This is a genomic window from Micromonospora sp. M71_S20 (assembly GCF_003664255.1).
In the GTDB taxonomy this organism is placed as follows: domain Bacteria; phylum Actinomycetota; class Actinomycetes; order Mycobacteriales; family Micromonosporaceae; genus Micromonospora.
Genome location: NZ_RCCV01000004.1, coordinates 287,639 through 345,309, shown reverse-complemented (window position 1 = coordinate 345,309; position 57,671 = coordinate 287,639). Strand labels below are relative to the sequence as shown.

The 57,671-nt window shown below is 68.6% G+C and carries 44 protein-coding genes and 4 pseudogenes (2 of these 48 running past the window's edge); 24 read left to right on the top strand and 24 right to left on the bottom strand.

Annotation, left to right across the window (positions count from 1 at the left end; genetic code table 11):
- Nucleotides 1-523 carry the 5' portion of an enoyl-CoA-hydratase DpgB gene (dpgB, locus tag DER29_RS30720; protein WP_199729619.1) on the bottom strand. 221 nt of this gene lie to the left of the window's left edge, so only the first 523 of its 744 coding nucleotides appear in the window; the start codon lies at nucleotides 521-523; its stop codon lies off the left edge, out of view.
- Nucleotides 520-1,674 (bottom strand): 3,5-dihydroxyphenylacetyl-CoA synthase DpgA, encoded by a 1,155-nt coding sequence (gene dpgA / locus DER29_RS30715; RefSeq protein WP_199729618.1) that lies wholly within the window; start codon nucleotides 1,672-1,674, stop codon nucleotides 520-522. The genes dpgB and dpgA overlap by 4 nt, the downstream gene beginning before the upstream one ends.
- A gap of 426 nt (nucleotides 1,675-2,100) precedes the next feature.
- Here dpgA and DER29_RS30710 point away from each other — a divergent pair, with 426 nt between their 5' ends.
- The 3 genes from DER29_RS30710 (at nucleotide 2,101) to DER29_RS30700 (ending at nucleotide 6,147) form a co-directional block, all read left to right on the top strand.
- Nucleotides 2,101-3,681: a GMC family oxidoreductase gene (locus DER29_RS30710; RefSeq protein ID WP_121401116.1), complete on the top strand. Its 1,581-nt coding sequence runs from the start codon at nucleotides 2,101-2,103 to the stop codon at nucleotides 3,679-3,681.
- Nucleotides 3,682-3,778: 97 nt separating this feature from the next.
- A complete protein-coding gene (locus tag DER29_RS30705; protein WP_121401115.1) occupies nucleotides 3,779-5,155 on the top strand; it encodes an aspartate aminotransferase family protein in 1,377 nt (458 codons plus the stop codon).
- A 443-nt stretch (nucleotides 5,156-5,598) separates the two neighbouring features.
- On the top strand, nucleotides 5,599-6,147 hold the full coding sequence (locus DER29_RS30700; RefSeq protein ID WP_121401114.1) for a dihydrofolate reductase family protein: 549 nt from the start codon (nucleotides 5,599-5,601) through the stop codon (nucleotides 6,145-6,147).
- A 328-nt stretch (nucleotides 6,148-6,475) separates the two neighbouring features.
- Here the strand turns inward: DER29_RS30700 and DER29_RS30695 are convergent, their stop codons facing one another.
- The 4 genes from DER29_RS30695 to DER29_RS30680 all read right to left on the bottom strand — a co-directional run bounded on the left by DER29_RS30695 (nucleotide 6,476) and on the right by DER29_RS30680 (nucleotide 15,289).
- On the bottom strand, nucleotides 6,476-11,509 hold the full coding sequence (locus DER29_RS30695) for a non-ribosomal peptide synthetase (RefSeq protein ID WP_121401113.1): 5,034 nt from the start codon (nucleotides 11,507-11,509) through the stop codon (nucleotides 6,476-6,478).
- 17 nt (nucleotides 11,510-11,526) lie between these two features.
- Complete coding sequence (locus tag DER29_RS30690; RefSeq protein ID WP_121401112.1) at nucleotides 11,527-11,736, bottom strand: MbtH family protein; 210 nt, start codon at nucleotides 11,734-11,736, stop codon at nucleotides 11,527-11,529.
- A 208-nt stretch (nucleotides 11,737-11,944) separates the two neighbouring features.
- Entirely contained in the window at nucleotides 11,945-13,201 is a 1,257-nt protein-coding gene (locus DER29_RS30685) for a pyridoxal phosphate-dependent aminotransferase (protein WP_148710149.1), read from the bottom strand.
- A gap of 267 nt (nucleotides 13,202-13,468) precedes the next feature.
- The gene (locus DER29_RS30680) at nucleotides 13,469-15,289 is read right to left on the bottom strand and encodes a hypothetical protein (protein ID WP_148710148.1); all 1,821 of its coding nucleotides are present in this window, start codon (nucleotides 15,287-15,289) and stop codon (nucleotides 13,469-13,471) included.
- 311 nt (nucleotides 15,290-15,600) lie between these two features.
- Between DER29_RS30680 and DER29_RS30675 the strand changes: the two genes are divergently transcribed.
- Both DER29_RS30675 and DER29_RS30670 read left to right on the top strand, forming a co-directional pair.
- Nucleotides 15,601-16,851 (top strand): NAD(P)/FAD-dependent oxidoreductase, encoded by a 1,251-nt coding sequence (locus DER29_RS30675; protein WP_121401109.1) that lies wholly within the window; start codon nucleotides 15,601-15,603, stop codon nucleotides 16,849-16,851.
- A 64-nt stretch (nucleotides 16,852-16,915) separates the two neighbouring features.
- A complete protein-coding gene (locus DER29_RS30670) occupies nucleotides 16,916-17,713 on the top strand; it encodes an alpha/beta fold hydrolase (protein ID WP_121401108.1) in 798 nt (265 codons plus the stop codon).
- A 367-nt stretch (nucleotides 17,714-18,080) separates the two neighbouring features.
- On the opposite strand, the gene DER29_RS30665 is transcribed toward DER29_RS30670, so the two are convergent.
- Entirely contained in the window at nucleotides 18,081-18,944 is an 864-nt protein-coding gene (locus DER29_RS30665; RefSeq protein WP_121401107.1) for an AraC family transcriptional regulator, read from the bottom strand.
- A gap of 450 nt (nucleotides 18,945-19,394) precedes the next feature.
- Here DER29_RS30665 and DER29_RS30660 point away from each other — a divergent pair, with 450 nt between their 5' ends.
- Nucleotides 19,395-20,777, top strand: a complete 1,383-nt coding sequence (locus DER29_RS30660; protein ID WP_121401460.1) for an NAD(P)/FAD-dependent oxidoreductase — start codon at nucleotides 19,395-19,397, stop codon at nucleotides 20,775-20,777.
- Between the two features lie 17 nt (nucleotides 20,778-20,794).
- Entirely contained in the window at nucleotides 20,795-21,955 is a 1,161-nt protein-coding gene (locus DER29_RS30655; RefSeq protein ID WP_121401106.1) for an epoxide hydrolase family protein, read from the top strand.
- A gap of 309 nt (nucleotides 21,956-22,264) precedes the next feature.
- On the opposite strand, the gene DER29_RS30650 is transcribed toward DER29_RS30655, so the two are convergent.
- Nucleotides 22,265-23,608: an extracellular solute-binding protein gene (locus DER29_RS30650; RefSeq protein ID WP_121401105.1), complete on the bottom strand. Its 1,344-nt coding sequence runs from the start codon at nucleotides 23,606-23,608 to the stop codon at nucleotides 22,265-22,267.
- Between the two features lie 368 nt (nucleotides 23,609-23,976).
- On the opposite strand from DER29_RS30650, the gene DER29_RS30645 reads away from it, so the two are divergent.
- The 7 genes from DER29_RS30645 (at nucleotide 23,977) to DER29_RS30615 (ending at nucleotide 34,877) form a co-directional block, all read left to right on the top strand.
- Complete coding sequence (locus DER29_RS30645; RefSeq protein WP_121401104.1) at nucleotides 23,977-24,405, top strand: SgcJ/EcaC family oxidoreductase; 429 nt, start codon at nucleotides 23,977-23,979, stop codon at nucleotides 24,403-24,405.
- A 351-nt stretch (nucleotides 24,406-24,756) separates the two neighbouring features.
- Entirely contained in the window at nucleotides 24,757-25,812 is a 1,056-nt protein-coding gene (locus tag DER29_RS30640) for an enoyl-CoA hydratase/isomerase family protein (RefSeq protein ID WP_199729617.1), read from the top strand.
- Nucleotides 25,791-27,104 (top strand): PLP-dependent aminotransferase family protein, encoded by a 1,314-nt coding sequence (locus DER29_RS30635; RefSeq protein WP_233600270.1) that lies wholly within the window; start codon nucleotides 25,791-25,793, stop codon nucleotides 27,102-27,104. Before DER29_RS30640 ends, DER29_RS30635 begins: the two co-directional genes overlap by 22 nt.
- 173 nt (nucleotides 27,105-27,277) lie before the next feature.
- On the top strand, nucleotides 27,278-30,826 hold the full coding sequence (locus DER29_RS30630) for an amino acid adenylation domain-containing protein (protein ID WP_121401103.1): 3,549 nt from the start codon (nucleotides 27,278-27,280) through the stop codon (nucleotides 30,824-30,826).
- Nucleotides 30,827-30,977: 151 nt separating this feature from the next.
- Nucleotides 30,978-32,213, top strand: a complete 1,236-nt coding sequence (locus DER29_RS30625; RefSeq protein WP_121401102.1) for an acyl-CoA dehydrogenase family protein — start codon at nucleotides 30,978-30,980, stop codon at nucleotides 32,211-32,213.
- Between the two features lie 236 nt (nucleotides 32,214-32,449).
- Nucleotides 32,450-33,814 (top strand): condensation domain-containing protein, encoded by a 1,365-nt coding sequence (locus tag DER29_RS30620; protein WP_148710147.1) that lies wholly within the window; start codon nucleotides 32,450-32,452, stop codon nucleotides 33,812-33,814.
- A 31-nt stretch (nucleotides 33,815-33,845) separates the two neighbouring features.
- Nucleotides 33,846-34,877: an LLM class F420-dependent oxidoreductase gene (locus tag DER29_RS30615; RefSeq protein WP_233600269.1), complete on the top strand. Its 1,032-nt coding sequence runs from the start codon at nucleotides 33,846-33,848 to the stop codon at nucleotides 34,875-34,877.
- A 133-nt stretch (nucleotides 34,878-35,010) separates the two neighbouring features.
- Here DER29_RS30615 and DER29_RS30610 read toward each other — a convergent pair whose 3' ends face one another.
- The 9 genes and pseudogenes from DER29_RS30610 to DER29_RS30575 form a co-directional block, all read right to left on the bottom strand.
- A complete protein-coding gene (locus tag DER29_RS30610; protein WP_158619114.1) occupies nucleotides 35,011-35,307 on the bottom strand; it encodes a penicillin acylase family protein in 297 nt (98 codons plus the stop codon).
- A gap of 361 nt (nucleotides 35,308-35,668) precedes the next feature.
- Nucleotides 35,669-36,757: an LLM class F420-dependent oxidoreductase gene (locus DER29_RS30605; RefSeq protein WP_233600268.1), complete on the bottom strand. Its 1,089-nt coding sequence runs from the start codon at nucleotides 36,755-36,757 to the stop codon at nucleotides 35,669-35,671.
- A 327-nt stretch (nucleotides 36,758-37,084) separates the two neighbouring features.
- Nucleotides 37,085-38,314, bottom strand: a complete 1,230-nt coding sequence (locus tag DER29_RS30600; RefSeq protein WP_121401098.1) for an acyltransferase — start codon at nucleotides 38,312-38,314, stop codon at nucleotides 37,085-37,087.
- Between the two features lie 567 nt (nucleotides 38,315-38,881).
- Nucleotides 38,882-40,861: an acetate--CoA ligase gene (gene acs / locus DER29_RS30595; RefSeq protein WP_121401097.1), complete on the bottom strand. Its 1,980-nt coding sequence runs from the start codon at nucleotides 40,859-40,861 to the stop codon at nucleotides 38,882-38,884.
- A 140-nt stretch (nucleotides 40,862-41,001) separates the two neighbouring features.
- Nucleotides 41,002-41,820, bottom strand: coding sequence for a methyltransferase domain-containing protein (locus DER29_RS30590; protein WP_199729615.1), 819 nt, complete (start codon nucleotides 41,818-41,820; stop codon nucleotides 41,002-41,004).
- A 61-nt stretch (nucleotides 41,821-41,881) separates the two neighbouring features.
- Nucleotides 41,882-42,244, bottom strand: a complete 363-nt coding sequence (locus tag DER29_RS34955; protein ID WP_199729614.1) for a hypothetical protein — start codon at nucleotides 42,242-42,244, stop codon at nucleotides 41,882-41,884.
- Nucleotides 42,245-42,262: 18 nt separating this feature from the next.
- A pseudogene (locus tag DER29_RS36435) lies at nucleotides 42,263-42,340 on the bottom strand (BBE domain-containing protein); the annotation flags it as partial.
- A gap of 9 nt (nucleotides 42,341-42,349) precedes the next feature.
- Nucleotides 42,350-42,553 (bottom strand): hypothetical protein, encoded by a 204-nt coding sequence (locus DER29_RS34015; protein WP_148710146.1) that lies wholly within the window; start codon nucleotides 42,551-42,553, stop codon nucleotides 42,350-42,352.
- Nucleotides 42,554-43,134: 581 nt separating this feature from the next.
- Nucleotides 43,135-44,394: an MFS transporter gene (locus DER29_RS30575; RefSeq protein WP_121401096.1), complete on the bottom strand. Its 1,260-nt coding sequence runs from the start codon at nucleotides 44,392-44,394 to the stop codon at nucleotides 43,135-43,137.
- Between the two features lie 837 nt (nucleotides 44,395-45,231).
- On the opposite strand from DER29_RS30575, the pseudogene DER29_RS36430 reads away from it, so the two are divergent.
- Nucleotides 45,232-45,366, top strand: a pseudogene (locus DER29_RS36430) (DUF1877 family protein); the annotation flags it as partial.
- A 67-nt stretch (nucleotides 45,367-45,433) separates the two neighbouring features.
- Nucleotides 45,434-45,562 (top strand): DUF1877 family protein, encoded by a 129-nt coding sequence (locus DER29_RS36425; RefSeq protein WP_148710166.1) that lies wholly within the window; start codon nucleotides 45,434-45,436, stop codon nucleotides 45,560-45,562.
- Between the two features lie 43 nt (nucleotides 45,563-45,605).
- On the opposite strand, the gene DER29_RS34000 is transcribed toward DER29_RS36425, so the two are convergent.
- The gene (locus DER29_RS34000) at nucleotides 45,606-46,016 is read right to left on the bottom strand and encodes a hypothetical protein (RefSeq protein ID WP_148710145.1); all 411 of its coding nucleotides are present in this window, start codon (nucleotides 46,014-46,016) and stop codon (nucleotides 45,606-45,608) included.
- A 633-nt stretch (nucleotides 46,017-46,649) separates the two neighbouring features.
- Nucleotides 46,650-47,060: a DinB family protein gene (locus DER29_RS30565; RefSeq protein ID WP_121401094.1), complete on the bottom strand. Its 411-nt coding sequence runs from the start codon at nucleotides 47,058-47,060 to the stop codon at nucleotides 46,650-46,652.
- 403 nt (nucleotides 47,061-47,463) lie between these two features.
- On the opposite strand from DER29_RS30565, the gene DER29_RS30555 reads away from it, so the two are divergent.
- From DER29_RS30555 to DER29_RS34945, 5 genes are all read left to right on the top strand, one after another.
- Complete coding sequence (locus DER29_RS30555) at nucleotides 47,464-47,925, top strand: hypothetical protein (protein WP_121401093.1); 462 nt, start codon at nucleotides 47,464-47,466, stop codon at nucleotides 47,923-47,925.
- A 116-nt stretch (nucleotides 47,926-48,041) separates the two neighbouring features.
- Nucleotides 48,042-48,278: a hypothetical protein gene (locus DER29_RS30550; protein WP_121401092.1), complete on the top strand. Its 237-nt coding sequence runs from the start codon at nucleotides 48,042-48,044 to the stop codon at nucleotides 48,276-48,278.
- A 729-nt stretch (nucleotides 48,279-49,007) separates the two neighbouring features.
- The gene (locus DER29_RS30545; protein ID WP_121401091.1) at nucleotides 49,008-49,790 is read left to right on the top strand and encodes a transposase family protein; all 783 of its coding nucleotides are present in this window, start codon (nucleotides 49,008-49,010) and stop codon (nucleotides 49,788-49,790) included.
- Between the two features lie 71 nt (nucleotides 49,791-49,861).
- Complete coding sequence (locus DER29_RS36420; protein ID WP_199729613.1) at nucleotides 49,862-50,155, top strand: NUDIX domain-containing protein; 294 nt, start codon at nucleotides 49,862-49,864, stop codon at nucleotides 50,153-50,155.
- Entirely contained in the window at nucleotides 50,079-50,333 is a 255-nt protein-coding gene (locus tag DER29_RS34945; protein ID WP_199729612.1) for a hypothetical protein, read from the top strand. The genes DER29_RS36420 and DER29_RS34945 overlap by 77 nt, the downstream gene beginning before the upstream one ends.
- A gap of 306 nt (nucleotides 50,334-50,639) precedes the next feature.
- Here the strand turns inward: DER29_RS34945 and DER29_RS30535 are convergent, their stop codons facing one another.
- The 4 genes and pseudogenes from DER29_RS30535 to DER29_RS30520 all read right to left on the bottom strand — a co-directional run.
- A complete protein-coding gene (locus tag DER29_RS30535) occupies nucleotides 50,640-51,035 on the bottom strand; it encodes a hypothetical protein (RefSeq protein WP_121401090.1) in 396 nt (131 codons plus the stop codon).
- A gap of 30 nt (nucleotides 51,036-51,065) precedes the next feature.
- Nucleotides 51,066-53,075, bottom strand: coding sequence for a hypothetical protein (locus DER29_RS30530; protein WP_121401089.1), 2,010 nt, complete (start codon nucleotides 53,073-53,075; stop codon nucleotides 51,066-51,068).
- Nucleotides 53,076-53,420: 345 nt separating this feature from the next.
- Nucleotides 53,421-53,924, bottom strand: coding sequence for a hypothetical protein (locus DER29_RS30525; protein WP_121401088.1), 504 nt, complete (start codon nucleotides 53,922-53,924; stop codon nucleotides 53,421-53,423).
- 485 nt (nucleotides 53,925-54,409) lie between these two features.
- Nucleotides 54,410-54,994, bottom strand: a pseudogene (locus DER29_RS30520) (TetR/AcrR family transcriptional regulator C-terminal ligand-binding domain-containing protein); the annotation flags it as partial.
- Between the two features lie 90 nt (nucleotides 54,995-55,084).
- On the opposite strand from DER29_RS30520, the gene DER29_RS30515 reads away from it, so the two are divergent.
- The 3 genes and pseudogenes from DER29_RS30515 to DER29_RS30505 all read left to right on the top strand — a co-directional run.
- Complete coding sequence (locus DER29_RS30515; RefSeq protein ID WP_121401087.1) at nucleotides 55,085-56,284, top strand: FAD-dependent oxidoreductase; 1,200 nt, start codon at nucleotides 55,085-55,087, stop codon at nucleotides 56,282-56,284.
- A gap of 220 nt (nucleotides 56,285-56,504) precedes the next feature.
- Nucleotides 56,505-57,080, top strand: coding sequence for a DUF6461 domain-containing protein (locus tag DER29_RS30510; RefSeq protein ID WP_148710144.1), 576 nt, complete (start codon nucleotides 56,505-56,507; stop codon nucleotides 57,078-57,080).
- A gap of 224 nt (nucleotides 57,081-57,304) precedes the next feature.
- Nucleotides 57,305-57,523 (top strand): annotated as a pseudogene (locus DER29_RS30505) (IS3 family transposase); the annotation flags it as partial.
- Nucleotides 57,524-57,526: 3 nt separating this feature from the next.
- Here the strand turns inward: DER29_RS30505 and DER29_RS34365 are convergent.
- Nucleotides 57,527-57,671: the 3' portion of a TIGR02391 family protein gene (locus DER29_RS34365; RefSeq protein WP_158619113.1), read on the bottom strand. Its footprint extends 53 nt past the window's final position; only the last 145 of its 198 coding nucleotides appear in the window; the start codon falls outside the window, past its right edge — the gene reads right to left on this strand; it ends in the stop codon at nucleotides 57,527-57,529.

Here is a 57,671-nt window from a genome sequence, read left to right as displayed (position 1 = left end):
GGCCCAGGTCGACGCCTTCGGACGCCTCGATGGCGGCGCCGAAGAGAACCGCCCGGCGCATCCGCGTCCCGCCGGCCTGCTGGACGAGGCGGAAGACCGCCATTCCCGGCCAGGTCGCCTCGCCGTACACCGACAGCGACAGGCGGACGTCCGGCGTCGCGATGCGATAGTCCGTGGCGAGCAGGGCGTCCAGGGCCACGCCCCCGCAGTCCCCGGAGGCGATCGCGACGGTCGTGACACCGAGGCGCTCGAGTCGACGCAGGGAACGCTCCCACTTGGTCACCAACGCCACGTCGAGGCGGCTCGTCCAGCCCGCGTCCGGCACGCCGGACACATGGACGGGGAGGATGGTCGCGGCCTCGACCGACTCGACCGCTGCGCAGATCGCCTCCACCGCGGCGACGCATGCCGGCGTCAACGGCTTCGAGCCGTCGACGTGGAGTTCGAGGTCACCTCGTGCGCTGTCCACGGCGCCGACGGCATGGTGGTCGTTGCGGCCCGTGCGGACCGTCTCCGCTGTCACCACTGGATCAGCGCCGTCTCGATCGTGGAACCTGGACCCATGGTCATGAGCACTCCATAATCGCCTGGGGCGGTGACGTTCTCCTGCTGGAGACGTTCATAGGAAAAGAGGAACGAGCCGCTCGACAGGTTGCCGTAGTCACGCAGGACCCCGGTGGTGTGCCGGACGTCGTATCGGGTCAGCCCCAGGTTCACCATCACGGCGTCGACGACCTTCTTGCCGCCCGAGTGCACCAGCCAGTGCCTGATGTCACTACGCAGCAGGCCGGTCTTCGCCAGCAGGCGGTCGATGACGAGTTCCGCGTGGGCGCCGACGACATAGGGCACCTGTGGATCGAGGTAGAAGCTGAACCGGCTCTGTTCGCGGTCCCAGTCGTAACGCATGGCCTCCATCGCGTCAGGGATGAGGCAACTGGCGAACTTGAGGATGCGAGGCCGACCAGGTTCGCCCAGGGCGCCGGAACCCGGGCCGGCGACCACCGCGAGCGCGGCGGCGCCGTCACCGAAAAGGCTGTTCACCACCGCGGTCCGCATCGTCGAGTCCAGCGCGTACGCGGCCGAGCAGGCCTCCGTGCACACCATCACGGCCAGTTCGCCAGGATTGGCCATCGACCAGTTCGACACCGCGTTCAGTGCGTTGAGTCCCGCGTTGCAGCCCATTCCGACGACATCCGTGCGCGCGCAGTGACGATCGATCCCCAGCTCGCGAATGATCAGGGCGCTGATTCCCGGCGTGAGGAATCCGGTCGAGGTGACGCAGCACAGGTAGCGGATGTCGGACACCGCGGCGCCCGCGTCGTCCAGGCAGGCGCGCAGCGCGCGCACGCCCATGTCCACGGCCAGCGCCTTGTGTTTGTCGAGCAGATCGCCCTGCGCCTCCGGCAGCCGGGTGCCGTCCTCCCCCAGCGGCGGCAGCGCCAGATAGCGTCGCTGGATCGCGCTGTTGAGGAATATCGAGCATATTCGCGGATCGGAGATGTCGAACGCGTCCAGCACGTCCTGCTGCGAGAAGGACGTGGACGATACGGCCGAGCCCACGCCGGCCATCGACGAGGCGTACGGGCTGGATGGGAACCACGGAGAATCTGCTGCCTGCGTCCGTCCCCCCGTGATCCGGGTACTGGCGGCGTCGACCGTCATTGGCAAACCCATGATTGCTCTCCATCTCTGCCGACGGCCGGTAGCTGGACAGCCGTGCACCGTGACCGCATCCGAGCCACCCATGGCCTTACGGCCAAAGTTGCGTTCGCGCCCATAAGCCGACGATGGGGCCCGAGACGCGGCGGCTGCATCTCGGAGGTTGCCCGGGCCTCGCGTCGAGGCCATGACCGGGCTTTTCAACGGTTGTGAACTGATCCCTTTCCGGTGTCCGGCAGGGCAGCTTCGCGTCGCAGTCATCGTCGGCGCCTGCGCGGTGGCGGGCATCTTCCACTGTGCGGTGCTCCCGCCCTCGGCACCGTCGACACATGCGAGGCGTGCGGTTCAGGCAAGCGCGAAGATGCCGTGCCCTGAGCCGCCGTACAGGATCGGATTCGGCAATTCTGCGTGCGTGTCGGACCGAGAGCAGAGGACGAGCGAATGTACGACTACGTGATTGTCGGCGGCGGTTCGGCCGGCTGTGTACTCGCGGCGCGGCTCAGTGAGGATCCCGACGTCAAGGTCTGCCTGATCGAGGCCGGGCTGACGGACGCGTCACCGAACATCCACGTCCCGGCCGGCGCTGCCAAGCTCTTCCGTACGCGGCACGACTGGGATTACGACAGCCACCACGAGCCGTTCTGCGCGGACCGCAGGATCTATCTGCCCCGGGGACGTGTGCTGGGCGGCACGAGCTCGATCAACGGCATGATCTACACCCGGGGTCATCGCCAGGACTACGACTCCTGGGAGCAACCCGGCTGGAGTTACGACGAGCTTCACCCGTATTTCCTGCGCGCCGAGGACAACGAGCGCGGCGCCTCCGCGCACCACGGCGCCGGCGGGCCGTTGGCGGTCAGCGACAACCGATCCAGGAACCCGATGTCGGACGCGTTCATCGCGGCCGCGATCGAAGCGGGCTACTCGGCCAACGACGACTTCAACGGCCCGGAACAGGACGGCTTCGCGTACTACCAGGTGACGCAGCGTGACGGCATGCGGTGCAGCAGCGCCGTCGCCTACCTGCGTCCGGCGGTCGAACGGCCGAACCTCACGGTCGAGACCGGCGTCCAGGTCGTCCGGGTCGTCATGGAAGGTGCCCGGGCGACCGGGATCGTCGGATGGCGGGGGGACGACACCGTCACGATCAGGGCCGAGCGTGAGGTCGTCCTCACCGCCGGCGCGTACAACTCGCCGCAGCTGCTGATGCTCTCCGGTATCGGTCCGGCCGACCTGCTCACGGCGCTGGGCATCCCGGTCGTCGTCGACCAGCCGCTCGTCGGGCAGAACCTGCAGGACCACCCGCAGTTCTGGTTGGTCTACGGGCATAACCAGCCGGTGAGCCTGCTGGTCGCCGGCGAGGAGCGCTACCAGCGGCAGTTCGCGGAGCACCACTCGGGCCCGTTGTCGTCCAACGGGCCGGAGGCCGGCGGCTTCGTCCGTTCACGCCCCGGGCTACCGGCACCGGACCTGCAGTTCGTCTCGCTGCCGGTGATGTACGTCGACGGTGGTCTGGGCGCACCCAGCCAACACGCGCTCTCGTTCGGCGCGTACGTGCTGCAACCGCGCAGCCGTGGCAGCGTGACGCTCGCGAGTGACGACCCCACGGCCAAGCCGCGGATCACCCACAACTACTACGCCGACGAGGCCGACCTGCGGACCGCCGTCGACGGGGTACGGGTCGCGCTGGACATCGCCCGGCAGCGGGCGCTGACGCCGTACACCGAGCGGCCCGTCAGCGTGCCGGCCTCCGACTCCGAGGCCGACATCCGCGACTTCCTGCGGCGCAACACGCAGTCGTCCTATCACGCGGCCGGATCGTGCGCGATGGGCATGGTCACCGACGCGGAGCTGAGGGTGCTCGGCACCGAAGGCCTGCGGGTCGCCGACGCGTCAGTGATGCCGCGGCTCATCAGCGGCAACACCAACGCGCCGACGATCGCCATCGCCGAGAAGGCCGCCGACCTGGTCCGCGGCCTGGCGCCACTGTCACCCGACCTGTCCGCCGTCACGAGCCACTGACGAACGACGCACGCTCCACGCGGCGCGAGGTCGTCTGCCCGTTCGGTTCGGCGAGCGTCGCCGGAGTCGAAACCAACCCACGAAAGTGAGGTAGTTCGTGACAATCTCCTACGCCGACCCGACTTCCTCTAGGTCGCCAGCCGAGCTGGAGGACCTGGACCGACGGCATCTCATCCACCCGCTCCTGACGGGCGACCGCACCGACCGGTGTGTCATCGTCCGGGGGAAGGGCTCGACCGTCTGGGATGCTCGTGGCAACGAGCTGCTGGACATGACCGGTGCCGGCAACTGGCTGGCGCAGGTCGGCCACGGACGCACCGAGCTGGGCCAGGTGATGGCGGAGCAGGTCGGCCGCCTGGAGTACTTCACCAGCTTCGGGGAGTTCTCCAACGACCAGTCGATCCAGCTCGCCGAGCGCGTGGCCTCGCTCGCCCCGGAGAACCTCAACCGGGTGCTCTTCACCTCCGGTGGCTCCGAGGGCGTGGACATGGCGATCAAGGCGGCGCGGCTCTTCCACAGCCGGCGCGGCGAGCCGGACCGTACCTGGATCATCTCGCGGCAGATGGGATACCACGGCTCGACCTACGGCGGCGGGAGCGCCACCGGATTCGACTTCGTCCACCACGGCGTCGGGCCGACCCTGCCGCACGTGCGGAAGGTGTCACCGCCCTTCCCGTTCCACCCGGAGATGTACGGCGGGAAGCAGATCACCGATTTCCTGGTGGCCGAGCTGGAGCAGGTGGTCGAGGAGATCGGCCCCGGCCGCATCGCCGCCATGATCGGTGAGCCGGTGATGGGCGGCGGCGGCGTCGTCGAGCCGCCGCCGGACTACTGGCCCCGCGTCCGCGAGGTCCTGAGCCGGCACGGGATCCTGCTGATCGCCGACGAGGTGGTCACCGGTTACGGCCGGACGGGCACCTGGTTCGCCTCGCCCGGACGCGGCATGGCACCCGATGTCGTCGTCACCGCCAAGGGCATCACCAGCGGGTACGCACCGCTCGGCGCGGTCCTGATGAGCGACGAGGTCGGCGCGGCGATCGCCGGCGGCGAGGGTTTCCAGCACGGCTTCACCTACTTCGGTCATCCGGTGTCCTGCGCCGTGGCACTGGCCAACCTGGACCTCATCGAGAAGGAGAACCTGCTGGCCCGGTCGTCGACCATCGGCGGCTGGCTCCGCCGGGGCCTGGCGGCCGCGGCCGACCTGCCGGTCGTGGGTGAGGTCCGGGTGACGGGGGCGACGGTCGGCATCGAACTGGTGGCCGACCGGGCCACCCGCCAACCGATGCCGCCGCCGGTCGCGTTCGGCGTGGTGGCGGAGCTGCATCGGGCGCACGGAGTCATCGCCCGGCCGTACGGTCCGGTGCTCGTCATGGCTCCGCCGTTCGTGCTCGAGGAGGCCGAGGCCGCGCGGGCCAGCGCGGCCACCGTCGAGGTGCTGTCCCGGCTCGGCGAGGACGGTCAGCTGCGTTCCTGACGGTCGGGGCCGGCGCGCCGGCGTGTCGGAACGGGTCGCGTACGGATGGCGTAGGCCGCCGTGCGCGACCCGTTCGCGCGTGGACGGTCACGTACCCGACGCCCTCACCGCCCCGAGTGGGGCGAACACGTATCGGCGACACGCCCGGAACATCGCAAGATTCGGCTGGTCGCACGGCGGCAATACGGATCCCGCGCGTACGCCGGCACCGGATGAAACGAGTGTCCTTCGGGATATCGCGAGCGCCGAGATCGCTTCCTCGTCGCCCATTCGACCTGCGCCCGGGCGCGATCCACTGCGTAGCACCGCGTGCCAGTCAATTCGTCCGGGCCGATACACCACTTCCAGGCCATCCAAGCCCCGGCTTCCGTTCCGTGATCAACATCCGGCGACCGGCGCAATGACCTCCTTGGCTGTCCGAAGTCTGGTGGTACCCTAACGCGATGAGACCTCTTCGGTTTTCCCTCAACGTCACATTGGACGGGTGCTACGACCATCGTGAATCAGCCGGAGGCGAGGAAATTCATCGGCACTATGCCGAGAACCTCGCCCGGGCCGATGCCCTCCTCTTCGGTCGGGTGACCTACAAGATGATGGAGGAGGCGTGGCGGCCGGCGGCGGGGCCGGGAACGCGGCCCGAATCGACGGACCACTTCGCCCGGACGCTCGACTCGGCGAAGAAGTACGTCGTGTCGAACACGCTGGAGCATGTCGACTGGAACGCCGAGGTGCTGCGTGGCGACCTGGGCAAGGCCGTTGAGCAGCTCAAGCAGGAGCCAGGCAATGGCTTGTTCCTGTGCGGCGTGCAACTCGCGTTCGCGTTGGCGGAGCTGGATCTGATCGACGAGTACGAGTTTGTGGTCCACCCGAGACTGTCGGGGCACGGGCCGACTCTGTTTGCGGGGCTCCCGAAGTCGATCGACCTGAAGCTCGTCGACAAGAAGCAGTTCGAGTCGGGCGCGGTCGCGATGCGGTACGAGCCGAGGAGATAACAGAAACACCCGGGATCCCTATTCGAGAGATCTTCACCCGGACGCTATTGGTTGGACAATCCGACCGCACCAGCACGAGATCGCCATCGCGCTCTCCTCCTGGGGCGGTCGGATTGTCGTGACCGCCGTCGCGGCGCGGATTCCTCCGCCGCGGCCCGCATGGTCGACCACCACGGGCGCGAAAAGGTCTCCGGTGTGCGGTTCGGTCAGACGCAACCGCACACCGGAGACCTCTTCAGTTCTCGATCACCGTCGCGTCGGGACCGCGAAACGCCCGGCCCGGCTCACGACACACCGGCCCTGTTCCGGCCGGTGCTGTCGCCCGCCCTCACACGGCACTGGGGCTCGTGTCGCGCTGGTCCACGCCGGGCAGCGGCGCCTGGCTGGCGACACCGTTGACCGAAGGGTTGGCGAGGAAGGTCTTGAGGGTGATCTTGATGCCGTACTGGTCTTCCAGCCGAGCCAGCAGGACGGCGGCGAGCAGGGAGTGGCCGCCCAGGTCGAAGAAGTTGTCGTCGACTCCCACCCGGTCGACGCCCAGCGCCTGGGCGAACAGCTCACACAGCTTCGCCTCTCGTGGCGTGGCCGGCTCCTGGCCGCTGGACGCGGAACTGTAGTCCGGCGCCGGCAGCGCCCGCCGGTCCAGCTTCCCGTTCACCGTCAGCGGCAGCGCGTCCAGCACCATCACCGCCGTCGGCACCATGAACTCCGGCAGCGTCCTGGCCACTTCCTGCCGTGCCGCCGCCGGGTCCACCCGGCCGCCGGGTTCCGGCACCACGTACGCCACCAGCCGCCGGTCACCGGGCCGGTCCTCCCGCGCCACCACCGCGGCCTGGCCCACCCCCGGCTGCGCGACCAGCGCCGCCTCGATCTCGCCCGGCTCGACCCGGAACCCCCGGATCTTCACCTGATGGTCGGTGCGCCCCACGAACACCAGCAGGCCGTCGTCGGCCCACCGGACCAGGTCCCCCGTACGGTACATCCGTTCGCCCGTACCGAACGGGCACGCCACGAACCGCTCCGCCGTCAGCTCCGGCCGGTTCATGTAGCCCCGCGCCATTCCGGCGCCCGCGATGTAGAGCTCGCCCGTGACCCCCACCGGCACCGGCTGCAGCGCGCTGTCGAGCACGAACAGCCGCATGTTGGCCATCGGCCCGCCGATCGGCACCGGCCGCGTCGCCTCCTCGTCCGAGAAGTCGGTCATCATGTGCAACGTCGTGAACGTCGTCGTCTCGCTCGGCCCGTACCCGTTGACCATCAGCACGCCCGGGCACCGCTCGACCACCCGGCGCAGCGCGACGCCGGACACGGCGTCCCCGCCGACCACGACCATCCGCAGCCCGGCCAGCGCCGACGGCTGTTCCACCGACACCGCGTCGAACAACGCCGAGGTGAGCCACATGGCCGTCGGGGCCGTCGAGGCGATCACCTCCGCCAGGTCGGCGATGCTCATCTCCTCCGCCGGCGCCGCCACGCAGGTGCCTCCGCGCAGCAGCGCTATCCACAGCTCGTACGTCGCGATGTCGTACGAGTGCGGTGAGTGCACCAGCATCCGCTCGTGCACGCCGTCCGGCCACGCCGGGTCCAGCACCATGTCGACCACGTCCCGGTGCGCCACCGCGACTCCCTTGGGCACTCCGGTCGACCCGGACGTGTAGATCACGTACGCGAGTTGGTCCGGGTGCCGCACCGCGTCCGGGAGGTCCACCCGCGTCCCGGTGTCGACATCCGCGGCCGTGGCCAGTACGACCGGCGCCTCGGGGCTCGCCTGCTTGGCGATTCCCGTCAGGTCCTCGTCGCACAGCACCGCCACCGCATCCACGTCGTCGGCCACCAGTGCGATCCGTGACACCGGCCAGGCCACGTTGGCGGGCACGTACACCCCGCCGGCCTTGAGCACGGCGAGCAGCGCCACCCACAGCTGCGCCGACCGTTTCATCACGACGAGCACCGGCGACTCCGTCGTGACGCCCGCGGTCGTCAGCATCGCCGCCAGTCGGCTGGACCGCTCGTCCAACTCCCGGTACGTCAGCCTCGTCCGGGCGTCGACGACCGCGACCGCGTCCGGGGTGCGGGCCACCTGCGCCGCGAAGGCCTCGGTTATCGTCGTTCCGGGAGCGTGGTGGGCGGTGTCGTTCCACTGGCGCAGGATGAGGTCCCGCTCAGCCGGCGTGAGCAGTTCCAACTCGCTGATCCGCCGGTCCGGGTCGTCGGCAGCCTGGCTCAGCAGCCGGGTCAGCCGGCCGGCGAGGGCCTGCACGGTGGACGCGTCGAACAGGTCCAGGGCGTACTCGAACGCGCAGCGGATCCCGGTCGGCGAGCCGTCGGCGGCGTACTCCCCGCGGAAGAACATGGTCAGGTCGAACTTGGCCGTCTCGCCCACCACCGGCTCGGTCTGCGCCAGCAGACCCGGCACCTGCCAGTGCTTGCTGGTGTCGTCATCGGAGGTGAGCATCACCTGGAACAGCGGGTGCCGCGAGGCGGACCGGACCGGGTTGAGCTCCTCCACGAGGCGCTCGAACGGCACGTCCTGGTTGGCGAACGCGGTGAGGTCCAGCTCCCGCACCTGGCCCAGCAGCTCGCCGACGCTCGGGTTGCCCGACAGGTCCACCCGCAGCACCAGCGTGTTGCCGAAGAATCCCACCAGATCGTGGACGGCCTCGTCGGTGCGGCCCGCCACCATGGTGCCGATCGGGATGTCGGTGCCCGCCCCGCTGCGCGACAGCAGCACCGCGAGCCCGGCCTGCAGCACCATGAACAACGTCACCTGGTGCTCGCGCGCCAGCTCCTCCAGCCTGCGGTGCAGCTCGGCGTCCAGCTCCAGCTGGACCATGCCGCCGCGATGCGTGGGATGCGCGGGCCGCAGCCGGTCGGTCGGCAGGTCCAGCTGATCGGGCAGGCCCGCCAGCGCGGAGCGCCAGAACTCCAGCTGCCCCGCCAGCACGCCGCCGCCGTCCCGGTCCTCGCCGAGCAGCCGACGCTGCCACAGCGTGTAGTCGGCGTACTGCACCGGCAGGTCCGCCCACTCCGGGGCCCGCCCGGCCAGCCGTGCCCGGTACGCCTCGCTCAGATCCCGTACGAGCACTCCGGCCGACCAGCCATCGCTGGCGGTGTGGTGCATCACGACGAGCAGTACGTGCTCCGCGGGCCCCAGTCGGTACAGCCACGCCCGCACCGGCAGCTCGTTGGCCAGGTCGAAGACGTGCCGTACGGCCCCCTCCAGCAAGCCCGGCAGGCTCCTCTGATCGGCCTCGGCCACCGTCACCCGCGGTACCGCCACCGCCGCGTCCACCACCCGCTGGTACGGCTGCCCGCCAGCGACCTGGAAGACCGTGCGCAGCGCCTCGTGGCGACCCGTCACGTCCCGCAGCGCCGCGGTCAGCGCCTCCGCATTCAGCCCGCCACGCAGCCGCCACGCGAACGGCACGTTGAACATCGCGTTCGGGCCGTCGTACTCGTTCATGAACCACAGACGCTGCTGCGCGAACGACAACGGCAGTCGCTCCGGCCGGTCCTCCACCCGCACCAGAGGCGGCCGCGCACTGTCCGCCCCCGCCAGCGACCGCGCCAGCGACCGCACCGTCGGGTTCTCGAACACCACGCGGATGTCCAGCTCCGCGCCCAACACCGACCGCACCCGGCTGATCAGGCGGGTCGCCAGCAGCGAGTGCCCGCCCAGGTCGAAGAAGTTGTCTCCGACGCCGACCCGGTCGAGGCCCAGGACCTCAGCGAAGAGCTCACCGAGCACCGCCTCATGCGGGGTGGCCGGATCCTGGTCGCCGACCGCGGCACCGAAGTCCGGCGCCGGCAGCGCTCGCCGGTCCAGCTTGCCGCTCACCGTCTGCGGTAGCGCGTCCAGCACCATCACCGCGGCCGGCACCATGTACCTCGGCAGCGTCCTGGCGGCCTCCCGCCGTACCGCCGCCGGGTCCACCCGGCTGCCGGGCGCGGGCACCACGTAGCCGACCAACCGCGGCTCACCGGGACGGTCCTCCCGCATCACCACCACGGCCCGGCCCACTCCCGGCTGCGCGGCCAGCACCGACTCGATCTCCCCCGGCTCGATCCGCAGGCCCCGGATCTTCACCTGGTCGTCAGCGCGTCCCACGAAGACGATCTGGCCGTCGTCGGCCCATCGGACCAGGTCCCCGGTGCGGTACATGCGCTCCCCCGCATCGAACGGGCACGCCACGAACCGCTCCGCCGTCAGGCCCGGTCGGTTCAGATACCCCCGGGCCAGCCCCGCGCCCGCGAGGTAGAGCTCGCCGGTCACCCCCGCCGGAACCGGCCGCAACTCCTCGTCCAGCACGTACACCCGCGCGCCCGCCAGCGGGCGGCCGATCGGCAGCGGTCCGTCGCCCAGTTCGAGCTCCGCCGCCATGTCCCCGGCCGTGGCGTACACCGTGGCCTCGGTCGGCCCGTACGCGTTGACCACCCGGGCGCCGGGCACCGCCGCCCGCACGGCCCGCAGCACCGGCGCGGTCAACGCCTCGCCCGCCAGCACCACCGTCTGCGCGTCCGCGGACGCGGAGGAATCCGCCGCGGCCAGCACCCCCGTCATCGCCGAGGGCGCCGTGCTGATCAGGCTGCCGGACCAGCGGCCACGCGCCAGCACCAGCACGTCCCGCACCACTTCCACGCAGCCGCCGCAGGCCAGCGGTCCGAACACCTCGAACACCGACACGTCGAAGCTCAACGACGTCGACGCCAGCACCCGGCTGAACTGGTCCGGGCCGAACGTCGACGCCGCCCAGGACGCCAACCACGCGGCGGAGTGGTGCTCGACCACGACACCCTTGGGCCGCCCCGTCGACCCCGACGTGTAGATCACGTAGGCGGGGTGGCCGGGCAGCAGCGGCGCGACACGGTCCGCATCAGACAGGTCGGTGGCGGGCAGGGCTGCCACGGCAGTGTGGATCGCCGGGTCGTCGACCGCGATCACCCGCGCGCCGCTCACGCTGTTCGATGCCACGCCGAGGGTGGTCGCGGCCACGGTGCGCGAGGCGAGGATAGCCGTCGGAGCGGCGTCGGCGAGCATGAAGGCGATCCGGTCGGCGGGGTAGGCGGGGTCGATCGGCAGGTAGGCGGCACCGGACTTGAGGACCGCCAGGACCGCGACGATCAGCTCCGCGGAGCGTTCCATCGCCACGGCGACCAGTCGCTGCGGGCCGACACCTTGCTTCACCAGGTACCGGGCCAGCCGGTTCGCCCGCGCGTCCAGCTCCGCGTACGACAGCACCGTGTCCTCGAACACCACCGCGACCGCATCCGGGGTCCGGGTCACCTGCGCCGTGAACAGCTCACCCAGGACCTCCCTCGCAGGAGCAGAAGAATCCGCCGTCACCTGGTCACTGATGTTCATCGTCACGATTGCTCCGCTCACCCACGGTCGGCTTCGATCAAGCTCTTGGGCCGCATGTCGGTCCAATGCTCTTCCACGTACTTGAGGCAGTTCGAGCGGGAATTCCTGTCGTACGCGGTGACCCAGCCGTCGGGAACGGCGATGGCGGCGGGCCACAGGCTGTACTGACCCTCGTTGTTCACGAGAACCAGGTACAGGGCGTCAGGGTCTTCGAATGGATTAATCATGGCATCTCATTCCGCTAGTCGGTGACGCCGACGGGTCGCTTGCCAGAGTCACAGGCAGACCTGCCTGTCGCACCTTCACGATTGCCGACGGGTGACATCCGTTCCCTGTCGAGTCCGTGCGTATCTCGGGAAGTGCGCGGGGCGGGACTGGCCCACCCGTTCCGGGCGAGCTGTCAGGACCATCGGGCGGGCCCGATCTGAAAAGGCGCTACTGGTTCACGCTGAGATAGCTGTGGAGGCGGCGGACGCCTTCGGCGACCGTGTCCTCGCCCTTCGCGAACGCGATCCGGATCTGCGGTGGGCGCGCCCGGTCCGTCGAACCGTAGAAGCACTGGCCGGGCACGACGCCGACGCCGGCCTCCCGCAGCAGGCGCTGGACCAGTTGCGATTCCCCCTCCCCCCGCAGCGCGAAGGAGGTGGCGTCACACATCACGTAGTAGGCGCCGGCGGGCCGCTGGAACTCGATACCGCATTTCTCGAGTCCGTTGACCAGGATGTCCCGTCGCCGCCGGTAGACGTCCCGCAGCTCGTCGAAGTAGCTCTCCGGCAACGAGAGCGCCGCGACGCCGGCCGCCTGGAAGGGAGTCGGGGCGGCGATCGTGAGGAAGTCGTGCACCCGGGCGACGCGCTCCATGAGATTCTGCGACCCGGTCACCCAGCCGACCCGCCAGCCGGTCACGGAGAACATCTTCGAGAGGGCGTTGATCGTGATCGACTGCTGCTCCATGCCGGGGACGTCGGAGATCCGGGCGGGTCGCTCACTGGTGAAGTAGAGCTCGTCGTAGATCGCGTCGTGGATGACGACGATGCCGAGCCGCTGGCAGACATCGGCCAGACCCTGGGTCTCGTCCCTGGTGAAGACGCGCCCCGTGGGATTGTGCGGTGAATTGACGATGACCGCGCGGGTGTTCCGGTCGGCGACGGCGGCGACAGCTGCGGGGTCGAGCTCCCAGTCGGGGCCCTTCAGGTGGACGTACCTGGCTTCCACACCGATGAGTCGCAGGTTGACCGCGTAGGACTCGTAGGCCGGCTCGATGATGATGACATTGGACCCCCGCTCCGCCACGGCGAGGAGCGCGGCCAGCATTCCTTCGGTGGCCCCGCAGGTCACGCAGATCTGCTTTTCCGGGTCGTAGGGCTCCGGCATGTTCCAGCGGCGCTGCTCGAATTCACTGATGGCCTGGAGGAACTGCTCGCTGCCGCGGGGTGAGGTGTACTGGTTGTCGTTCGACCGGATGGCCGCGACGGCGGCCTCTTCGAGGCTCGACGGAAGCGGGTAGCTCGGTATTCCCTGCGCCAGGTTGACGGCGTTCGCGGTCTGGCAGGCGCGGGTCATCCCGCGGATCACCGACTCGCCGACAGGAATGTTCGCTGGCGACCTGAACATGGTGTCCAGGTCCGGCGTTATCGACATGAACTGGTTCCTCTCCTGACATGGACGCAGCCTTTCGGCGCGACTGATCACGGTGCGGTACGGCGAACTGATCGAGATGCCCGCCGGACGTCACGGGCGCACCCGGCGGTCCGCATACAGCCGATCGCCGTCCTGGGGACCGCCGCTCGCGGACGGCTGCGAGCGGACGGCCGTGCCGCGGTCGCAGGTCGCGGACCTCACCGGCACGTCGTCGGCGTCGGGCGGCAGAGTCGACGCCGGGGTCGTCACCCCGGGACGTCCAGCCGCGGGCCGAGCCGCTCGGCGGTCCGGTCGGGATCGGGAGTGCGGGCCCACGGTTCAGTCGAGCTGAGAGCAGATCTCGTCGAGGAGCCGGTACTCCAGGGCCTCGTCCTCGTCTCGGCCGCCGAGCATGTAGTAGCCGAACTTCATGTGCTCCGTGACGCCGTTCAGCTCGGCGATGCCGTTCCTCAGATCGGTGATCGCGGCCTCGACGTCCTCGAGCTCCACCTCGGTGTTCTCGCGGATGTACAGGGCCGTCAGCCGCCTCGCCGGAAGGATCTCACCGTGCGAGGCCCGGACCTGGGGATGCGTCTTGTAGCTCTCCCAGTACATGCGCGAGCCGGGAATGATCCCGGGTGGCGCGACGGAGATACTGGTGATCAGGTCGCGATAGGTCTCGGCCATCGAGAGCCAGCTGTCCACCTCGCTGCGCAGGTTCTCCATCGTGGTCCCCGGCAGGCCCATGATCCCCGACGCGAAGAGCTTGTAGTCGAGGGAACGCGCCAGCTCCAGGGCCTCCGAGATCCGCTCCGGCCCCTTGTTGATGCCCTTGGAATCCGCCTTGAGCAGCTTGGGGTCGAATGCCTCCAGCCCCACGTTCCACGTACGCACGAACCCCTTGCACAGCTCGGCGGACTCCAGGAACTCGTACACCAGCCCGTAGGCCAGCATGAACCGCTGCTTCTGCAGGATCGGAGACTTGGCACAGGCCTCGGCCATGTCGTTGAGGTAGGAGATGTTCCCGTCCCACTGCTCGCTCGAGAAGCCGAGCGTCGAGTCACCGCAGGCGTAGACGTTCGCGCCGAGGTCCCCGACGATCGTCTCCAGCACCGGGATCGCCGACGCGACGTCCACCGTCTTGGGGGTCAGTCCCTGGATCGAGCAGTGCATGCACCGGCGACCCGGCCGCTTGCCCCAGGTGCACCCGCCGTCGAGCGGAACCGTGACCATCCGCTTGAGGTCGTAGTGCTTGGCGTACCAGACGTTGAACGCGCGGTCGTAGTGGTTCTCGAGCTGGTCCAGGATCAACCGGTAGTCGGGAAGGATCCGCCGGTTCAGCGGGAAGGTCCCGGCATCCTGATTCACGACCTCGCCACCGGGCACCCGGTACGCCAGGGACGGAACCTTCCGCAGATCCAGCCCGCCCTGCAGGTGGGTCAGCAGACCCATCATCGTGAAGGGGCCGTTGTTGCCGGTGCTGACGAAGTCCACCACGCGGCTGCCGTACTTGCCGGTCAGCGTCTCCTGGTAAAGGATCCCGGCATGGTCGTTGCCGAACACCACGACGGCCTTGGGGTTCACTCTCTTGATCTCTGCCGCCACGATCATCGCCCACAGGGTCGTCGCGGTGTAGACCGAGAACGCCGCCACGTCGGGCGGGTCCTCGTTGATCGCGGCCCGCACCTCCGGCCAGCCCAGATGCCCCATGTCCATGTAGCGCCAGGCGATGTCCGGGAAGCACCTGGCCTGATAGGTGATCATCTCGACGAGGCTGGCATGCGGATACACCGAGCCCTCGTTGCGGTAGCGGTCCTCCTCGGTCAGTCCCTCGCCCAGGGCGTCACCGGCGTTGTGGGCGTCGCGGTGCGCGGAGGTGAGCGGCAGACCGAAATACCACACCGAGCCGAGCTTCCGCAGCGGATCCACCGCTCCCGGGCTGGGATAGTCCCAGTGGTAGCGAGGATCAGCGCCGACGAATTCCTGAACGGGCTGAAGACTCATCTTCATCGCCAGAACCTCCAGCTGTTGATACGTGAGCCGCAGGGTTCTCGGCGGACAGTCGGTTCTCGCCCGGGCCAGGACTCCCCGTTCGGACGTACCGGGGAATGGGCCGCCGAACCCGGCGGCCGGGGAGTCGCGGACGTCCGTGGCGACCACACGCGCGGACACCCTGCGATCTTCTGTTCCTGACCTGCCAGTGGAAGAACTCCCGGCCTCGTCATCGTCCTGCTCTCCTTCACCGACGGTCGTAGCGGAAGCGTGGATGGAACACCACGGGGCTGGCCGCTCCCGGCGACCGCGCGTCCATCTTTGACGCCCCGACGGGCGCGTCGCCTCTCTGAGCGTGCGGAGGTTCCGGGCCCCGACGCGGCGGGCGCTCCCCCGACGGGACGGGACGCGACCAGCGCTTGTGGCTGGCCAGCACGGAGAGAGTTGGTCGGTCTCATCACCGGCCGGACCATGAAGCGGTGACCTACGACGCTGTTGTGGTTGGGGCGCGCTGTGCGGGTGCGACCACGGCGCTCCTGCTGGCCCGGGCGGGACACCGGGTGCTCCTGCTGGATCGCGCGAGGTTCCCGAGCGACACCCTGTCCGGGCTGTACATCCATCAATCCGGCGTCGAGCGGCTAGCTCGCTGGGGCCTGCTGGACCAGGTGCACAAGTCGGGCGCCCCGCCGTTGCAGACCGTCACCTACCGCGTCGCCGACGTCTGCCTGAGCGGGCCGGCGCCTACGCTGCCGGGCGTGGTCGGCGCCTACGCGCCGCGTCGCTACGTGCTCGACACGATCCTTGCCGAGGCTGCCGCGGCGGCCGGCACCGAGGTGCGCGACCGCACGACGGTCACCGGCCTGACCACCGACGACGACGGCCGGGTGACCGGCGTACGCCTGCGGACGGCGGACGGCGCAGAGGTGACCGAGCGGACCCGCCTCGTCGTCGGCGCCGACGGCATGCGCTCCACCGTGGCCAGGCTGGTCGACGCACCCCTGTACGCCCAGCACCCCAACCTCACCTGCGTCTACTACACCTACTGGGCGGGCGTGACGGGGGCCGACTTCCAGATCTACGAGCGCCCCGGCGGCTGGGTGGCCGCGCTGCGTACGCACGACGACCTCACGCTGATCGCCGCGTACCTGCCGCAGGCGCAGTTCGACCGCGTCCGGCGCGACGCCATGACCGCCTACCGGGCCACCATCGCGACCACCGCGCCCGACCTCTGGCAGCGGCTGGCCGACGCGACGATCACCGACCGGCTGTACGGGACCGGCAACCAACGCAACTTCTTCCGCCGCGCCAACGGCCCGGGCTGGGTCCTGGTCGGCGATGCCGGCCACCACAAGGATTCCATCAACGCCCATGGCATCACCGACGCGTTCGTACAGTCGGAGCTGCTGGCGGGCGAACTCGGCGGCGACGACCCGGCGGCGGCCATCGGCGATCCGGCCCGGCTCGACGCCGCCCTCTCGAGCTTCGCCGTCGCGCGGGACGAGCACATGGCCCCGAACTACCAGACCAACCTGGTGACGGCGCGCCTCGACCCCACCCCCGACCGGATCGCCATGCTGCGCGTCGTCCAGGACTCGCCACAGCTCACCGAGCGGTACCTCGCCGTGGTGGGCGGAATCCTGCCCCCGGAGGAGCTCTACACCAGAGACCTGCTCGCCCAGTGGTCTGCGCAGGCCGGGAGCGCGTTCGCGCGGGACCACTTTGCCCGATGAGAACCTGCGCGCCGGCGCAGGGAGGAATTTCAGCACTGCACGCCAGCACGAGCGAAGGGGCGACATGACCCATTCAGAGATCGACGAACTGGTACTCCGGCGGCTCAGCGCCGGTGATGCCAACCCCATCCTGGTAGCGGACTTCCAGGCGTTGACCCTGGCGCCCCGGATGAGCGAGATGCTCAGCGAGAGCATTCAGGGCAGGCCGGTGTTCCAGATCGACCCGATCGGCGTGCTGACCGGGGCGCGCCGCTACGTCCCGCTGCCGGAGCTGGCAGCAACCTGCGCGGACGAGTTCCACAGGTTCGGTGCGGACCATGGCCCGGCCTTCGTGGTGTCGCACTGCAGTGCCGCCGCGCTCACCCTGCGCGTCGCGGACCTGCTGGCGTCCAGCCGTCCGGTCACCGCCGTCCTGGTGCAGCCGGCGTGGCCCGACGACGAGCTCGTGGCCGACAAGTTCGCCGAGTACCTCAGCAAGTTCGGCAAGGCCACCCGCGCGTGCCCGGAGCTGAACGGCGATCCTGAGCAGGTCGTCGCCGAGATGGAGCAGATCTTCCGTGACGAGATGAACGCCCTGGCGGCCAGCAGGGACCTCACCGGCTCGATGGCAGCCTTCTCGGACCTGCTCGTCTGGTACCGCGGCTGGCTCGCCTTCCTGCTGGCCTGCCGCAACGACACGTCGACCGATCGGGCCGCCGGCCGGGCGGCGGTGACGGTGATGTCCGACTCGCCGTCGACCGTCACGGTCAGGGGCCTCCGCAAGGACGCGTACCAGGTGTGCGGGCTGTCGACGCCGCAGCCGGCGGGTAAGGTCACCCGGGAGCTGGCCGACATCGTCGCCGCGTACATCGAGTCACACTGACAGCGCGTCCAGGCAGGCGACGCTCCGCTCGTCGCCTGCCTGGACGGTCGCCACGGCCCGCACGGCCCCGGTCACCTTCGCGGTGCGGGGCCGTGGGTCGTCGGCCATCACGGCTCTGCGGCGAGTGCACGTTTCCGGGCCGGTGCCGTCACGACGTCTCCCCCCGCGCGGCAGGCCGCCGCGAAGGTCATGGCCGCGGACCAGGACGACGTGACCAGCGGCGATCGGACAACTCACCACAACCGGCTCGACCGTCGCCCGCGAACAGACCGGCGGCGTACGCCCCGCGCCGATGAGGCGCTGGCCGCGTCACCACGTACCTCGGCGTCGCGCCCGCCCGTGGATGTCCGGCGCCTCGCGGCGTAGGTCAGGCGGCGGGGAGTGCCGCGCCGCGGTAACCGCCGTTGCCGCCGCGCTCCGGCCTGCCGGCAAGCGGACCGGCCGGTGTCCGCGGGAAGCCGGTCTGGTCCGTCCCGGGTACGCGCCGAGACATCGACCGCACGTCCGGCAATGCCAGCAGCACCGGGGGGTCGAGGAGGTGGACCGGACGCAGCCGCAGGTCGGGCAGGGTCAGGTCGTCATCGTCGCGAAGCTGCACGGGACCGTGTCGCAGCAGGTACGGCTGCTCGTCGCCGGCGGCCGGATCGGCCACCTCGCCGGACCGCAGGGAATGCGCCAGCAGGAACCACGATCCTCCCGGCACCTTGTCCAGCAGGAAGGGACCGGGACGCTCCAGCACGGTGTAGCTCACCGGCCGGCCCTGCGGGATCGGCTGCGGGAACAGGCCGACGAACGTGTGGCCGATCGGGGCGTCCGGGGCGGAGAGGACGGTGCCGCTGACGGTCGACGACGGGATCCGCGCGGTGTCCGGCCGATCGTCGACGGCTACTGCCGGAACGCTACCGCCGAAGCGGCGGTATGCGGTGGGCGATATGCCGACGCTGCTGGTGAACCGGGTGCTGAAGGTGCCGACACTGTTGTATCCGACCAGGTGGCTGATGTCGATGACATTCAACGAGGTCGAGACGAGGAGCTGCTTTGCCTTTTGCAGCCGCAATGCCGACAGGAATCTCCTCGGCGACAGGCCGGTGGCCCGTTGGAAGACGCGGGAAAAATAGAACTTGCTGAACATAGCGGTACGGGCCATGTCATCGATGGTCAGCGGCTCACCGAGGTTTTCCTGCATGGATCTGACGACTCGGTGGACAGCTCTCTCGACTGACTGGTCCATATCCCCTCCCTGGCTCCCGAAGTGCCTGCTCTCGGGTGGCGTACGGCACTCTCGGAATGGACGTGCGGCACCGGCACATCGACTAGGAAACGCAAACAGGAACCGGGTCACGCACCCCGACAGGGAGTCCGCAAACACCCGCAAGTCACCCGGAGTCCCTGACTGATCACACTGAAGTTTCCTGTCCTGCCGGCTGCAACTGCACCTCTAAAAGTGCCGTCAGCCCGCTGCGGTCTTTTGCCACTTCCCCACCAGCGACGACGGCAGGGCGGACGGGATCCACAGGCGACGATCACTTCTCACCTGGTGGGTCCGGTGCGGCGCCTTCGCGCGTGCGACCGCACCGTTTCCGAAGCACAGCGGAAGGTGACCGGCACGCCGCGATCGCCGATGCTGGCTTGAACCGTGGCTCTGCCGAAGCTCGTGGCCGCGGAGGATAAGGAGATCGAGATGCCTGAACAGCTCGTACCTCGTGCTGTGGTACTCGGCGGCAGCTTGGCCGGCCTGCTCGCCGCCAACGTGCTCTCCGAGGTGTACCCCGAAGTCCTCGTGGTGGACCGTGACGAGCTGGCGGGAGTGGAAGGCCCCCGGCGCGGCGTCCCGCACGGCCGCCACGCCCACGGTCTGGTCGCCCGCGGCCAGCAGATCCTGGAGCAGCAGTTCCCCGGCCTCCTGGCCGACATGGAGGTGGCCGGCATCCGGCCGGGTGACTTCAGCGGCAACATCCGCTGGTACTTCAACGGCATGCGGCTCAGTCCGGCGCAGACCGGGCTGCTCTCCGTGCCCTGCACCCGACCGGTCATCGAGCGGGTCGTCCGCAGCCGGGTGCAGAAGGTCGGCGGCATCCGGTTCCTCGAGCAGCACGACATCATCGGGTTGGAGACGACGCCCGACGCGGGCCGGGTCACCGGCGTACGCGTGCAGCCGCGCAACCGGAACGCGGACGTCGAGGTCCTGCACGCCGATCTGGTGATCGACACCACCGGCCGGGGGTCACGTACGCCGGTCTGGCTGGAGGAGCTCGGCTACTCCCGGCCCACCGAGGACAAGGTGGCGGTCAACCTGGCCTACACCACGCGCCACTTCCGGGTGCCGCGCGATCCCTTCGGCAGCGACATCGCCGTCATCGCGGCGGCGACCCCGTCGCATCCGCGCGGCGCGTTCTACTACCGGCTGCCCGGCGACGACGGCCGCGTCGAGCTGTCGCTCACCGGCGTGCTCGGCGACCATCCGCCGACCGATCCGGAGGGCTTCCTTGATTTCGTCCGGTCGCTGCCCGTGCCGGAGATCTACGAGTCGGTCCGCGAGGCCGAGCCGATCGACGACGCGGTGATGTTCCGCTTCCCGGCGAGCGTCCGGCGCCGCTACGAGCGGCTGACCCGGTTCCCGAGAGGCTTGCTGGTCATCGGCGACGCGGTGTGCAGTTTCAACCCCGTCTACGCCCAGGGCATGGCGGTCGCGGCCATCGAGTCCCGCATCCTGGCCGAGCAGCTCCGCAAGGGCCCGGTGCCGGAGCCGCGGGAGTTCTTCCGGGAGATCGCCCGCCAGATCGATTCGCCGTGGGACTTCGCGGCGACCGCGGACCTCGGCTACGCGGGAGTGAAGGGTGACCGCACTCCCAAGGTACGCATGATCAATGCCTACGTCGCGCGGCTCCAGCGGGCCGCGGTCCACGACCCGAGCCTCACCGAGGCGCTCATGAGGGTCGCCGGCCTCATCGACGAGCCGACGGCTCTGCTCCGTCCCGACAGGATTCTCCGGACACTGCGGCACTCCCGCGCCCGGGGAAGCCGGGCATCCGCCCCCGCGCCGCTGCACGCGGCCCGCGACTGACACAGGAGGGTTGTGAGATGCGTCCATTCCGCATCGACGTTCCGCAGGCCGATCTCAACGATCTGCACCGGCGGATCGATCGGACGCGCTGGCCGGACGAGATTCCGGGCGTGGGCTGGGATCGTGGTGTGCCCCTGGGATATCTCCGGGAGCTGGCCGAGTACTGGCGCGACAGTTACGACTGGCGGGCGGCCGAGGCGCGCCTGAACGCGTACCCGCAGTTCGTCACCGACATCGACGGGGTGAACGTGCACTTCCTGCACGTCCGCTCGCCCGAAGCGGGCGCGACCCCGCTGATCCTGACCCACGGGTGGCCGGGCACCGTGGCCGAGTTCCTGGACGTCATCGGGCCGCTCACCGATCCCGTCGCGCACGGCGGTGACTCCGCCGACGCCTTCCACCTGGTGATTCCGTCGATTCCCGGGTACGCGTTCTCGGGCCCGACCGGTCAGGTGGGCTGGGACACCGGCCGGGTGGCCGGCGCCTGGAAGGAGCTGATGAGCCGCCTGGGCTACGACCGGTACGCGGTGCAGGGCGGCGACTGGGGAATGCCGATCTCGCTACGGCTGGGTCTGGCCGATCCCGAGCACGTCGTCGGTGTCCACCTCAACATGTGCGTGACGTTCCCGCCGCCCGATCCCGCGGCCATGGCCGGCCTGGGCGAGGCCGACCTGGCCCGCTTGGAGTTCACCGCCAGGTTCATGCAGGACGGGACCGGTTGGCAGCGGATCCAGTCCACCCGGCCGCAGACGCTGTCGTACGCGTTGACCGACTCGCCGGTGGGGCAGCTGGCCTGGATCGTCGAGAAGTACAAGGAGTGGACCGACTCGGCGAAGGTGCCGGAGGACGCGGTGAGCCGCGACCACATCCTCACGGCGGTCTCCATCTACTGGCTGACGGCGACGGCCGGATCCAGCGCCCAGCTCTACTACGAGTCCAGCCACATGGACGCCGACTTCGTCCGTACCTGGGCCGGGCCGTGGCCGCTGACGATGCCGGTGGGCGTCGCGTCGTTCCCCAGGGACGCGGTGCGGCCGGTGCGCCGGTTCGCCGAACAGATCCTGCCGACCCTCGGCCAGTGGACCGAGTACGACCGTGGGGGACACTTCCCCGCTCTGGAACAGCCCCAGCTTCTGGTCGACGACATCCGCAGGTTCGCCCGCTCGCTCGCGCGCTGACCGACGGGGAGCCAGGACACCTGGTGGCAGAGCGCGGCGGCGTGCCGCAGCCCGCGCGGGTCCGGAGGCCGTTCGTGCCTCACCGGGCCCGCGCGGGTGTTGCGGGGCGTGGGACGGGGCCGACGGAGCGACTGATGTCCGGCCCAGCGGGCTGATGTCCGGCCAGGGACGGTGGGGGTTCCTCGCGCCCCGACGACCGACGGATCTCGTCGGGTGGCGTGTCGGATCGTCGATCCGACACGACACCCGACGAGGTCTCGCTGCGGCAACGCACTCGGGAGCTGCGGACGGAGATCCCGCAGCGCCCGCTCAGGTGCTGACGGCGAGCAGGTCTGGGCTGCGGCGGGGCGGCCCGTCGCAGTACGCGTTGTAGGCGTCGAGGATCTGCTGCGCTCGTGCGTTCGCCTGGCGGAACCGGGCTTCCGGTTCGGCGCCGCTCAGGACGTCGTGCATCGCTCCGGTCAGCTCGCCCATGATCTCGGCGTGTCCGCCGAGGAGAGGTCCGAGCGCCGCGGGTGAGCCGTCCGCCGCTTCGAGCTGGTCGCCGGCCACGCGCAGATGCGGATGGCGACGGTACCAGCCCTCCTGGTCGAGGACGTCGACCGCCGCGCGGGTGATCGGGATGCGGTAGTGGTGCTTCGCCCAGTCTGCGACGTTGCGCGGGCTGTTGAGGTGTTGCATGAACGCCAGCGCGCCGTCCCGCTTGGCCGAGTCGAGGCCGGCGGTGAGCCAGAGCGAGAAGCCGCCCAGCACGTTGCCGGCCAGCGGGACCTCGTCGTTGTACGGCAGGGGGCCCACCCCGACCGTGAAGCCCTGCCGCTCACCCCGCTGCAGCAGGTGCGAGGCGTCGACGGAGGAGGTGAGCAGGAGCGCCACCTGCTGGTTCTCGAAGGCGGCGAAGCAGCCCGGGAAGTCCCCCGGCTCGTCCGTGTACAGGTAGTGGCCGTCCCGGTGGAGGCCCTGCCACCACGCGACGAAGGCCATCATCTCGCTCGAGGCGAGGTTGGTCGTCTCCGGCCGGCCGGACCGGCCGTTGTCGTGATCGGCGATCAACCCGCCCTGCTGTGCGACCGCCTGCAGAAAGGGCCAGTAGAAGTTCGGCCAGGTGATGCCGTGGGTGGGACCGCCGGCCATCTTCCTGATCGCCTGGCAGGCCGCCGTCACCTCGCGCCAGGTGCGCGGCGGCTCCGCCACGCCCGCCTTCGCGAGGAGGTCCATGTTCGCGTACAGCACCATGGTGGAGGCCGTACGGGGTACGGACATCAACTCGCCGGCGTAGCGGAAGTACTCGCGCACCGTGGGCACCATGTCGCCGAGCACCACGGGCTCACCGAGGATCTCGCTCCGCCCCGCGATGGCTCGTTCGATGGGCGTGTACAGGGGCGACCCGTCAGGTCCGAGGGTGTCCAGGGCGAGCCGGGTGACGGCGTCGTGGTACTCCACGATGTCGGGCAGGGCACCCTGCTCCGTGGCTCGGGCCACCTCCGAGGGCATCATCCGGAAGTCGAACCGCGTGATGTCGACGTGGTACTCGGGGTGTTTCTCGGTAAAACTGGCGGCCGCCGACAGAGCCACGTCCTGCGCGTTCGTCGCCCACTTGGTCGGGTCCGTCAGCCACACGTTGATCTTGATCTTCGGCGGGGCAGCTGCCATGAGAGTCCTCCGTCGTCGGAATGCAGCGCTGGTGGCTCCACTGTCATGGAACTGCCAGCCCGACTGCGACTCCGGGCTTGCTCGCCCGACCTGCCGACCGTGAGGCCGGGGCGCTGATCAGTCGGACGTCAAGCGGCAGCAGCACTCCGCAAGATGTATCCCCTGGCTTGTCCTGTCATCGTCACTGACGAAGGTTCGCGATCGCGACGTCGGCGCAATGGAGGAGCTGTCACTCCTCCTGTCCGCGCCCGTCGCCGAATGCCCCGGTCAGCCCAGGCACTGCGGCCGGCGCCTAAGGCCCCGGTCGGTCCAGGCATCTGTGGCCGGTGTCGAAGGTAACGGTCCGTCGAAGAGAGCGAGAGATGAGAATGCCGACGAAGAACTCCACCGCATCGACGATGTCCAGCACCGATCAGGAAGAGATCACGGCGGTGCCCGCGCGCATGATCGCGGCGTGGGCCGAACACGACGCCGACGCCTTCGCCGAATTGTTCACGCAGGACGGAACGCTGATCCTTCCGGGCGTGTACCAGAAGGGCCGCGACCAGATCCGGGAGTTCATGGCGATGGCCTACGCCGGGCCTTATCAGGGCACGCGCGTCACCGGACAGCCGATCGACATGAAGGTACTGGCAGATGGCGCGGTGGCCCTGCTCACCATGGGGGGCGTGCTGGCGCCTGGTGAGACCGAACTGTCGGACCGGGCGGCCATCCGGGCCTCCTGGATCCTCGTCAAGCGCGAGGGCCGGTGGCAGTTGGCGGTCTATCAGAACTGCCCGCGGAACCCAGCTGTCTGACGTGCGCGGCCGGCCGGCGGCCGCACCGCGCCGGTAGCTTCCAGGACCCTGGGACGGAGGGGCATGACACCGAGCGAGCGTTCAAGGGCGCCACGAGCCAGCGTGACGCCACCATTCACCCCCTTCGCGCGGGACCGTCTGCGGGTCGAGGTCATGGATGCCGCCGCACGCGTGGCCGACGTGTTGGCGACCCTGCCCGCGCCGGCTGACCGCAACCCCGACCAACGGAGTCGAGCCGCTGCGGCACATGCCCGTGCGCGAGCCGCGAGGCGCCGGCTCCTGAACACTCAATCGGACCGGCTCCATCGGGAACTCGCCGGCCAGAGTTCGCACCGGCGGTCCCTGACCGACATGTCGTACGCGCTGGCCGACATCGTCCCCGGGCTGACGCCCACCCGGGCGGAGATGGAGTTGGAGCGTGGCCGCCGGCAGGCTGCCAAGGAGGGCTTCGAGATCGACCAGGGCATCGCGTACGCCGCGCTGCTCGGAGCCGCAGGGGGCGGTGACCTCGTACGCTCGCAGCGGCTGCCGACCGACGAGGCCCGTTCCCGACTGCCCGAGTTCCAGCGGACCGGCGTCGTCGAGATGCCCGTGGTGTCGGTGCGGCGTACGGACGGGGTCGCCGAGATCACCGTCGCCAACCAGCGCTACCTCAACGCGGAGGACGAGGCCCTCGGCCAGCAGATGGAGATCGCGGTCGACCTGGCGCTGCTGGACCCGGGCGTACGCGTGGGCGTCGTACGGGGCGCCGTCATGCAGCACCCGAGATACGCCGGGCGTCGGGTCTTCAGCTCGGGAATCAACCTGACCCTCCTGTGCGCCGGGCAGATCCCCTTCCTGGGCTTCGTCATGCAGCGTGAGATCGGCTACCTGAGCAAGATCCAGCGTGGTCTGTGGGATCCGCGGCAGCAGGCTGATCCCACCGCTCGGGGCGGCAAGCCGTGGGTCGCGGTGGTCGACGGGTTCGCCATCGGCGGCGGCATGCAGCTGATGCTGACCTTCGACTATCTGATCAGCACGGACACGGCCTACTTCACGCTGCCGGCGGCGCGGGAGGGCATCGTGCCCGGCGCGGCCAACCTCAGGCTCGGGCGCGTCCTCGGTCCGAGGCTGGCTCGCCAGGTCCTCCTGGGCGGGCGACGGATAGCGGCCCGCGATCCGGTCGCCGCGCTGCTGTGCGACGCCGTCGTGGCGGAGGACGGTGTCGACGGCGCGATCGACCAGGCGGTCCGCGCGATGGACAACCCCGCCGTGATTGCCAACCGGCACATGCTCACCGCCTTCGAGGAACCAGAGGATCACTTCCGCAACTATCTCGCCGAGTTCGCGGAGGTGCAGGTCCAGCGGTTGTACAGCCAGGACGTACTGCACCGGTTGGAGCAGCAGTGGATGCGACGGCAACGCTGACCGCCGGGACGCACCTGCACGCCGACGACCTGCACCGCAGTGTGTCGAGCCGGCAGATCGCCGCCATGACCTTCCTCAACGAGATCGTGGCCGAGTTCCCCGACGCCATCTCCTTCGCACCGGGCGCACCGTACGAGCCGTTCTTCGCCGACGTCGCGGTCGGCCCGGTGCTCGACACCTTCGTCGAGGCCCGGCGCGCCGCCGGCCTCAGCGAGGAGGCGGTGCGCCGACAGCTGTTCCAGTACGGTCCGAGCAGAGGAATCATCAACGATCTGGTTGCCGCGGCGCTGCGGGCCGACGAGGGCATCGACGTCCCGCCGGAGGCGATCGTCATGACGGTCGGTTGCCAGGAGGCGCTGTTCCTCACCCTGCGGGTCCTGCACCCGCCGGGTGCCAGCCTGGCGGTCACCGATCCGTCCTATGTCGGCGTGGTCGCGGCGGCCGATTCCCTGGACATCACGGTCCACCCGGTGCCGGACGACGGCACCGGCCCCGACCTGGCGGTCCTGCGTACGACTGCGGAGCGGGAGCGGGCCGCGGGCCGTCGCCTCCGGGCGCTGTACGTGTCCCCCGACTTCGCGAACCCGTCGGGCAACCGGCTCTCGCTGGCCGCCCGGCAGCGTCTGCTGGCGACCGCGTCGGCGCTCGACCTCATGCTGATCGAGGACAATCCGTACGCGTTCACGGCGGCCTCGGACGACCGGCTGCCCAGCCTGAAGGCCCTCGACCGCGAGGGTCGGGTCGTGCACACCGGCACCTTCGCGAAGGTGGCGGTACCGGGCGCCCGGGTCGGGTACGTGGTGGCCGACCAGTGGGTCACGTCGCGCTCCGGCCCGCCGGTGCGACTGGCCGCCCTGGTCGCCGCCGCCAAGAACGCGGTCACCCTGAACACGTCCCCGCTGGCTCAGGCGTTGATCGGCGGGCTTCTCATTCGGCACGGGGGCTCGATCGCCGCGCTCGGCCGGCGTAAGGCGGCGCACCTGCGCGGCAACCGGGCCGTCCTCGTCGAGCGGCTTGCCCAGCACTTCGGCGATCCCGGCCGGCCGGGCCCCGGGTTCCGCTGGTGGGCGCCGGAGGGCGGCTACTTCGTGCAGTGCGAGCTGCCGGTCGAGGCCGATGACGCGCTGTTGCGGTACTCCGCGGAGACGTTCGGCGTGCTCTGGACCCCGATGCGCGGCTTCCATCTGCGCGGGGGCGGGGAGCGCCGGATCCGGCTGTCGTGCTCCTCCCTCGAACCCGAGGAGATCGTCGAGGGCACCGCCCGGCTGGCCGACTTCGTCGACGCGCTGTAGCGGCACCGCCGACCGGGATCGGCGTCGGCACGCCGCCGGTGCGGTCACCGCGTCCCGGTCCGGCGCCGGCCGTGACGCGCCGAGGCCGGGCTACGACGGCCGCCGGCGGCGACCGGTACGGGTGCTCGATCGAGTGGTCGCGCCGGGTGAACGGGACCAGCGAAGGAGGAGCAGTGACCGACGACATCTCGTCATCCGAACGGCGGCCGACCGCCAACCAGCTCGCGTTGTACCTGGCCGAGCAGACGGCCTTCTGGGCCGGCGGTCTGCAACACTGCCGGGCGGTCCTGGTCGCGGGTGACGTGGTCCCCTCCGGGGTGGCCGCGGCCTGCGCGGGCCTCCAACGTCGCCACGCCATGCTGCGCCGGCACTTCCGCGACGTCGACGGGGAACCGCTGCTGGTGCCGGGCGACGGACGGCCGGTGGAGTGCATCTCCGCCGTGCCACAGCCGTTGGCCGCCGCGCTCGCGGCGGCAGCGGCCGACGCGAGCCGTCGATTCGACCTGGACGATCAACCCGCGATCAGGGTGGGCGTGTATCCGGTGGAGGGCGGCAGCACCCTGGTGACGCTGGTCGTCCACGCTGCCGTGGGCGGGCGGGACGTGGCCGCGCGGCTGCTCGCGGAGCTGGGTGAGCGGTATCGGACCAGGGTTGCCGAGCCCCTGTGGCAACCGGGCGACACGCCTTGGATCGGGCAGGACGACCGCTACCCCGGCCTCGGCACCGCCAGTGGGCTCGACGGCGTCGCCTGTGCCGAGCCCCTGGCACAGCAGGCGATCGCGTGGCCCGCGGGCCGTGGCCGTGGCCGCAGTCAGGGTCGTTCGATCACGACCGCGTGGTCGCTGGACGACGGCCACACCGCGCTCCTGCGGCGGTTCGCCGACCGCGTGGGCGTCTCCGTGGCCACGGTCCTGCGGTGTGCCCTACGCATCCTTCTCCTCCGCGAGACCGGCGAACGGGACATCCTGATCGGCTCGCCGAAGCACACCCGCACCGGCGACACCGACGTCGCCCCCGAGGACATCCGACTCCTTCGGCACGCCCTCAGCGCGCACGCCTCGGTTGTCGACACGGTCAGGTCCGAGCACCGCATCACGGCGTCGTCGGTCGACCATCCCCATGCGCTGGACGCGCTGCTGACCCGGCCGTTACGCCCCGAACGGGGCGCCGGGGTCGAGATCCAGGTCGGCTTCCGGTGCGACACCGCAGCCGGAGCGCCCACCTGGGCCGGCAGGGCGGCGCGCGACATCGAGCTGCCGGTGTCGCACTCGCCGTACGAACTCGAGCTCGACGTCGCCGTCGGTGCCGGTGGCGTCGTCGGGGCGTGGCGAGGCGCGGTCGGGCTCTTCGACGAGCAGACCCTCGATCGGATGGGGCGCAGCTACTCCACGCTGCTGCACGAGCTCGTACAGACTCCCGCCGGGCCGATCAGCGAACTCGACGTGATCCACCCGCGCGACCGGGCGCGGCTGGCGGAGTGGGAGGCGACGACCCCGGGCGTGAGTGGTGCGGACACGCTCGTCGAGTTGGTCGGCCGATGGATCTCCGGTACGCCCGGGCGGCCAGCGGTGGTGCTGGCCGACGTCGTCCACACGTACGCGGAGCTTGACGACGCGGCGAGCCGGATAGCAGCCGCGCTGCGAACGGTCCGGCTCCCGGCCGGATCACCGATCGGCATCCTCGTGGCCCGCCGGGTGGAGCTGCCCGCCATCCTGCTCGGAGTCGCCCGCGCCGGCCTGGCCGCCGTGCCCATGGACCCGGACCACCCCGCCGAGCGCCTGTCGTACATCGTCGGCGACAGCGGCTGCGGCGGGGTGATCACCGACGGCACCCTGCCGATCGAACGGGTGGCGGCGCTCGGCGTGCCGGTGGTGTCGCTGTCCGATCTGCTGGCGGCCGACCCGGCGCCCGTCGGCCCACCGCCGCACCCGGACTCGCTGGCCTACGTGCTGTACACGTCCGGGTCCACCGGCCGCCCGAAAGGCGTCGCGGTCACCCACCGTGGCCTGGCCAACTGCCTGGTCGCCACCCGGGAGCTGCTCGGCTTCCAGCCGGCCCAGTCGCTGCTCGCGGTGACCACAATCTCCTTCGACATCGCGATGTTGGAGCTCTTCCTCGCGCTGGTCAGCGGTGGACGGACGATCCTGGCGACCACCGCCCAGGCGCGCAGCGGAGCGCAGTTGCAGGCCGTGCTGGCCCGGCACCGGCCCGACGTCATGCAGGCCACGCCGATGACGTGGCGCATCCTGTTCGCGACCGGTTGGCCGGGCGATCCGGAGTTGATCGTCTCGTGCGGCGGCGACGTCGTCACGCCCGAACTGGCCAGCCGCCTGGTCGCCTGCACGAAGGAGTTCTGGCACACGTACGGGCCGACGGAGGCCTCGATGTACGCGGTGTGCGAGCGACTGCCGCGGGAGCCGCAGCTGTCGATCGTGCCGGTCGGCCGTCCGCTGCCCGGCGCCTGGCTGCGGATCCTCGATGCCGCGGGCTCGCCCGTGCCGCCCGGTGTGATCGGCGAGCTCCACATCGGCGGCGTCGGTGTGGCGCGGGGCTACGTCGGCGCGCCCGGGCAGACCGCCGAGCGCTTCGTGCCCGATCCGACCGGCGTGGGCCGCCGGCTCTACCGCACGGGTGACCTGGCCCGGTGGCGCGCCGACGGCCGCCTGGAACTGCGGGGTCGCAACGACCGACAGGTCAAGATACGCGGGCACCGCATCGAACCGGACGAGATCGAGAGCGTCCTCAACGGCCATCCGGACGTCGCGATCGCCGCGATCGTGGTGACCGGCCGCGACCGCGACAGCAGGAGCATCGTGGCGTTCCTGCAACCACGCCAACCGGGCGCCGGCCAGGAGCTGGTGAGCCGGGTCTCGGCGCACGCCCGCCACGTGTTGCCGGCGTACATGGTGCCGTCCTCGTACGCGCTGATGAGCGCGATGCCGCTGACCAGCACCGGCAAGATCGATCGGGCGGCGTTGGCCCGCCTCGAGCCGCCGCGCCACGAAGGCGCCGAGAGCGATCCGGAGGTGCGCTGGGTGCGCGAGGCATGGCGTCGCGTGGCCGAGGGCGACGCCGGCCGCCACGAGGACCGTGGCCAGTTCGCGGGAGACCTGCGGTCCGCCTGGAAGCTTCGCGCCCACGTACGGCGCGAGCTGGGCGTCCCGCTTCGCCTGGGCGACATCGTCGCGGCGTCGACCGCCGCCGGTCAGGCGCAGCGGATCCGCCAGCACCGGCTCGCCGCCGACGCGCCGCCGCTGCGCTGGTCCGGTCGTACGGACCGACCCGCGCTGGTGCTGCTCCAAGGGGAGGCGCCCTGGCCGGCGCAGGCGGTGGCGGAACTCGAGCGCTGGTTCAAGGTGGCCATCCTCGACCTCTGCGACGGGCGCCCGCAGGACGTGCCGGGACGGCTGGCGACGCTCGACGCTCCGGGCGGCACCGTCCTCGCGGCGTACGGCGAACTGGTCGCCACGGCGGCCGGGTGCGCCCACGACCTGCGCGAGCGGATCGGCGTCGGGCCGAAGGTGCTGGCGGTCGAACCTCCCGCCCCGAGCGGAGCACACCCGCCGGAGCACACTCCCCAGTGGGTGGTGAGCCGCGACCACACAGTGCTCCGCGCCTGGCGGGCGGCAGCAGCGGACGCCGACCTCGTGCTGCTGGCATCCGACAAGGACGCGGCGATCCACTGGTCGCTGTTGGCGTGCGTCGTCGCCGGGATGGGCTGACGCCGACCGGAGATGCGGTGCGGGGCAACGGCGAAGTGGCGGAGCACGGGGCGACGGGGCGACGGTGGTACCGGGGAAATCGACCAGCACCCGCTCCGGATCCGGTCTCCTCCGGTCAGCGCGATCGTCAGCAGCCAGAGATGGATGGTCAATGGACGCGAACACGAACACCGCCGAACTCGACCTGCCCGCCCCGCCCGAGCCCGGGCTCACCGCGGATCAGGTGATAGCCAGAGCCGAGGCGATGGTCCCCGAACTCGTCGAACGCCAGGCCGAGACGGAGGAGCGCACCTTCTACGCCGAGGACATCCACGATCGGTTCCTGCGGAACGGCTTCTACCGCATCCTGGTCCCCCGTCGCTACGGCGGGTACGAACTCGGGATCGACACCTTCCTGCGCGTCTCCATGACCCTGCTGCGCGGCTGCCCCTCGACCGGCTGGATGTACACCCTCGGCGCCGCGCACGCGCTCGTCACCGCCACCATCTTCGGCGAGCGGGCGCAGGCGGAGATGTTCGCCGACGGCGACTTCATCTGCCCCAGCACCTCCATCCCCAGTGGTACCGCCACGCCCGCCGCCGACGGTGGCTGGACGGTCAGCGGCACCTGGTCCTACTGCTCCGGGTCGCCGTACGCGAACCACTTCATGGGACACGCGCTGCTGCCCGCCGAGGACGGGCAGCCGCCGGTGCCCCTGCTCTTCGTCGCGCCGCGGAGCCAGTGGGTGCGGCTGGACGACTGGGGACAGCAACTTGGCCTGCGGGGCAGCGGCTCGCACAGCATCAGGATCGAGAACGCCCACATCCCCGCCCACATGGCCCTACCTGGCGTGCAGCTCGTCGAGTACGACGCGACGTCCGGCACGCCCGGGCGGACCCTGCACGGCAACCCGGAGTACGGTGGCGCGCAGCTCGCCTTCATCAACTTCCTCTCCTGCTCCACGGCGATAGGAATGGTGCGGGGAGCGCTCGACGCGTACGAGGATCTGCTGCGCGTCCGGACGACTCTGGTGCCGCCGGTGGTGCCCCGCTACCTGGACCCCGACTACCAACTCTGGTACGGCGACCTGGTCGGGTTGATCGGCACCGCGGAGGCCGCCCTGCTGAACGCGGCTCAGCAGTGGCAGGATGCGGCCGCGCAGGGACCGGCCGCGGTCACCAGGGAGTTGGACCTGCGCCTCTCGGCGATCAGCCGGCACGTCTGTCAGCTGTGCTGGGAAGCGATGGAGGGGCACATCGTGCCCACGGCGGGATCGAGTGCGATCCGGCGCGGTGAGCGCCTCGAGCGGGTGTGGCGGGACATGTCCACGCTGCGCACCCACGCCGGCCTCTCGATCCTGCTGCCCACCATCGCCATGCGCGAGCTCGCCAAGAGCCTGGTGCACTAGGCGCCACGCAGGGCGTCCCGGCGCGCAGCGCGGCGACCCGGCGCGGTCGACTAGTGGTCGAGGTGGGCGCACGTGCGGAGATGCCGACGGGCGTGCACCCCTGCGACGGTGGATCTGCGGAAGATGTTCCGGTGCGGGCTCCCGGACGGACCCGCGTCGGATTGGACCAGCACCTCGAGGGCTGAACGGTACGGGCCTTCGCATCGCAGCGCATCGTGACCACCGAGGAGGCAGGCGTGAGGACAACCGACGTCGAGGGTATGGCCGCAGCGGCCGACGTGGCCCCGTTGTCGCTGAACCAGGAGTTCAACAGCCTTTTCGACGGCGGCGGCGACGACGGTCCGTTCGGGTGCCGCAACCATGCCGTCGCCGCATGGCGCGTCACGGGCGGTTCGGTCGACCCGGACGTCCTGCGCGCCGCACTGCTCGACGTCGTCACCCGGCACGAGGCGCTCCGGACGCGCATCGCCGGGCCGCCCGACGATCGGTACCAGGAGATCCTGCCGCCGAGCCCGGTCCGGCTGGACGTCCGCGACTTCCCGGTCACCGCCGAGGCGTCGCGTGCCGAGCTGGCGGAGGCGCTGATGCACGAGACCGAGACGGGGACGATGAGCGCGCACGAGGCGCCGTTCCTGCGCGCCGTACTGGCCAGGTTCGACGCCCGCGACGCGGTCCTGGTCCTGATGGCACATCACCTCAGCGTCGACGGGCAGTCCCTGGCGGTGATCATCCGCGACCTGGCCAATCGCTACGCCGCCCGGACCGGACACCACGCTCCCGACCTGCCGCCGGCCCCGCAGTACCGCGAGTACGGCATCTGGGAGCGTGAGGCCGCCACCTCGCCCGCGGCACGCGAGTACTGGCGTCGCCAGTTGGACGGCGCCCGCTTCACGGCGATCCCCACGGACATACCGCGCTCCGCCGGCGTGCCCGAGACGTCGGCCCGGTACCGCTTTCTGCTCCCGGCGGACGTGGTGTCGGGCATCGAACGCGTGGCCAGGGCCAACCGGAGCACGCGGTTCATGGCCATCGCCGCGATCTACCAGCTGCTCGTGCACCGGCTGACCGGCGTCACGGACGTGGTGATGGCGATGTTCACGCCGGGCCGTGGCGGGGGGCGCTTCGACAACACCGTCGGCACGCTCTACAACTTCGTACCGCTGCGAACGGACCTCACCGGGTGCACGTCGTACGAGGAAGTGCTCAGGCGGACCCGGCGAACCTGTCTCGAGGCGTTCTCGCACGACATACCGACCATTCAGATCTTCGCCGAGGCGCCACAGCTGATGGACTCGGCGATGGTCGACGACGCCGCCGCGATGGTGCTCGAAAGCGTCCCCACGAACCCGATCGTCGACTCGCCGGGTGACCTGAACTTCGTGCAGGTCACCCGTCTGTTGAAATCACAGGAGTTGTCGTCCGCGGTGCCGGACGGCGCCCTGTGGGACGTGAACAGGGACCCGTCCGGCGATGCCATCGGTGCCGTGACCTACAAGCGGAACCTCTTCCGCGAGGAGACCATCGCCTCCATGGCTGCGGAGTTCCGCGAGATAGCGCGCGTCTTCAGCTCGTCGCCCGGCGCCTCACCGGGCCTGGTGTGACCTCGCGGCGGACCCGCGCGGTGGGAGAAGGATGGACTTCGTGACCAATAAACTGCAAAAGATGCGATTTGGCATGTTCATCCCTCAGGGTGATGGTTTCGAGCTGGTCGGCATACCGGTGGCCAAGCAGTGGGATTCGATACGTGAGCTGGTCCGGACCGCCGACGCCGGGCCGTTCGATTCCATCTGGGTGTTCGACCATTTCCTCACCAGTCCGCCGTCCGACGAGTCGGTGTTCGAGGCGTGGTCGATGATGGCGGCGTTCGCCGCCTGCACGTCGCGGGTGCGGCTGGGGCAGCTCTGCACGTGCATGGGCTACCGCAATCCGGCCTACCTGGCCAAGGTGGCGGCCTGCATCGATGTCATGTCCGGCGGCCGGCTGGAGATGGGCGTCGGCGCAGGTTGGTACGAGCACGAATGGCGCAGTTACGGCTACGGCTTTCCCAGTGTCGCCGATCGGCTGGGCATGCTCGACGAGGGCGTGCAGATCATGCGACAGATGTGGACGACCGGCACGGCCACCCTGAAGGGAAAGCACTACCAGGTCGACGGGGCGTTCTGCCGGCCGCTGCCCCTACAGGAGGGCGGAGTCCCACTGTGGATCGCCGGCAGCGGCGAGAAGAGGACACTGCGGATCGCGGCCAAGTACGCGCAGTACACGAACTTCGGGGCGTCCCTGGACGGGTTCGCACACAAGTCCCGCGTCCTGGCCGAGCACTGCAAGGATGTGGGCACCGACTTCGACGCGATCGTGCGATCGGTCATCCTCAACGTGACCATCGGCGAGACCGAGAAGGAGATCGCCGACAAGCTCGCATGGATCCGGGCCCACTACGCGCCGCTGATGCCCGCCGAGGAACTCGACTCCTTCCTGCGATACTGGTCGGAGGGCCTGATCGGCACGCCCGAACAGGTCGTCGAGCAGTTGACCGAGGCTGCCCGGGCGGGCGTCGGCTACGTGATCTGCCGGTTCATCGACGCGGCCTACGACCAGTCGAGCATCCACCTGTTCGCCGACAAGGTGATCCCGGAGATGGGCCGGGTGCAGCTCGTGAACGGCTAGACCGGGTCGCGTTCGTGGGTCGGCCCGGCGCGCTCAGGAGGCCGCTGGTCTGATCGGAGGAGCCGCGCCGTCTCACGGCGAGAAGCTTGTCGAGCTCATGCGCCCCGACGACGCCCCGGCGTGCGCGATCCGATCACCCTGCCGTCCGGGGCGTCAGGGTCAGGCGGCTCCGCACCTGCGGCGGGCTGTCGAGGCGTACCTCGTACAGCCGTCCCTCGGCGTGCGCCGGCGTCTGGTCCCCGTAGTGCGGCGAGAGGGGATTGCCCGAGCTGCCGTGGCGGAGCACGTGGCGCGGTTGCTGTTCGGCGCCGACCGCGCCGACCACGGCAAGGTCGTCGTCACGGATGCGGGTGCTGCCGGAGGGACCGAACTCGACGACGAAGCGCCACGGCGCGCCCTCGACCACCCGGCCGTCGCGGTCGGGACACATCAGACAGACGCCCTGCCCGCCGCCACCGCTATGAAAATGCCCTCTGAGCTGGGACGACGAGGCTTGTCCAAGTCTCTTCGTCCCGCTCGAGAGGGCATCTCGCAAGGTAAGGCATCCCATACGGTCGGGTCGGCCTCGGCAAGGTTCGACCATCGAAAACTGGTGGCGTACGACGGGCAGGTGTACACGCGCCTGGGACCAGGCTCTGGGATCAGGCAGCCGACCTCGCTCGAACCGGGTTCCATCGCGGCACGGTGGCGCCTCCGGTTTCTGTGTCGGTCACTGTGGAACGACCTCGGTGCGCCCGTCCGGAGGATGACCGGGCCGGAATCAGGACGGGTCGTTGTCCGGCTGCGAGCCGTCAGGCCAGTTCTGGGATCACCTTGTTGGCGAACAGGTGGATGCTCGACTGGTCGTAGGCCGCGTCGACGAATCTGACGATCACGTAACCGAGGCCGGTCCGGCCAGCCTTGGCCAGCCGCTCTACGATCTGTTCGGGCGTGCCGATCAGGCCCTCCGCAAAATAACGCATGAGAGGCTCGAGATCCTCGGCCGGCAGCAGCGACGCGTAGTGGGCCCGGGTCCAGGCCAACTTGTCGGCGACGTCCTTCTCGGTCTCGCCGATGGTCACGTTGAGGGTGATCGATCGCACGATCGCGTCGAAGTCGGTGCCCACATCCTTGCAGTGCTCGGCCAGGACGCGGGACTTGTGGGCGAACTCATCCAGTAACACACCGAAGTTCGTGTACTGCGCGTACTTGGCCGCGATCCGCAGTGTCTTCTTCTCGCCGCCGCCGGCGATCCACAGCGGGACTCCGCCCTCCTGCAGGGGCAGCGGCCGGCAGAACGCCCCGTCGACCTGGTAGTGCTTCCCCTTCAGGGTGGCCGTGCCGGTCGTCCACATCTGCCGCATGATCTGCACGCCCTCGTCGAGCATGCCCAGCCGATCGGCGACACTGGGGAAGCCGTAGCCGTAACTGCGCCATTCGTGCTCGTACCAACCTGCGCCGACGCCCATCTCCAGCCGGCCGCCGGACATGACATCGATGCAGGCCGCCACCTTGGCCAGGTAGGCCGGATTGCGGTAGCCCATGCACGTGCAGAGCTGCCCCAGCCGCACCCGCGACGTGCAGGCGGCGAACGCCGCCATCATCGACCATACTTCGAACGCCGACTCATCGGACGGTGGAAAGGTGAGGAAATGGTCGGACACCCAAATCGACTCGAACGGCCCGTCGTCGGCGACCCGGACAAGCTCACGTATCGAATCCCACTGCTTGGCCGCCGGTATTCCGACGAGTTCGAAACCACTTCCCTGGGGTATGGAAAGACCGAATCGCATGCCTTGAAGGTTATTGGTCACGAAGTACGTCGTCTTCTCGCATCGTGCCGGCTCGCCCTGCACGAAATGGTCGTCGTCATGAGCGAGGAGGCGCTTCAGCGTGAGCATGCGAGCCACATCGTGGGTGGGCATGAAGCGCCCCGCCGGGCTGGGTGCCGGGCGGGGCGGTGGTGTTCGTGGTGTCGGCCGGGTGTTTACTCCGTCGCGATGACCTCGGCGATGGCGGCTCGGGCGGCGGATTCGTCGACGATGGTTCCGCCGGTGGTGCAGGTCGCGACCAGGGCGGCTATGGCGAGGTTGTTGACGGTGCGGGTTTACCGCGGGCGGCGTCGTGGATGCAGGTGATGGCGTCGTCGGAGAACAGGGGGTCGGTGCGTCCGGCGACGTCGAGGTGGTGGCGGATGTAGCTACCGGTTTCCCTCGCCGGTCATGCCGTTACGTGGAAGCGGACGTAGTTCCTGCTGGCCGGGCTCCCCTCGGACGGGCCCACCGCCGCATCGCGGGGCGTTCCACCAGCGCATACACGACCCATCCGACGAGCACACAAGCCAGATAGGCGCCGACGAGGAACGCGATCGCGGCCACGGTACCGAACGGGCGTGACGTGAAGTCGCCCAGAAACATCCCGCCCACGCCCCATTGGTGGTTGAACGCAGCCTGCAGCGAGAAGAGCACGGCGACGTGAACGAGATAGAAGGTATAGGAGATCTCGCCCAGCCAGACCATGCCACGGCTGTTGAACAGCGTCCGGCGCCCGGCGATGTCCGCCGCGGCCGCGGCGGTGATCACCAGGGCGATCGGCATGATGAACAGCGCATGGTACCCGCCCTCGAACAGGTTGAGCGGTAGGGGCAGGGTCGCCGCCCACGTCACCACCAGCAGTACCACGGTGAACAGCGGCCGCACGTTTGGCCAGCGGCCCGTCAACAGGATCTTGGCCAGGATCATTCCGCCCAGGAACTCGAACATTCGCGTGACCGGGAAGAAGTAGTTGAACCACAGCTGTGGCCAGGAAAAGGGGGAGACGGCGGACATGGACGGACTGTCGGGCAGGAATAGCCACGAGACCGCCGGCACGAGCAGCAGACCGGCCACGGCCGCCAGCCCCGCGTACAGCCATAGTCGGCTGGGCCGGATTCGGTTGACCAGGATCAGGAGGAGCGGGAAGCACAGGTAGAACAGCAACTCAATCGACAGCGACCACGTCGGTGGGTTTATCGCAAACAGTAGGTAGTCGTTGCTCGGCACCCATGCCTGCAGGAGACCGAGGCTGACCAACGCTTCGGGCCACGGGACGGCGCGCCCGGCCAGAAGCATCAAGACCAGCACGATGGCATATACCACGAGGTGGCTCGGGAAGATCTTGACGAATCGTCGCCGCCAGAACTGTTTCGCGGTGTCGAGCGGCTTGGCCGTCCAGGTCAGGACGAAGCCGCTCAACACGAAGAAGAACGTGATACTAATGGGGCCAATGTTGTATGCGAGCTTATTGTAGACCTTTTGCACGCCCTCGTCGGAGAACAGCGGTTGGAAGGCCGAGTGGTGGATGAACACCAGGGTCGCGGCCACGATCCGCAGCGCCGTAAGGGAAGGGAGTCTGGCCCCGGAAGGCGCATAAGACGTCGTTGCCCCGCCTACCTCGGGTACAACTTCTTTCGTTGTCATCGGCGGCTGTCCTTTCGCTCGGCACCGAGGATCCCATGGGTCCCGTGGCGAACGCGTCTTCCAGATTGCGTTCATCCCGGCGCGCAAGGAACGGGCCCGGGCCGGTCCGATTGCAAAGCCAGTCGATCATGGACGCAGTCGGGCAAGAGGAAGCCGGCCAGCAACGATAGGATTCGGGTCCGGTCGTCGGCGGCACGCTGAAGGGTACGGGTGATCTGCCGGCGGCCGCTGAGCCGGAAGATCGCTAACGCTAGGTTTCGGATCATTGCCATGACGATGCTGGTGAGGCCTGCATGGCTCACTTCGGACAGACCAGCCCGGCCTCGAAAACCCCCTGAACCGGTCATGCCCGCCCTGCTGCCACCAACAAGGACCCGACTCCAACACTCATTTTGAAGCAGGACACACTCACAACTTCGCCGGGGCCCTGTGGGATCCGGCGCAGCGACCACGGGATGTTCGCGTTTCACGACGGCCTGATCGCCGAAGTCGACTCCTATGTAGCTCCCATGTCCTGACCGTATAGCGGTCGAGCCGGGAGCCGCGCTGACGCGAGAGGCTCCCGCGTCAGTCTCCCGCCGTTCCGGACCCCGCCATGATCAAATCCATGACCGTCGAGTCCAGAAGCGTGCTGACATCGCCCAACGCGCGATTCTCGGCAACGTCCTTCAGCAGGCGTCGCATGATTTTGCCGGATCGGGTCTTGGGTAGTTCGGCTACGAACATGATCCGATGGGGTTTCGCGATGGGGCCGAGGGTCTTGGCGACATGGTTGCGCAGGTCGACCTTGAGCTGGTCTGCGGTCTCGTCAGCGGTGTCCACGTCGCTGCGGGCGATGACGAACGCGGCAATGGCCTGGCCGGTGGTAGGGTCGGACGCGCCCACCACGGCCGCCTCTGCGACCGAAGGGTGCGATACCAGCGCGGATTCGACTTCGGTGGTGGAGATGTTATGGCCAGAGATGATCATGATGTCGTCGACCCGGCCGAGTAGCCACAGCGCGCCGTCCTCGTCCCGTTTCGCGCCGTCGCCGGCGAAGTAGATCCATTCGTCGCCAGATCTAGCGCCGGCGCCGAACCGGGACCAGTAAGTGTCGACAAACCGTTTGTCGTCGCCCCAGATGGTACGCAGCATGGCGGGCCACGGCTCGCGTAGCACGAGGTAGCCGCCGCCACCGTTCGGCACCGACTCGGCCTCGTCGTTGACCACGTCGGCGGAGATGCCCGGCAGCGGGGTCATCGCCGAGCCGGGCTTCGCGGCGGTCACGCCGGGCAGCGGCGAGATCATCATCCCGCCGGTCTCGGTCTGCCACCAGGTGTCCACGACGGGGACGTTGTCGTGGCCGACGTGCTCGCGGTACCACATCCAGGCCTCGGGGTTGATCGGCTCGCCAACGCTGCCGAGGACGCGCAGCGACGACAGGTCGTACTTGGCCGGGATGTCGTCGCCCCACTTCATCATGGTGCGGATGAGGGTGGGCGCGATGTACAGGGTGGTGACCTTGTATCTGTCGACGATCTCCCAGAACCGGCCGTGGTGCGGGGTGTCCGGGGTGCCCTCGTACATGACCTGGGTCGCACCGTTCGACAGCGGACCGTACACGATGTGCGAGTGCCCGGTGATCCAGCCGATGTCGGCTGCGCACCAGTGCACGTCGGTTTCGACCTTGAGGTCGAAGACCGACCAGTGGGTGTACGAGACCTGGGTCAGGTAGCCGCCGCTGGTGTGCAGGATGCCCTTCGGCTTACCGGTCGTACCCGAGGTGTAGAGGATGAAGAGCGGGTGCTCGGAATCGAACGCCTGTGGCTCGTGCTTGTCGTCCGCCTGCTCGACGGTCTCGTGCCACCACAGGTCCTTCTCGCCCCAGGCTACGTTCTCACCGGTGCGGCGGACGACCAGGACGTGCTCGATGCTCGGGCATCGTGCGACGGCGTCGTCGACGGTGGGTTTGAGCGCCGACGATTTGCCGCGCCGATAACCACCATCCGCGGTGATGACGACTTTCGCGCCCGCGTCCTGGATCCGGGTGGCGAGCGCGTCCACCGAGTATCCGCCGAAGACGACGCTGTGAGTGGCGCCGATGCGGGCGCAGGCCAACATCGCGACCGCGGCCTCCGGGATCATCGGCAGGTAGATGGCCACCCGGTCGCCGGCCGTCACGCCGAGCCCGGTCAGCGTGTTCGCCGCCTGGCTGACGCTCTTGAGCAGGTCCGCATATGTGATCGTGCGGGTGTCGCCGGGCTCGCCCTCCCAGTGGATGGCGACCTTCTCGCCCTTGCCCGCCTCGACGTGGCGGTCCACGCAGTTGTAGGCGATGTTCAGCTCGCCGCCGATGAACCACTTGGCGAACGGCGGATTGCTCCAGTCGAGGACCTGATCCCATTTCTTCACCCACGTGAGCCGCTCCGCCTGCCGTGCCCAGAACGCCGGCGCGTCGGGGGCGGCGTCGTCGTAGGTGTCCGCCGTGGCGTTGGCATCGGCGGCCAACTCAGGCGATGGTGGGAACGTCCGCGTCTCGGTGGAGAGATTCTCCAGCGGCGTGGTCATGGTGGCAGCTCCTCTTCCGGTTTCAGCGCGCGACATAAGTCCAGCCGAAGCGCCGCCGACGGGCATCTTCGACCGTGCTGGGCGCCCGGGATGGTCCAGCGGGGCCGCCGTGGGCGGGCTTCCGCTGAACCACGACGCGATCACCCGGGCTTGCGGCCCCAGGCCTGGACGTACAGGTGCGAGATCACGGTGGTGCCCGGATCGACGAGGTGTCGGCGCAACGCCGCGTGAAGATCGTCGAACTCTTCTCTGGTGATCAACTCGCTCATGATGAGCCGGTCACGCAGGTTCTCGGCGAAGTCAGCGAGGACCACACGCCGCGGGTGTCCGGGCTCGTGGTCGATGTAGACGACGGGTCGCACCTGGATGTCGACGAGGCCTGCGCGGCGGAGCAGGCCGGGCAGCCGCCTGCCGACGAACAGGTCGATCGTGTTGCGGTCCGCGTACCGCTTGAGGACATCCATGAGCCGGGTCCACGACTCGGCGGGCGGGTCGCACACCTGCCCCACCCGATCGCCCTCGTGGAAGGCGACCCATCCTCCCGGGCGGGCCAGCCGTACCGCCTCGGCGACGATCTCCTCAGGCCTCGGCACGTTGTGCAGGATCAGCCGCTCGGTGACGAGGTCGAAGCTGTCGCCGGGGAGGCCGGTCGCACGCGCATCGCCGTGCCGGACGTCGACGTTGTCCAGCGTGCGGTCCACCACGAACTTGCGCGCGAGCTCGACCGACTCCGCCTCGCGCTCGACGCCGATGACGGTTCCGTCCGGCCCCACCCGTCGCGCCAACTCGTCCAGACAGCCACGGGGTCCCACGCCGAGTTCCACGACGGTCTTACCGTCGAGCGGTCCGACCTGGTCGAACAACCAGGCCGCCTCGGATTGGAAGTCCTCCGCCTGTGCCTGTAGCCGCTCGTGCTCCGCGCTCCGGTAGCCAAGAAAGTACTGGTCCTCGAGGATCATCGATGCTGACTTCCCTCCTGGTCGGGGCCGCGGCGCGGCCGGGCGAGTTTGGATCCGTTGCTCAGATGTCGACGTGCCGTGCCCAGAACACCGGTGCGTCGAGGGCTGAGCGCGGCACGCCACCATGGCGTGATCCCCGCGCTGGTGAAGCTCGGCGTGCCCTGCTGCGCTGACGAGGCATACCGAGGCGCTGGGCCGGTCGTAGCGGTGCGGTTTCGCCGCCGGCCACGCCGACCGTCGGCCAACAGAAAAAGGTCAATGCGATCGGATTCGGCCGGTATCCGCCGGCCCGCCCGATCAGTGGTTTGGCAAGACCGAACCGTTCGATCAGCCGGGGCCAGCCCGGCCTGCCCCGGCTGCCGCGAGTGGACGGAGCGGCCTGGCCCAGTTCGGTCAGTGCCACCAGCTCCTTCAGATCCCACACAGACGATCCGCTCCTGCTTCACATCGGCACGATCGACATAGCGTGGTGGAACACGTTCCGGGGGTCGTAGCGTTTCTCGATCTGCCGCAAACGCGGATAATTGGATTAGAAGTAGGGTTCTGCCCACGACGTCCTCGACGTGTTCCAGGCCGGGTCGGCGAGATCGGCGTCAGCATGGTTGATGTAACTTCCGGCATTTATCGCGCTCGGCACCGGAACCCCGCCAGCTTCCGAATAGACGTCGCGGTAGAGCTCGCGAATCCAGTTGATGTTTTTTCGCGTCATCGGCGGCCGCGTTCCATCGGCCACCCGTGGAATATGCGCGCAGGACCGAGTCCCGGTCTGCCGTCGCGGTCGCGCCTGGGGCCACTTGGCGGCCTTATCCTTGGACCGCGCGCCCACGGCGACTGATGCCCGTCACCTTCGATTCCCCCAATCGTCACGTCATGGAGTAATGAGAACAGCGGCGCCTTCCAGCTGTCTACTTCAGTCGTGCTCATCACGGAGGACGACCAGCCACAGAGACAAGCGCGAGTGGCTTCCTGACATGCGCCCCGACGCCCAATCAAAGCTGGGCGCGAAGGAGTCGGGTGACCGTGACACCGAGCATCAACGGCCAGGTGACGTCCAATCCCCACCAAGCGGAGGGACCTTGTGTGCGCTGTTGGCAGCACAATTACCGGCATGCTCCGGTGAGTTCAAACGCCTTCGCGAGCTGGCCGGCGCTGAAAACGCCTGGAACAGATTACGCCAGGCCATCCGCTCGGCGGCGAAACTCGAGTTCATCAATCGCCCGCACCTTCAGCTCCGCATACGGCAGGGACGTGGTTCCAGACACCACTGCGGCCGCGTGGAGAGTCCGTGCCGCCTTGTCGGATCACCTCACTCAGCTACGCCGGCGCGGCCTCCCTAGCCGGCGACTCCTCCGATGCGGGCCTGGTCCGCTCGCCCCACCGCGCCACGGCGGGCGCCACCAGGCCCACCAGGGCGAAGAACACGCCGATCCCGATCAGACCTGGCCTGCCGAGGGTCAGGATGAAGCTGAGGAAGAGCAACGGGGCAAACGCCTCGCCGATGCCGGCGCCGATCCCGAGGAAGCCCATGTACTGGCCCTGTGCGTGCGCCGGCGGCAGACCGAAGTTGAGGGCGAAGGAGCCTGCCATGTACCACAGTTCGCCGTAGGTGTGCACGCAGACGGCCGCTAAAAGGAGCATCACCGCGGCCCAGCCGGGCAGTCCGTTCGCAAAGCCGATCGCGGAGCAGCTGAACAGGAGGATCACCCCGGCGCGCCGGATCGCCACGCCACCTTGCCGAATCGTCTGCACCTTGTTGCCGACGCGGACCATGAACAAGACGATCAAAGTGTTGTTGAGTAGGTAGAACACCGCAACCGTCCAGGTTGGAGCTTTAGTGGCGTCGACCACCCACAACGGCAGCAGCATATTGATCATGAAGAGCTGGAGGTTCATGGCGCCGGCCACCGCCGTGTATGCGACGAAGGGCCGGTCGGCCAACACGCCCCAGCGTGGCGCGGTGGACGGCTTCGGCAGCGGCTCGTAATCGGGCAGCCGGGTGAAAACCAGCAAGGCGACCAGGAAACTGAGTGCGTCGAGGGCGATCGCCGCGTGATATGCGGTGGGAGTGCCGATTTGGATCACGACGGCACACCCGGCAGTCCCCAGGCCCATGGCGACGAACTGAATCGCGTGCATCTTGGAGCGGAAGCTGACCGCGTCGTCGCCAGCCACCCGGCGCAACAGCGATTCGCTCGCCGCTATGGACGCCTTCATCGCCAGCATGTCGAGGGTGGCCGCGATGACGAGTTGGATGAAATTGTCAACAAAGATGAGGTAGGTAGCCGTGCAGGCCTGGATCACCAGCATGAGCTTGACCGTCTTCACCGGACTCCACCGGTCGGCCAGGTTGCCGACCGGGACGCCGCTGATCAGGCTAATGCCGACACCGATGGTGAGGGCGGCTCCCACCTGCGAGGCGGGCAGTTGCACGATTCGGGTGAAATACAGGCTCATGCTCACGACCAGCAGCCCGAACCCGAACATGTTGATGAAGGTCGCCAGCGCGTAAACCCGCTTTGGCCCAGCCTCGGGGATAAGGGACCTGAGTTCCCCGATTGGGTTAAACTTCGGCATGCAGAACCATCATTCCTCGCCGTCCGCCAGCGGATAGTACTTTGTCGGAGCAGACGATACTACCTTTTCGAAGCCGAACTTCTGGCGCAACTCCCAGATTGCTCTCCTTCGGAAAACGAGACGTGCTCTTGTTTCCATCTGCTCCATGACGTCGGACTTACCGGGCAAGCCGCCGACCTGGGGAAAAAGACAAAGGAGAGTGAGGTTCTCGTCCGCTGACCTGCCGTCGAGCGGTGACTTACGACGGTGCGGGTGTCGGCGCGTCCGAGTGATTCCAGCGCTGTATTGGTTGGGGCGCGTTGTGCGGATGCGACGGCGGCGCTCCTGCTGACTCGGACGGGGCGTCGAGAACTCCTGCTGGGTCGCGCGCGAAGCACCCGAGCGGCGCTCTGTCCACGTTGTACGTCCATCAAGACACCACCTGCGGAGACGGCGCCAACAACGCCGCCTGGCGTGGAGCGACTCGCCCGTCGGGGCCTTCTGGATCGGGCGCTTGAGCCGAGCTGCCCGCTGTTGCGGACCATCTCCCCGTCGCTTACAACTCCTAACGAGATGGTGTTGGGCGTGTCCCCGGGACGTGAGGATCGTGCTGTCTGAGCGTAAGGAGGGGTGAGCAGCCGCCGTGGATCGTCTCGGACGAACTGTGGGCCGAGATCGCGCCGCTGCTGCCACTCGTCCGCCTGGTCGACATGGTCCCATGGATCAGAGGCATCCGCAGCAGACCCCGGCAACGGCCCGACCGGATCTACGACTACAACTGCTACCGCCGGGAGTTGCGGGATCGCGCATCACCCCTGTCATCGCCCGACGCGGAGTTGGCCACGGCTCTGACCCCTACTGACCGGCACTGACTGGCAGATCGGTGAAGGCGCCGGCGCAGCGATCCTCGGCGGTGCCGAGATCGGCCATGACGGCGGATACGGTCCCCCTCGCCTGCTCGACCCAGACACCGTCCGCGCTGTGGCCACTGCGCTCGACGCGCTGGACGTGGAGGTGCTGCGCGCCCGCTTCGACCCAGACGCCATGACCGCAGGCCGAGATCTACCCGGACATCTGGAGCAACGGCACCGACGAGCTCGACTACCTCATCTCGCAGTACACCGAACTGTGCCGGTTCTGCCATGCCGCAGCCGCGAACGGCCAAGCCGTGCTGCTGGCCATCACCTGACGTCGACGCCCGGCTACCTCGATCGCCGACAGCGGCCGGCGTCTCACAGCATGCGTACGGACCGCACCTGCGGCAGCCCATCCTCGGTCAGCACAATCGTCACCGGAACCTCACGCGGCAGTGACTCCTCGGTGCTATCCCGCAGCGACCGGTGCACCGGGCATCCGCACGACGGCTGCAGCGGATCCGGGCACCGGGCAAGAACCGCCTTCAACCGCTGAACCCCGTCCACGGCGACCGGCCACGACCAGTCCATGTCCCACGGCTCCTCCCAGGGCTGTTGGAAGCAGTCGTGATCAAAGTGCACAAGGAGGCCGGCCTCGCACTCCGGACAGACGGCCAGGTTGCTCCATCGGTAGTTGACCTGATGCCCAGGGCTACCGTGCGGCACACCCCAACTGTCGATACAAACAACGGTGCGCTGCTCCGCTCGACAGGCAACACAGACGCTCATGGCTGGCCCTCCCCTGCTGTCCGGCGGCATCCACACTGTAGGGATCGACAGCGATCGAGAATGCCATCGGCTCAACGGCGCGGAGCGTGCCAAGAATCGAAATCACCGGACCGCCGCCCGCCTGGCACTCGCACAGGCATGCCTCGAGGCTAGCCGCTACGGTCCCCGCCGGCGACTGCGTCGAGCCGTCGAAAAGGAGGTACGAAGCCCGCTCGACCACCCACCCGACACGGGTACCAGCAGGGATGGTCACACGGTGCCGGGCCCGGTCTCGGGCATGTACATCGAGTACAACTCCGGGGCGACCACGACCATGAATCCATGATCGTCGTCCGGGAAGAACTACAACTGGCATCCAGATATCACCGCAGCCGATGCTGCGCCGTTGGGGTTTGGTTCGTGTACGGGGGGCGGCACGAACCACTGCCCCACCGCCGATGACAATCGGCAAAACCTTGAAGCTCACGCAAGTCTAGCCGCCTTGGTGACCTCTTCGAGAGCCCAGACCACGGACGCGGCGAACCGGGCGGCACTCTAGCTGGCTGCCTCCGATCCCGCGGCGCGGCGGATGTCGAGCAGGTGGTGTTCGCCCTCGTGGAGGGTGTGTCGGCCGAGCCACAGCAGTGTGCGGGCCTACGGTCGCGGCCACGGGTAGACCCCGGTGCGGGCGAGTTCCACGGGGCCGAGCACGCCGATCCGGGCGGCCAGGTCGTCGGCGGCCGCGTCCAGCGCCGCCAGCACGGTCGCGGGATCCTGCTCGTTGTACGCCTCCGCCACGGCGCGCTCGTCGCGCCCCATCGGGGCGAACTCCGGTTCCTCGACGCGCAGCGCCAGCGCGAGGCGTTCGGCCTGCACGCTGAGTACGTCGCGGACGTGGCAGGCGTACTCCAGCGGCGACCACACCCCCTCGGCCGGCCGTCGGCGCACCTGCCGCACCTCGGCGAGGACGGCTGCGTACCGCCCGCCCAGGGTGCGCAGGAGCGACGGCAGCTCGTCGATGGAGACGCCGGCATGGTCGAAGCCGCACTCGTCGCACCGGTCCACAGGCCGAGGCTAGCGGCGTTGCCGCCCGCCGTCGCGCCCACGGGCACCGCGCGGCGCTCGGGGATGGGTCGGCCCGAGAAGGTGGCGGCCGGCACCGCCGACAAGCGCGGTCGAAGGAACGGACCCAGGTTGCCCGGTCAAAGTCGCGGGCTTCCGGCCCAGGGGCCTTGACCGCACCCGAGCGCGGTGCATGATCAAATGCGGAAGCCGAAGACGTGCACGAGGGGTCAAAGCGGCGTCAGCGTGGGACACGAAGGCGTCCTGGTTGGCGGAGCGGTTTCTAGACAGCTCCAATCCACAACCGGAGGCCTTCCTCATCACGTCTATCTACGTCGTGTCGTCACACAACCTCGACCAACCTGCCTGGGCAGTACACCTAGCCAACACCTCAAAGGAGCCACCCATGGGATGCGACATCCACGCCTACGTCGAAACCCGCACCAACGGCACCTGGGCCTACGCCGGAGACAACACCTTCCCCGACAACGAGTTCCCCAAAGAAAAGCAGTGCCCGTTTGACGGCGCCCGCGACTACGGCCTGTTCGGGTTCCTCGCCGACGTCCGGAACTACTCCGAGTCGCCGGTCATCGCCGAGCCGCGCGGCCTGCCCGCCGACGTGTCCGCCGAGGTTCGCGCCAAAAGCGACGACTGGAACGTTGACGGGCACAGCCACACGTGGCTGACCCTCGCTGAACTGCTGGCGTTCGACTATGACCAGACGTTCGCCGATCAGCGTGGTGAGGGTGAGCCGCAGGTGAAGACGGTTCGTCGGTTCCTCCACGACTGGTACTTCGGTCGGCTCGACCTGCTGGCGAAGCTGGGTGCCCCGGATGACGTGCGCATCGTGTTCTGGTTCGACAACTAGCCAATGGAAGCCCCCATGGCCCCAACTCGACCCCGCGCCGGAGGCATCCCGATGACCAACACCCTCGCCCCCGCCGTCTCGCACAGCTGACCCAAGCACGATCCGGAGGTAGCCCAATGACCGACACCACCGCCCGCGCCCGCGCCGCCCACTACTTCGACCGGAACATCGCTCCCGCCGAACGGGCCGCCGGAATTTCTGACGACATGACCGAAGCTGGACGCATCCGCTACATCCGTGACACCGCAGCCAACCCCGAGGCGGTGCGGCAGGTCACCGACATGTACCCCCGCATTGCCGCCGCCTGCTTCTCTTGTGGGGCGCCGGCAGGAATAGGTGTCCCTGACCGGTGAGAGCGAAAACTCCACCAGGATCCCGACGCACGACAATGACGCCAGCTCTCGCGGATCTCCAGTCGGGCACCCGGCTCCCAAGCCAGGGCATGGACGATGCCTCGATCACGGATTCGACCGCTGGCATCGACCGACGCTAGGCGGTGCACCTTGGCCTCGGACCGCTGCTGCGCAAGCGCTGGCATCGGCAACGGAGCCCGTCGCAGCCGTGCGTGGGCGTCCGCGGGTTGCTTCGTCCGCGGTCCGGCAGAAGGACTGGAGGGATGACAGAAGCCAGAGAAGAATCAGCCACAGCGACCACCACCGCCAACCGACACAGGGCCGGTGAGGTTGGTCGCGAAGATCAGATTCACGTGGTCAAGGAGCCCTGACCACCAGTACGTAGAAGACGGCATGGATGCCGCAAGTTTGTGTCCGAGGGGCGATCATGACTATGAGTCCATGATCGTCGTCCGGGAAGAACTACAACTGGCACCCAGATAATCACCGCAGCCGATGCTGCCCCGGTGGGGTTTGGGTCGTGTACGAGGACCGGCACGAACATACCCAACGCGGATTGCGCCTTGTCGAAGCTTTCCCGCTCGCCTGAAAATCACCCTACCTTAAGCCTTTTCCAGGCTGATCTTGCAGCCCAGGGGCGGTGTTGGCGGTCCGGGGATCGATGAGGATGAGGATCCAGGTAAGACAACAGTCGACCAGGACCAGATGCCCAGACCGGGAGCCTCGCCTGTGCTGTATTACCCGTCCACAATCTCGTTGTCCAGCCGGACCTTGAACCACCTCGCCGACTGCATCCGCAGTCGTCGTAAGCAGCAGCGATCCCGCTGGCGGCGCCTCGATCCGGGCCGGCAGGCACTGCTCGTCCTCGCCCATCTACGCAACGGCGACACCTACACCCGTCTGGCCGCCGGGTTCGCCGTCGGTGTGGCCACCGCCTGGCGCTACGTACAGGAAGCGATCGCGCTACTCGCAGCCGTCGCCGACGATCTGGCCGCGGCGATGCAGCGAATCCGCCGGCTGGCGTACGCGATCCTGGACGGCACCCTGATCCCGATCGACCGCGTCGCCGACCAGAAGCCCTACTACTCGGGAAAGCATCAGCGGCACGGGGTGAACGTGCAGGTCATCGCCGACGCGGCCGGCCGGCTCGTCTGGGCCTCGCCTTCGCTGCCAGGCGCGGTCCACGACCTGATCGCAGCCCGCGCCCACGGCATCATCGGAGCGCTGACCAGCGCGAACGTGACGACGTTCGCGGATAAGGGCTACCAAGGTGCCCGTGGCAGCGTGCGCACCCCGTTCAAACGGCACCGCTACCGGCCGAAGCTGTCACGCCGACAGAAGGCCGTGAACCACACGCACGCCAAGATCCGCGCCCGTGGCGAACGAGCCATCTCTACCCTCAAGACCTGGAAGGTCCTGGCCAAGCTGCGCTGCTGCCCACGCCGAGCCACCACGATTGTGCAGGCCATCCTCGTCCTGCACCACGTCGAAGCCAATCGCTACGCACGATGAAAGACTGCCGCCGGATGCCGGTCACGCGAAGGTCGTCGCCGGCTCGGTAGGGTCGGTTGGGAGGTGCATGGATGAGTTTCCGGCTGGCGGCGTATGCCGTGTGCATCGAGGAGGGGCGTGTGCTGCTCGCCCGTTATGTTGCGCCGACGGGGGACACGAACTGGACCCTTTCGGGTGGCAAGGTTGAGCATGCGGAGGATCCGTTCGATGCTGTGGTGCGGGAGGTCGCCGAGGAGACGGGCTGCGTTTCGGTGGTCGAACGCCTGCTACGTAGGAGTGGACTCGCGGGTGATTCCTGCCGCCGAGGCGCGGATGGGGATCGAGCATCAGAACGTCGGCATCTTTTACCAGGTCCGGATTACTGATGGTGTCCTGCGGCCCGAGGCGAGCGGCGAGACCGCCGAGTCGGTCTGGACATCGATATCAGATGTCGCCGGTCTGTGCCGGTCGTCGCTGGTCGATGTCGGTCTTGCGCTGGCGCGGACGCTTCCGGCGACCGGTCACGTCTCTCCGGTTGCGGTCGGCGGCCTGATTCGGCACTGACGTACCGTCCGGGAAACGACAGTGAGAACAGTGAGTAATCAGTGAGCTTGGAAAAGGCTCCTTGATGGGTCCCGAGCTTCCGCCCGGGACCCATCTCGGCACGAGAGCGAGCTCGGCCACACGCGCCTCATCGAGCCGGTCCCGCGCACGCTCATGCCGATGAGAGGGCGTCGCGATCGCTGTTGTACCGATGTGAATTCGCCGAGAAGTGGCCGTGAGCGCCGGCCTGGCCGCACAGGTCTTGCATGGCGACCGTACTTCTCGGCGATGTGCGGGTCCGCTGGCAGACGCTGATTATCGGCGGGGCTACAGGTTGTTGATTCGGGCCAGTAGCTCTGCCTCGGTCAGGTTTTCCAGGACCGCGTCCTGCTTGCGGCCCAGGGCCGCCAGCAGCTTCTCCTTCTCCAGCTTCTTGGCCGCCGCCGCCTTCGCCGCCTGGTCCTCCGTGAGGCGGACGGCGATGACGTGCTTGACGACCTCCAGCTTGGTCTCCAAGGTTGCCTTGGCCGGATTGGCCTCGGTGGCCACGAACGACTCGGTGTCGACGGCCTTGAGCTCGGCGTTGACCGCCTTGGCCACATCATCGAGGCTGAAGCCGGACCTGGCGGTCAGCGGAAGCTCCCACAGCTGTTCCGTGGTCAGCAGTCCCTTGGCCGACGGATAGCGGAACTTCTCCCGTGTGGCCTTCTCGAAAATGGTCACGGCAGCCTCTCTGAAATTCTGGGTAGGGAATCAGAACTGGATGTTGATGAGGCGGCGCCGGCCGCCGGTCATGGTCACCTTGGCGACCACAGAGCTGCGGACCGTGGAGCTGAAGCCGAGGCCGGACAGCTGATCGGGAGACGGCTCGCACTTGGTTCGATCGCCGAGAACCTCGAACACCTTGCGGTGCGGTTGCAGGTCGCTGCGGAGGAACTCGTTGTAGATCCCCCGCGTCGGCTGGTCGTTCACGCACCCCTTCAGGATGAAGAAGTAGTGCCGGTTGCCGACCTCGTTGTCGTCAAAGTAGTTCGGCGAGTACATGATGGTGGATACCGGCACGAACTGTTCGGTGGTGATGCCCCACAACTCCTTGCCCGCACTGCCCGGCTGCACATCCTTACCCGGCCGGAAAGCGGTGATCACCCCGCCGGCAACCGTCATCCGGCCCACCTCGACGGTCTCCTTGTGGCCGACCGCGCGCTCGTGGCTGTAATGCTCGATCTTCCCGTTGCTCTCGGTCTCGATCACGAAGCCGACCTGGGTGCTGTCCCGCTTGCGGTACTGGTTCACCTCGAGCCGGTACTCACCGTCGGGGACACGGTCGGTCCAGGTGACGTTCTCCACCGGCTCGCGGGAGAGCGTCCCGCCGGCGTTCATGTCGACGTCCAGCTTGTTGCGCTTCTCCTGGTACCAGATGTGGTCGCCGTTGGGTTCGTACACGTGCAGGTCTAGGTCGTCGTGGTTGAACCAGGACAAGCTCACCCGCAGCTTGCCGGTGACGTTGCCGCCGGCCCGCTTGACCTTCTCCCTGATCGAGTCGGTGACGTTGCCGCCGTACGACCAGCCAAAATCGTTGTCCCACTTGAACAACCGCGGAGCAGCCGGGCACCTGCCGGTGGTGAGGCTGACGAGGTGCGGCTCGTGGGTGTTGGCAACCCAGAGGTCGATGGTGGCGGCGCTGGGCAGGATGTCCTTCATGAAGGAGACCACGGGAATCTCCTCCGGCTTGGCGTCGCGAACGATCGCACCTGACGACCGGATGGTGGCCGCCTGCATGAGCAGCCCTTCGATGCCGTCCTTCATCCGTGCCTGGGTGTCGTTGTCGACCCACAGCACGTTGGTGACCGACACATCAGACAGCCGGGCGAACCGTCGCTGCAACGACTCCTCGATACCCAGCTCGGCAATGGTCCCCATGGCGGCCTTGACCATGCCCGGGGTGATCAACGCCGTGGGGCGCTGGTAATTCTGCGGCGCCACCTTCGCCTCGAACGACCGGACCGCCTGCTCCAGGTCGACGCCCGCGGAGAGATCCTGGACGAGGGTGCCGATCACCGTGTTGCGGAACCGGGCCGCCGGGTTCATGGCGTTGGCGAAGACGAAGGCACGTCGGTCGGTCGCCTGGGTCCACCGGTTCTGCAGCGAGCGGAACTCGGTCACCGCCCGGCGATGCTCCGCGCCGCGGTAGAGGGCGTTGTCGTCGACGAGGTCGACGACGGTGTCCAGAGCGTGCCGAGTCAGCTCGGCCAGGCCACGCTGGAAGACCTGCACCGCGGCGTCAAAGTTGCCCTGTGCCGCGCCGACGTCCTCGATGCGATGCCGCTTCTCCACCCGGCCGTGCAGGTGGTGCCACACCTCGACCTGGCCGTCGCGCAGCGTTCGAGTGGTCTTCGTCCCGTACTGCGCCTGAGTGGACCGGAAGATGGTGGACAACGGCAGCGAAAGAACGAACTCGTCCAGAGCGGCGGCGACGACGGAGAAGACCGGGTCGGATGCCGATACCCCGGACCAGACGGTACGGACCCGCCCGTCGTGGATCTCGACGACGTTGCCGAAGTGCTTGATGAAACCGCGGCAGGTCGAGCAGTCGTACTCGGATCGCTCACGGAACCGCAGATTGGTGCCGGCGGGGAAGGAATTGAGAAAGGTGAGCCAGAGTGAGTCCCGGTCGAGACCGTCGCCGACGGCGTACAACTCACCCTTGGACATCGTGGACAGACGCGAAGTCACATCCGTCACGAACTGCTGGAAATCGCCCACCGTTTCATCCCCCTTGATCGCCGGAGATCCTACGCAGCGAACGCCAATCGGAGAAACGCGTTTCCGGCTGTCCGCACGGTCACAGACGGGTGCCGGTGGCCGGCGGTCAGTCGACCGGAGCGCGTACGGCGGTGGGGTGCCGGGCCGGCGGTCAGCAGTTTCCGCCAGTGGCCGGTGGCGACGTTGAGTACATCTTGACTCACGCTGTGATTGCCTTCCCGGGCACCGACAAGCCTGGGTGGTCGAACAACTTCTCAGGCACGCCAGGCTCGCACCGAGGAACCGTGTGAACGCGCGCTCAATCAGGCGCTCGCTCATGCCGCGATCAGGGTGGGGAGCGTGGAGTCAGTGTGCCGTCGGTGCCGGTCTGCGGCGATCCCGCCACCACACCTCGACGAGGATCGGTGGCAGCGCGATCGCGGCACTGGCGAACGCAAGTGCCCGGATGCGCCGTTGCTGGATTTCTTCACGTAGTTCTTCGTAGGTGGCCTGGTGCTCGATGACGTCGCCGCGGGACCGTACGCATTCGTCGCCGGGCCCGATCAGGACATCGTGGTTGGCCGGGTTGGCCTCGAAGCAGGCGATCCTGGTCGGCTTCAGTTCCCAGTTGACGCGGTCCCAGTCGACGTCGATCCACGACTGCGACGTGCACACGTCGCCTGAGCAGGAGGTTCGCATCGGCAACTCCCAGCCGGAACGCAGCATGAGAGCGCCGACGAACAAACCCAGCAGGACAGAGCTGAGGGAGACGACCGCGCGCATGTCAGGTTGGACCGCCGGCAGTCGGGCCTGGTTCCACCAGCGGCCCTCCAGAATGCTCCTTCTCGCGCTCGCCTCGGTGTACTCCACCGAGACGAGCGCGAGATTACGTATCTACGTCGAATCCCGTGTGGGCCTTCAAACGGGCTTACCTCGCCGAGGACGAGACGCACCCATCTGCCGCGATGCGTTCGCGTCAGCGGACGACAAAACGAGGTTGGCCATCACGGCTACCGGCCGATGGTCGTGCGACGGCCCGTTGCGTTCAGTTATCTGGTTCCGCAGAGCCTTTGACTTGGCCATCGCGCGGCTGTGGCACCGACCGTGGCCGGATACACCGTCATCGTCTGCGGCGGCTGTGGTGCGGGCAGCGGCGGGGCATCGGGGCCGGGCAGTCGGTGACAGGTTCTCCGTCATCGCCGGTCACAACCCCGTTCCACGGCGCCGCCATGGCCGGGGCTTTGTCGGCGCGGATCGACGGGCATTTTGACGTCACCGACTGGGACCGGGCTGCGGCCGGGACGGCTGGCGGGAGACGCTGCGCTGGCGCCCATGGCGGGACGAGGCCCTCGCGCCGGATTGAAGACGCCGGCGCGGAGGGCTGCGGCGGCTGCGGCGGCGGTACGTTGCGCGAACTCCTCGTCGATGGGTTCGTCGACGACGAGCAGCCGCAGGAAGAAGGGCGCGCCTAGGATCTCGATAGCGGCCCGGGCATCGGTGCCCTGAGGCAGTTCGCCCCGGGCGATGGCGTGGTCGACGACGGCCTCGGCGAGGCCGAACCGTTCGGCGAAGAAGCCGCGGACGATCTGCGCGGCGCGCGGGTTGCGGGGCGCGGCCGCGGCCAGGGCCGTGATCAGCTCGCCGGGTTCGCCGGTCATGCCGCGCCGGACCAGCAACGCCAGCTCTTCCAGGTCCGTGTCGAGTTCGCCGGTGTCCGGGATCGGGACGACCTCACTGGCGTACTCGCTGAGCAGGTCGCCGAGGACGCCTTCCAGGTCGGCCCACCGGCGGTACACCGACGTCTTGTTGACGCCGGCCACCTGGGCAATCCGTTCGACGGTCAACTCGGCGTACCCGTCGACGAGGAGACCACGGGCGGCTGTGAGGACCGCGGCCCGGACACGGGCGCTGCGCCCGCCCGGTCGCTGGCCAGCAGACATCGGACACCTCCTTTAACGCACCGGTTGTTGCGTTACCTCCTACCATCATGTCAAACTCAGAAAGCAACATGAGTTGCGATTGGAGGAGTTATGAAGACCACTGTCTGCGTTGTCGGCGGCGGGCCCGCAGGGCTCGTCCTGGGGCTGCTGCTCGCCCGGCAGGGAGTGGAGGTCACCGTGCTGGAAAAGCATGCCGACTTCCTCCGGGACTTCCGCGGCGACACGGCGCATTCCTCCACACTGAACATGCTCGACGAGATCGGGCTCGGCGATCGGATGGCGGCGCTACCCGGGCGCAAGGCCGGCGCGTTGCGCGCCACCTTCGACGACGGCACCTACACCGTCGCGGACTTCACGCGCCTGCCGGCGCCACACAACTACCTGTACTTCGTTCCCCAGTGGGACTTCCTGGAAATGCTCGCGACCGAGGCAGCGAAGTTCCCCGCCTTCACGCTGCTTCGCTCCACCACCGCGACGGGCCTGCTCCGCGACACGTCCGGCGCTGTCACCGGCGTGCGCGCCGTAGGCCCGGAGGGCGAACTGGAGATCGAGGCATCGCTCACCGTCGCCTGCGACGGCCGCGATTCGGTGGTACGCCGCGAGCTTGACCTGCAGCCGGTCGACTACGGCGCTCCCATGGACGTGCTGTGGTTCCGGATCTCGCGTCGCGCAGGCGACGGCGACGGCCTGGCGATGCGGATCGGCGCCGGCGGGCTGATGCTCGCCATCGACCGCGGCGACTACTACCAGTGCGCATACGTCATCGCCAAGGGCGGCTACGACGAGATCCGCGCGGCCGGGCTGGAGGCGCTGCGGGAGCAGGTGACGCGCCGGCACCCGGTCCTCGCCGACCGGGTCGGTGAGCTCGCCACCTGGGACGACGTCAAACTGCTGACGGTGAAGGTCAACCGACTAAAGCGGTGGCACGCGCCCGGCGCACTGCTCATCGGCGACGCCGCACACGCCATGTCCCCGATCGGCGGCGTCGGCATCAACCTAGCAGTGCAGGACGCCGCGGCCACCGCCCGGATGCTAGGCCCGAACCTCGCCGCCGGGCAGCCGGTCACCGAAGCGGACCTCGCCGCAGTGCAGAAGCGCCGGCACTTGCCGACGGTGGTGACGCAGAACATCCAACGCGCCGCGCAGCGGCGCGTTGTCGACCCGCTACTGCACGCCACCGGCCGCATCGAAGCCCCGGCACCGATCCGCCTGCTGCAGCGGTTCCCGGCGCTACAAGCCCTCCCCGCCAGGCTCGTCGGCATCGGCGTACGCCCCGAACACCTGCGCTGACAGTCCCGGCAGCCGGACGGAGACGTGATCCGCTGCGACGGGGACGGATTCCAGTTCTGCCCGTTGCGCCCGCCGCCCCAGGTGACGGACTCATTCGGCATCCGGATCTGCCGCGATCCGCTCGATTTGTTCGCGGTGCCAGTCCGCTGAAGTGACCTCGGACGCTACGGCAGGTTGGGAGGAGGCCGCGCGCCCGTCGGGAGCGATCGACAATGGCCGCGTGCTTTCCGACGTGCTTGCCTATTACAAAGACCTTGAGACCACTGGACTGCCGGTGGCGATGTGCTGGACGGTGACACAGCCGCTCGGCGCTGCCCTGGCTCTCGAGGACGTCGCGTCCCGTCTTGGTGGCGACCCCGACGATCTCGAAGTGCTTGACCTGTCCGAAGCCTACGAGATCGGCCCGAACGACGGATGGGTCCTGCATCTCGATCAGGTAGGCCCTGCTGTCACCATATTTGAAAACAACGGCTTCCAGTGCACCCGCCCGGAGGTGCTGCGGGCGCTCAGCATCGACGCGAAGGTTCACAGTGCCTGGTGGGATGTCGACGCGATGACACGGTTCAGCTTTGCCACACAGGGCGAGCTCATCACCGCGATGGAAGCTGGATGGCCATGCGCAGGAGTCAGACCTAACGCGCTCGACGCCGAGCTTGCTGATCTCTACGACGCCATGCGGACTCCCGGTCTGTGGGTGGCAGGAATGCTCGCTGCCGTCGAGCGCCGTACCGGTATCCGTCTTGATTGCGACTGGTTCGATCGCCCACACGAAGCCATCGTGATTGCTCGCACGTGAACCAGAACGGCCGCTGCAGTGCCGAACGCCCTTCCGCTGATCAAAAAGGCGTCTTGACATGGCAACCCGTCGGCGACCCTTGAGAATCACAGATGACAAACGCGTCCGCTTCTGCCGCCTACCGGGCACCAGGGTGCGTCACCCGCTTTAGGCAGGTGACGCACTCGCTCCAGCCAACGGGCGTGCACCGGAAGCGCTACGCCCACGGCGGGATGTAGCGGCCCAACGCCATGGCCGAGTCGTTCTTCGCCACCCTCAAGACCGAACTGGTCTACACCCGCGCCTGGCCGTCCCGGCACGAACTGGAGATGGAAGTTTTCTCCTACATCGAAGGCTTCTACAACCCTCGCCGCCGGCACAGCCGTCTGGGTAACGTCAGCCCCGACACCTACGAGAAGACCCACCGAGAGTCCCTTACACACATGGGGGTGTCCGGCCGATAGGGGTCACTTCAGGTCAGCCAGCGGCCCTTGATTGCCGAATGCCTGCCGCATCAGCTTGACGCCGATGTCGGAGTCACTGGCGCCGGCAAGTTCCCGCACGCGGATCTCCACCTCGCGCAGGGTCGCGAAGGCCGCCAATTCGTACTCG

Bases quoted from the DNA above. Each gene is read 5' to 3' on its own strand.
- DER29_RS30670 (WP_121401108.1), top strand. From the start codon at position 16,916: ATGACCCATTCAGAGATCGACGAACTGGTACTCCGGCGGCTCAGCGCC.
- acs (WP_121401097.1), bottom strand. From the start codon at position 40,861: ATGACCACGCCGCTGGAGAATCTCTCCACCGAGACGCGGACGTTCCCA.
- DER29_RS30660 (WP_121401460.1), top strand. From the start codon at position 19,395: ATGCCTGAACAGCTCGTACCTCGTGCTGTGGTACTCGGCGGCAGCTTG.
- DER29_RS30710 (WP_121401116.1), top strand. From the start codon at position 2,101: ATGTACGACTACGTGATTGTCGGCGGCGGTTCGGCCGGCTGTGTACTC.
- DER29_RS30625 (WP_121401102.1), top strand. From the start codon at position 30,978: ATGGACGCGAACACGAACACCGCCGAACTCGACCTGCCCGCCCCGCCC.
- DER29_RS30640 (WP_199729617.1), top strand. From the start codon at position 24,757: ATGTCGTACGCGCTGGCCGACATCGTCCCCGGGCTGACGCCCACCCGG.
- DER29_RS30650 (WP_121401105.1), bottom strand. From the start codon at position 23,608: ATGGCAGCTGCCCCGCCGAAGATCAAGATCAACGTGTGGCTGACGGAC.
- DER29_RS30575 (WP_121401096.1), bottom strand. From the start codon at position 44,394: ATGCCGAAGTTTAACCCAATCGGGGAACTCAGGTCCCTTATCCCCGAG.
- DER29_RS30590 (WP_199729615.1), bottom strand. From the start codon at position 41,820: ATGATCCTCGAGGACCAGTACTTTCTTGGCTACCGGAGCGCGGAGCAC.
- DER29_RS30515 (WP_121401087.1), top strand. From the start codon at position 55,085: ATGAAGACCACTGTCTGCGTTGTCGGCGGCGGGCCCGCAGGGCTCGTC.
- DER29_RS30600 (WP_121401098.1), bottom strand. From the start codon at position 38,314: ATGACAACGAAAGAAGTTGTACCCGAGGTAGGCGGGGCAACGACGTCT.
- DER29_RS30645 (WP_121401104.1), top strand. From the start codon at position 23,977: ATGCCGACGAAGAACTCCACCGCATCGACGATGTCCAGCACCGATCAG.
- DER29_RS30655 (WP_121401106.1), top strand. From the start codon at position 20,795: ATGCGTCCATTCCGCATCGACGTTCCGCAGGCCGATCTCAACGATCTG.
- DER29_RS30665 (WP_121401107.1), bottom strand. From the start codon at position 18,944: ATGGACCAGTCAGTCGAGAGAGCTGTCCACCGAGTCGTCAGATCCATG.
- DER29_RS30610 (WP_158619114.1), bottom strand. From the start codon at position 35,307: ATGTGTCCCGACCGCGACGGCCGGGTGGTCGAGGGCGCGCCGTGGCGC.
- DER29_RS30550 (WP_121401092.1), top strand. From the start codon at position 48,042: ATGACCGACACCACCGCCCGCGCCCGCGCCGCCCACTACTTCGACCGG.
- DER29_RS30700 (WP_121401114.1), top strand. From the start codon at position 5,599: ATGAGACCTCTTCGGTTTTCCCTCAACGTCACATTGGACGGGTGCTAC.
- DER29_RS30605 (WP_233600268.1), bottom strand. From the start codon at position 36,757: ATGCTCACGCTGAAGCGCCTCCTCGCTCATGACGACGACCATTTCGTG.
- DER29_RS30695 (WP_121401113.1), bottom strand. From the start codon at position 11,509: ATGAACATCAGTGACCAGGTGACGGCGGATTCTTCTGCTCCTGCGAGG.
- DER29_RS30690 (WP_121401112.1), bottom strand. From the start codon at position 11,736: ATGATTAATCCATTCGAAGACCCTGACGCCCTGTACCTGGTTCTCGTG.
- DER29_RS30555 (WP_121401093.1), top strand. From the start codon at position 47,464: ATGGGATGCGACATCCACGCCTACGTCGAAACCCGCACCAACGGCACC.
- DER29_RS36420 (WP_199729613.1), top strand. From the start codon at position 49,862: ATGAGTTTCCGGCTGGCGGCGTATGCCGTGTGCATCGAGGAGGGGCGT.
- dpgA (WP_199729618.1), bottom strand. From the start codon at position 1,674: ATGGGTTTGCCAATGACGGTCGACGCCGCCAGTACCCGGATCACGGGG.
- DER29_RS34000 (WP_148710145.1), bottom strand. From the start codon at position 46,016: ATGAGCGTCTGTGTTGCCTGTCGAGCGGAGCAGCGCACCGTTGTTTGT.
- DER29_RS30615 (WP_233600269.1), top strand. From the start codon at position 33,846: ATGGACTTCGTGACCAATAAACTGCAAAAGATGCGATTTGGCATGTTC.